This window comes from Rugamonas apoptosis (genome assembly GCF_014042355.1).
GTDB lineage: Bacteria > Pseudomonadota > Gammaproteobacteria > Burkholderiales > Burkholderiaceae_D > Rugamonas > Rugamonas apoptosis.
Window position 1 is genome coordinate 401,272 of record NZ_JACEZU010000002.1, and the last position, 56,041, is coordinate 457,312.

Consider the following 56,041-nt stretch of genomic DNA (forward strand, 5'->3'; position numbering starts at 1 on the left):
ATAGTAAAAGGCCGACAGGATGCGTTTGAGGCCGCTTTTGCTCTTGAATTCGCTGACTGGTTCCATGCAGGGGGTGTTGTTAATGATGAAAGGAACAATTATGCCCGTTCGCGACGGCATGGTGACAAATTTGGACCATCGCCCCCAGAGATTTCCCAATATTTTCACATTATGGTATAAAGCTGGTATAACTTACCGCATCGCACCAACCACATCATGAAAATTGAAACCGTTCCCGAGCAAAAGACCACCATCCAGGTGATCGAGCGCATGGTCGCGCTGCTGGACGCGCTGGCCAAGTATCCGGACCCCGTGAGCCTGAAGGAATTGTCCAAAGTATCGGGCCTGCACCCTTCCACGGCGCACCGTATCCTGAATGACATGGTGCTGACGCGCTTTGTCGACCGCATCGAACCGGGCACCTACCGGCTCGGCATGCGCTTGTTGGAACTGGGCAATATCGTCAAGAGCCGGCTGTCGGTGCGCGAGGCGGCGCTGGACTTCATGCGCGCACTGCACAAAAAGACCCAGCAGACCATCAACCTGTCGGTGCGCCAAGGCGACGAGATCGTCTATATCGACCGCGCCTTCTCCGAGCGCTCCGGCATGCAGGTGGTGCGCGCCATCGGCGGCCGCGGCCCGCTGCACCTGACCTCGACGGGCAAGCTGTTCCTGTCGGTGGACGAGCCCAAGGCCATCCGCGCCTACGCCACCCGCACCGGTCTGGCGGGCCACAACAAGAATTCCATCACCGACCTGGCCACGCTGGAACGCGAGCTGAGCCTGGTGCGGGCGCGCGGCTATGCGCGCGATAACGAGGAACTGGAATTGGGGGTGCGTTGCATGGCGGCCGGCATCCGTGACGATTCCGGCAAGCTGATCGCCGGCCTGTCGATCTCGGCCCCAGCCGACCGTCTGCAGGATGCGTGGCTGGACGACCTGGTGGCCACCGCCAACCAGATCTCGGCCACGCTCGGTTACATGCCGGTCGAGTAAGTCGGCGCGGCGGCCGTGCCGGTGCTCATGCCGGCCGGCTTGAGCGCCTCCAGCCATTTGCGCATGCGGCCGGCGTCGGCCGTACGCGACTGCTTGCCCTTGGAATCGAGGAACACCATGATCACGGCGCGGCCTTCGATCACGGCCTGCATCATCAGGCAGCGGCCCGCCTCGTTGATGAAACCGGTCTTCTGCAAGCCAATTTCCCAGGTGGGGTTGGCCACCAGGTGATTGGTGTTACCGAACTGCATGGGATGGCCGTTCGCCTCCACCACTGCTTTTGGATCGGTGGAATACTGGCGCAGCAAGGGCTGCTGGTAAGCGGCCATGGCCAAGCGGGCCAGGTCGCGGGCGCTGGCCACGTTCATCTTCGACAAGCCGTTGGAATCCACATAATGGGTATCGAGCATGCCCAGCTCGCGCGCCTTGGCGTTCATGGCCTCGACGAACGCGGGCCGGCCGCCCGGATAGTTGCGGCCCAGCGCGGAGGCGGCCCGGTTCTCCGAACTCATCAGTGCGATATGCAGCATATTGGCGCGCGTCAGCTGCGAGCCCACCTTCAGGCGCGAACTGCTGAACTTGACGCGATCCACATCGTCTTCCGTCACAGTCAGCACTTCATTCATGTCCTGTTGCGCCTCCACCACGACCAGGCCCGTCATCATCTTGGTGATGGACGCGATCGGCAACGCCACGTTGGAATTCTTCTCGAACAGCACCTGGTCATTGTTCTGGTCCAGCACCAGCGCCACGTTGGACTTCAAATCGAAGGGATCGCGGGTCTGGTTCAAGCCGGCCAGGTCGCCCATGGTGGGCATGGCGGGCGTGGCGGCCAGCAGGCGCTGGTAGACCACCTTGCGGCGGCCATGCACCATGACCACGCGGCGCACCAGTTGTTCACGGGGAGCGGCGGCGGCCTCGTGCAAGGCGGCGGCCTTGCCTTTGCGGACGTGGTGTTTCTTGTGATGGGTATCGGCCGCCGAGGCAGCGGTGGGTAGCGACACCAACAGCGCTGCGAACAGCGCACCAGAGGCGAGCTTAAACATAAAATTCCCCGGTAAACGAACAGACGAGTGACTGTTGCAGTGTAGCAAAACCGTGCGTAAGCGCAAGCCCGTTTAACAATGGCGGCATCATAGTTTTCCCCTGCGCAATGCACTCACCATAAGCTTGTTTAAACGACCCGCGAATGCGCGGCGCACAACCCGCCATCAGTCGACAAATTTAACAAATTCCGCGACCGGCATGCGTTCGGTGACCAGGCTGTTCTCGACCTTGTCCATATCAGCGTAGCCCAAGGACATCCCGCACACAACTGTTTCTTTGTCTGGAATTGACAACATTGACTGAATGATCTTGTGATACTGGGTGAATGCCGCCTGCGGGCAGGTATCGAGCCCCCGTCCGCGCGCCGCCACCATGATGTTTTGCAGGAACATGCCATAGTCCAGCCACGAGCCCTGCTCCATCACGCGGTCGATGGTGAAGATCAGGCCCACCGGTGCGCCAAAGAATTCATAGTTGCGGCCATGCTGGGCCGCCATGCCGGCCTTGTTCTCGCGTGTCAGGCCCAGCAGCGCGTACAGGTCCCAGCCCACCTTGCGGCGCCGCTCGATGAAGGGCGACACCCACTCGCGCGGGTAATAGGCATATTCCTCCGTATGCTGGCGCGACAGCGACGGGTCGTTGTGGGCGGCCAGGATGGCGGCCGACAGCGCGTGTTTGCGCTCGCCCGTCAATACATACACTTTCCATGGCTGGGTATTGGTGCCGGACGGCGCGCGCGCGGCCACTTGCAGCAATTGTTCGATATCGGTCCGCGACACGGCCTTGGGCAGATAGGCGCGGATCGAGCGGCGCGAGGTGATGGCGGTGTCAACGGCTAACTGGTCGGATAGGCTGGGCATGCGTCCTCACTGGTAGGGAAGGTCAAAGGCGGCCTGCGCGCGGGCGGCCGGGCCGATGCGCAGTCTAGCACGGGACGGCCGGACGGCCGCTGGCTTAGGTCAACCAGCAACATTCAATTCCTGCAAGAAATCGTGCCTCAAAGCCAAAGTGGCTTCTTTGGTGCAACGCACAAAATTTCGCTTGACTTAATCATGGAAGGCCGTAAAATCGGGTTTGTTGCGTTGCACAATTTGTTTTTTGGTCTGAAGGCTGGATACAACTGCTTCGTACCACTGGTAGAAACAGCAGCACTTATCGATGACTATTTTCTAACTTCTGGAGAGTTATATGTTTTCAATCCCTGAGCAATTTTCCAATGCGACCAAGGCCAATTTTGAAGCCCAGTTCGCCATCTTCTCCGCGCTGACCAACAAAGCCTTCGAAGGCGTGGAAAAATTCGTCGACCTGAACCTGACCGCTGCCAAGGCGTCGCTGGAAGAGTCGTCGGTGACCACCAAGCAACTGCTGGCTGCCAAGGATCCGCAAGAGTTCTTCTCGCTGACCGCCGCCCAGGCTCAGCCAACGGCTGAAAAAGTGGTGGCCTACGGCCGTCACCTGGCTTCGATCGCTTCCGGCACCCAAGCCGAATTCAACAAAGCGGCCGAAACCCAGATCGCTGAAACCAACCGCAAAGTGATTTCGCTGGTGGAAGAAGTGAGCAAGAACGCCCCAGCCGGCACCGAAAACGCCGTCGCCCTGCTGAAGACCGCCATCGGCAACGCCAACGCCGGTTACGAGCAGTTCACCAAGACCGCCAAGCAAGCTGTGGAATCGATCGAATCGAACATGGCCACGGCCGTGAACCAGTTCTCGCAAGCCGCCGCCAAGGCCGCTCCTGCCAAGAAATAATGTAGGCCATGCTGGCGCCTGCGGGCGCCAGCCCCGTTGTACAGACTCCTCGGCATCCGTGGTGTCCTTTCTAACGGGTGTCCTTCTCAGCCCCGGGCCCTGCCCGGGGCTCTTTTTTTTGGGCCTCAAAAAATGGGGACGTAACACAAAAAAAAATGTGTTACGTCCCCCATTTTTTTGAGGCTAACTTTCGCTTACTCGCCCAGGTAGGCCGCCTTCACGCGCGGATCGACCAGCATGTCCTGGGCGTTGCCCGTCATGGTGATCAGGCCGGAATCCATCACATAGCCGCGATGGGCCGCCTGCAAGGCCAGCTTGGCGTTCTGCTCCACCAGCAAAATGGTGATGCCATCGGCCGAGACGTTGCGGATCACTTCGAAAATCTTGTCCACCATGATGGGCGACAAGCCCATCGACGGCTCGTCGAGCAACAGCAGCTTGGGATGCGACATCAACGCGCGCGCCATGGCCAGCATTTGCTGCTCGCCGCCCGACAGCGTGCCCGCCATCTGCTGCGCCCGCTCCTTCAAGCGGGGAAACACGTCGAACCACTTGGCGATGTCGGCCTCGATGCCCGCCTTGTCGTCGCGCGTATAGGCGCCCATCATCAGGTTTTCCTGGATCGACATGCGGGTGAACACGCCCCGCCCTTCCGGCACCATGGCCAGCTTCTTCTCCACCAGGTGGAACGATTGGTCGCCCTTGAGCGAGGCGCCCATGTACGACACGGTACCGTCGACCTTGCACGGCGGCAGCGTGCCGGTGATGGCTTTCAGCGTGGTGGTCTTGCCGGCCCCGTTGGCGCCGATCAGGGCCACCAGCTCGCCCCGGTTCACTTCCAGGTCGATCCCCTTGACGGCCTTGATGCCGCCATAGGCCACCGTCAATCCCGCTACTTTCAGCACGTTTTCGCTCATCAGTGCGATCCTCCCAGATAGGCGTCGATGACGGCCTGGTTGCTCTGTATTTCGGCCGGCAAGCCTTCCGCGATCGGTTTGCCGTATTCCAGCACCATCAGGCGGTCGCACATGCCCATCATCATCTTGACGTCGTGCTCGATCAGCAGCACGGTCTTGCCTTCGTTCTTGATCTTGACCAGCAGTTCGCGCAGCGCCAGCTTCTCGGTCGCGTTCATGCCGGCCGCCGGCTCATCCAGCGCCAGCAGTTGGGGATCCGTGGCCAGCGCGCGCGCGATCTCCAGCCGGCGTTGGTCGCCGTAGGACAGGAAGCGCGACGTACGGCTGGCGAACTGGCCGATGCCGACGAAGTCCAGCAACTCCTGCGCGCGGCGGCGGGTGGCCGCCTCCTCCTCGCGTGCCGCCTTGTGGCGGAACACGGCGCCGAACACCCCCTGGTGGGTACGCACGTGGCGGCCCACCATCACATTTTCCAGCGCCGTCATGTCGCCGAACAGGCGGATGTTCTGGAAAGTGCGGGCGATGCCGGCCTTGGCCACCTCATGCGGGGTGGACGGCGAATACGGCTTGCCGGCCAGCTCGAAGGTGCCCGTGTCGGGCTGGTACAGGCCCGTAATCACGTTGAAGAAGGTGGTCTTGCCGGCGCCGTTGGGGCCGATCAGGCCATAGATCTGGCCCTTCAAAATCTTGATGCTGACGTCCGTCAGCGCCTGCAAACCGCCGAAGCGCTTGTTGACGCCGGCGATGTTGAGTATCACTTGTTCGCTCATGGCTTTCCTCAGGCACGCATCACAGCGGACGCCGGCTCGGGTTTATCAATATCGTTGTCGGGGCGGTCCTCATGCTTGGGCGCGGGCCACAGGCCGGCCGGACGGTTCAGCATGATGAACACCATGGCCAGGCCGTACAGCAACTGGCGCAGCACTTCCGCTTCCATCACGACGTGGCCGAACAGTTTCTGCTGCAATGGTTCGACCACGTGGCGCAGCACTTCCGGCAACGCGGCCAGCAGTGCGCCGCCCATGATCACGCCCGGCACGTGGCCGATGCCGCCCAGCACCACCATGGCCAGCACGGCGATCGATTCCGTCAGCGAGAACGATTCGGGCGACACGAAGCCCTGGAACGAGGCGAACATGGCGCCCGCGATGCCGCCGAACGAGGCGCCCATCGAGAACGCCAGCAACTTGACGTTGCGGGTGTTGATGCCCATGGCCTTGGCCGCGATCTCGTCTTCACGGATGGCGACCCAGGCCCGGCCCAGGCGCGAGTGCTGTAGCCGCGTGGTGACGAACACAATGGCGACGCACAGGAACAGGAACAGGAAGTAATACGCGTTCACGGACGGCATGGAGAAGCCGCCGATGACGACGGTGGCGCGCGAGCCGGCCTCGCCGGACAGGTTGACGCCGAACACCCGGATCGGATCGATCAGGTTGATGCCTTGCGGACCGTTGGTGAAGTTGATCGGCTCGTTCAGGTTGTTCATGAAGATGCGGATGATCTCGCCGAAACCGAGCGTCACGATGGCCAGGTAGTCACCCCGCAGCTTGAGCGTGGGCGCGCCCAGCAGGGCGCCGAACAGGCCGGCCAGCGCGGCCGCCATGGGCACGATCAGCCACACGGACAAGTGGATGCCGTGTTCGCGAATGTCCGAGCCCAGCACGGCCACCAGGGTGTCGCCCAGCGCCGGGTACTGGTTGATGATGGATTCCAGCAGCGTGGCGAACTGGGGCGAAGCCAGCAGGCCCGTCATGTAGGCGCCCACGGCGTAGAACGCGATATAGCCCAGGTCCAGCAGGCCAGCGAAACCGACCACGATGTTCAGGCCCAGCGCCAGCATGATGTAGAGCAGCGCCATGTCGATGATGCGTACCCAGGAGTTGCCGAACTGGGCGGCCACGAACGGGAACACCAGCAGGCCGATCAGCACCACCGCCATGCTGGTGTACGCCTTGGCCGGGTTGCGGACCGTGTCGAAATTGAGGAGAGCCATAATAGTCCTTTCTGCGGTCAGGCGCGGTCGGCCACGCGCTCGCCCATGATGCCGGACGGACGCACCGTCAGCACGAGGATGAGGACGACGAAGGCGAAGATATCCTGGTAGTTACTGCCCAGGAAGCCACCCGTGAAATCGCCGATGTAGCCGGCGCCCAGGCTTTCAATAATGCCCAGCAAAATACCGCCTATCATGGCGCCGTAGATATTGCCGATGCCGCCCAGCACAGCGGCCGAGAACGCCTTGAGGCCGGGCACGAAGCCCATCGCGAACTGGATCGAGGCGTAGTTGGCGCCCCACATCACACCCGCCACGGCCGCCAGCGCGGCGCCGATGGCGAAGGTGGCGACGATGACCTTGTTCGAATCGACGCCCATCAGGCCGGCCACACGGGGGTTTTCCGCCGTGGCCCGCATGGCGCGGCCCATACGGGTCTTTTCCACCAGCAGCACCAGGCCGAACATGGACGCCGCCGCCAGCACCAGCAGCAGCACCTGGGTTTGCGAGATCACGGCGCCGCCCACCATGATGGGGTCGGACGACAGCAGTTGCGGGAAGGCCAGCGGATTGCGGCCCCAGATCATCATGGCGAAGGTTTGCAGCAGGATCGACACGCCGATGGCCGTGATCAGCGGCGCCAGCCGGGGCGCGTTGCGCAGGCGACGGTAAGCGACGCGTTCGATGATGATGTTGACCAGCATGCAAACGGGGATGGCGCCGACGATGGCGATGCCCAGTTGCACGAAGCCGGGCAAGCCCGGCGCCACCGTCTGCAGCAATTTGAGGATGGTCAGGCCGGCCATGGCGCCTATCATCAGCACATCGCCGTGGGCGAAGTTAATCAGATTGAGCACGCCATAGACCATGGTGTAGCCGAGCGCGACGAGCGCGTACATGCTGCCCAGCACCAGGCCATTGATAAGTTGTTGGATAAAGGTATCCATGGATTCTTTCGCCTTTATTGAGAGTCACGGATGCGCGTGGCGGGGCCGCCTAACAAAAACGGCACCCGGAGAAATCCCCGCAGTGCCGTCATAGACCTGACGCCGCCATCCCGAAAAAAGCACTTTCGACAACTTTTCGGGCGAGCCAATGATAGCGACTATTGTGAAAATCGAATAGTGAAAAGTGTGAAGATGGGCCAAATATAATTCAGTCAAGCGTCCGAATTGAACGGGCGCGAGGCCGTCAAGCCGGCTCCGCCTTCGCGCCATCCAGGCCCTTGGGCAAGGGGAAGGTGACCGCTTCCTGCACCCCGTCCAGGGTGCGCACGCTACGGGCGCCGCACTGTTTCAGGCGGTCGATCACGGCCTGCACCAGCACTTCCGGCGCCGACGCACCGGCGGTGACCCCCACGCGCAGCTTGCCGTCCAGCCATTGCGGGTCGATCTGCGAAGCGTTATCGACCATGTAGGCCGGCGTGCCCTTCTTCTGCGCCACCTCGCGCAGGCGGTTGGAATTGGAGCTGTTCGGGCTGCCCACCACGATCACCACGTCCACCTGGGGCGCCATGAATTTCACGGCTTCCTGGCGGTTGGTGGTGGCGTAGCAGATGTCGCCCTTCTTGGGCTCGATAATGCTGGGGAATTTGACTTTCAAGGCCGCGATGATGTCGGCCGTATCGTCCACCGACAACGTGGTCTGCGACACATAGGCCAGCATGTCGGGCTTGCTGACCACCAGCTTGTCCACGTCGGCCACCGTTTCAACCAGGTACATGCCCTCCTCGGTCTGGCCCATGGTGCCTTCCACCTCGGGGTGTCCATGGTGGCCGATCATGATGATCTCGCAACCCTGGCGGCGCATCTTGGCCACTTCCACATGCACCTTGGTCACCAGCGGACAGGTGGCGTCGTAGATGGTCAGGCCGCGCGCTTCCGCTTCCGCCCGCACCGCCCGGGACACGCCGTGCGCCGAGAACACCAGCGTGTTACCGGCCGGCACGTCGTCCAACTCCTCGATGAAGATCGCGCCCTTGTTGCGCAAGTCATCCACCACGTAGGCGTTGTGCACGATTTCGTGGCGTACGTAAATGGGCGCGCCAAACTGCTGCAGGGCGCGTTCCACGATCTCGATCGCACGGTCCACGCCGGCGCAAAAACCGCGCGGCTGGGCCAACAGAATTTCTTTATCCATCAGTTCCTCGACAAGTGATAGCCGCAAGCGGGGGGGCGCAAGCGGGGGCTGCCAACGGTCCACTAGCGGGAACCGCTTACAGCACCGAAATCAGGTTCACTTCAAAGCGCAGCGGCTGGCCGGCCAGCGGGTGGTTGAAGTCAAACAGGACCGATTCGTCGCCGATCTCGCGCAGGATGCCGGCGAAGCGGCCGCCGCCCGGGGCCGCGAAGTCGATCAGGTCGCCCACTTTATATTCCGCTTCCGGGTCCGAATTCTCGTCCAGCGTGGCGCGCGAGACGGAGCGGATCAGTTCCGGGTTGCGTTCACCGAAACCTTGGGCTGGCGCCAGCTCGAACGTCTTGTGGGTGCCTTCAGGCAGGCCCAGCAGGCAATCTTCCAGGAACGGCGCCAACTGGCCCTGGCCCAGCATCAGCGTGGCCGGATTTCCGTTGAAGGTTGTGACTATATCAGTACCGTCCAGGGTGGCCAGACGATAATGCAGGGTGAGATAAGCCGACTTGGTGACGACGTTAGGTTGCGCGTTAGACATGACTTGGTACTCAGTAAGCTTGCAGGAAGCGATATTGTAAGCCACCTTGCCCGCCGCGCCCCCCGTTCCAGAACAATTCGGCCCACTTCAGGGAGGAAATATGGCTATCAGCGACTGGCCGGCCCACCGCCGTCCCCGCGAACGCTTGATACTGGAAGGGGCCACTGCCCTGTCGGACGAGGAGTTGCTGGCCGTGTTCCTGCGCGTGGGCGTGCCGGGCAAGGACGCCGTCACGCTGGGCCGGGAGCTGGTGCACCGTTTCGGCTCGCTGCACGCCCTGTTCGGCGCCAGCCTGGACGAGTTCTGCACCATCCACGGCCTGGGTGTGGCCAAATTCGCCCAGTTGCAGGCCGTGATGGAACTGGCCCGGCGCGCCATCGAGGAGCAACTGAAGGAGGGCCAAGCCTTGAGCTCGCCCAAGGCCGTCAAGGAATACCTGCGCGTGATCCTGGGCGGCAAGACCCACGAATCGTTCCACGTGCTGTTCCTGGACGTGAAAAACCGCCTGATCGACGCCAAGGAATTGTTTCGCGGCACCCTCACCCATACCAGCGTCTACCCGCGCGAAGTGGTCAAGGAAGCGCTGGCCCGCAACGCGGCCAGTGTGATGCTGGCCCACAACCATCCGTCCGGCACCCCGGAACCGAGCGAATCGGACTTGCTGCTCACGCGCGCACTGATGCAGGCCCTGGCCCTGGTGGACGTGCGCATTCTCGACCATTTCGTGGTGGCCGGCCATCAAGTGCACTCGTTCGCCGAGCACGGCCAGCTGTAAACCCGGCCGGACGCGATCGCCTGCGCCCACCCCGCGCCCGCCCCACACCTGCCCCGTTTACCCTTGTTTACCAAGGGGAAATTGCCATTTCTGGCACGATTTTACAATTGTTAAATTATTTTGAAAATCCATGACACAATTGTTTTTCACAAGTCATTGAAAAAGCTGGGTTTTTTGGATATACTCTCGTTTTTCCAATTGTGGAATGTCTTTAAGGAGTGCGCCATGGCACGTGTTTGCCAAGTCACTGGGAAGAAGCCGATGGTCGGCAACAATGTTTCCCATGCAAACAACAAAACCAAACGTCGTTTTCTGCCTAACCTGCAGAGCCGTCGTATTTTTGTTGAATCTGAAAACCGCTGGGTCTCCCTGCGTCTGTCCAACGCCGGTCTGCGCGTGATCGACAAAGTCGGCATCGACGCCGTTCTGGCCGACATGCGCGCGCGTGGCGAAAAAGTCTAAATAGGGAGCTATCATGGCAAAAACTGGCCGCGACAAAATCAAGCTGGAATCGACCGCTGGTACGGGTCACTTCTACACCACTACCAAGAACAAGCGCACCATGCCTGCTAAGATGGAAATCATCAAGTTCGATCCTAAGGCACGCAAGCACGTTACGTACAAAGAAACCAAGATCAAGTAATCCGATCTCAGCGTTTTGTGAAAAAGCCGTTCATCTGAACGGCTTTTTTTTGTCCCGGCCTAAAATAGGTCGTCATGTCCCGCCTTATTGGCAGCCCTCCTCCTGCAACACCTGCGCCAACGCGCCCGCATACATGGCGGCCACCCGCCCCTGGTCCGTCTCGAAGCGGATCGCATACTGCCCTTCCCCCGCCTTGACCGTCAGGTAATGCGCCCCAGGCCGGCCTGGATGCGCGGCCGTCCGCACCGCCTCGCCATAGTGGCGCCGCACCTGGCCTTCCGGATCGTCCAGCGCCACTCCCCGCTCCGACTCGATGCCGGGTTGCGTCACGTCCACCCGCTTCAGCACATCCTTCACGAACATCAAGAGGATGCCATCCTGGTCCGCGGGCGTGACCTGGAAACAGGTGGGTACCGTGCGCTGCCCGGACGGCACACGCTCCATGTGCTCGCCCAGTATCTTGTTGACCGTGTCGAAGCGCATGCCCACCTTGAGCGGGCCCGCGCCATCCACGCGCAAGGTCCAGTCGCGCGCCTGCGCCGCCGGCAGCAGCGCGCACAGGGCCAGCGCGGCCGTCCAAAGCTTAGCCTGCCGCCAATTGCCATGCCGATTCATCAATCTCGTCTCCCCAATGCAAAACGGCTCCGTTTCCGGAGCCGTTTTAAAGTATTAACCAAGCGCTATCATGCGTAGCTGCGCAGGCGCAGCGAGAATTCCTGCAGCGACTTGATACCGGAAGCTTCCGCACGGGTGCACCAGTCCTGCAGCTTGTGCAGCAACTGGTCGCGGGTGAAGTGCGAACGTTCCCAGATCGCGCCCAGTTCCACGCGCATGGTGTGCATGGTTTCCAGCGCCTTGCTGTGCTGGAACAGTTCGCTCAACTGTTGTTGCTGCTGTTCGGCCAGCTTACCCGGCTCGCGCTGCAACAGCTTGCGCGACGATTTCAGGAAACGCGCTTCCAGCTGGGCCTTGTCCTTCAGGTGGGCCAGCTCTTCCTTCCAGGCGTGCTTGACGGATTTGGCGTACTTGGCCATCACGTCGTAGCGGTTGGTGATCACCGATTGCAGCGTGTCGAAGTCCGCTTCCATCTTGCCGGCGGCGAATTTCGGTGCCGGCGCCAGCTTCTTGACCTTGGCCAGGCCCATTTTTTCCAGCGTGCGGATGTACAGCCAGCCGATATCGACCTCATACCACTTGGACGACAGCTTGGCCGAGGTGGCGAAGGTGTGGTGATTGTTGTGCAGTTCCTCGCCGCCGATCAGGATACCGAACGGGAAGATGTTGGTGGCCGCATCCGAACACTCGTAGTTGCGGTAGCCCCAGTAGTGGCCGATACCGTTGATGACGCCGGCCGCCATCACGGGAATCCACATCATCTGCACGGCCCACACGGACACACCGATCACGCCGAACAGCAGGAAGTTCAGCACCAGCAGCGCGGCCACGCCTTGCCAGCTGTATTTGGTGTACAGGTTGCGTTCGATCCAGTCGGTCGGGGTGCCATGGCCATATTTCTCCATGGTTTCCATATTCTTCGATTCAGCGCGATACAGCTCGGCGCCTTCCCAGAACACTTTCTTGATGCCACGGGTGACGGGGCTGTGCGGATCTTCCTCGGTGTCGCACTTGGCGTGGTGCTTGCGGTGGATGGCGGCCCACTCCTTGGTCACCTGGCCCGTCGTCAGCCACAGCCAGAACCGGAAGAAATGGCTGGGAATGGCGTGCAGTTCCAGCGCCCGGTGCGCCTGGTGGCGGTGCAGATAGATGGTGACGCTGGCGATGGTGATGTGGGTGACAGCCAGGGTATAGAAAAACACTTGCCAAGCGGTGAGTCGGGTAACGCCGTTAGCCAAAAAATCCAGTACTGCGGGTAAGCTCAAATTCATTCCTGCTCCAAAGTGGGTGTCGCGATCCGGTCCCCACCGCGCGCGGCAGGTCCGATATTCTTGATTTTAATCACCATTGTACGATGAAACGCTGGTGTTTTGCGGAACCATTGCCCTTGTCGCTGATTATTTTTTAGGCAGAACAACGGATTCCGGCAGGGGAAGATCACCGAGGATGCGCATTTCCCGTTGTGGGAAGGGAACGGAAATATTGTTCTCTTTCAAGGCTTTCCAGATTGCCCGATTCACATCGGAAATCACGCCGCCACGGCCGTTTTCCGGGTCGTGGATCCAGAAACCCAGTTGCAGGTCGAGGCCGTCGGCGCCGAAGCTGAGCAGTTGGGCCGACGGCGGTTTTTCCTTGGACACGCGGGCCACGCTGGAGGCGGCCTGCTCCAGCAACAGTAGCACAGGATCGAGTTCCGTGTCGTAGGCCACCGAGACCTTGGTCGACAGCCACAGCATGCTGTTGGTCAGCGAGGAATTTTGCACGGCGCCCGAGACCAGCATTTCATTCGGCACGATCGACTCCACCCCGTCCAGCCCTTGCAGCACCGTGTAGCGGGTGTTGATCTGGGTCACGCGGCCACTGTATTTATCGACCGTGATCATGTCGCCGATGGTGAGGCTACGGTCCAGCAGGATCACAAAGCCGGACACATAATTGCTGGCGATCTTCTGCAAGCCCAGTCCCAGGCCCACGCCCAGCGCGCCGCTGAACACGGACAGCACCGTCAGGTCGATGCCCACCAGCGACAAGCTCACCAGGACGGCCATCACGATCAACAGCGCGCGCCCGGTGCGCGACAACACCACGCGCAAGTTGGTGTGCAGGCCAGGCACCAGCATCAGCCGCTCCTCCAGCGCCGCGCCGGCCCACAGCGCCAGCATCTGCAGCAGCAACACCGACACCGCCCCTTGCAGGATGGCCAGGATGGAGACCTTGTGCTTACCCAGCGGCAGCACCGTATCGTCGAGGAAATCGAAGATCTCGACCCACAATCCCGTGATGTACAGCACGAAGGCCAGCCACACGAGCAGCTGGAACACTTTCTCGAACATCAGCATGGCCGCCCCCACCTGCCCGCGCCGTGCAAACACGCGCCGCAGCACGAAGAAGGTGAAGCGGATCACCACCAGCGCGCCGAAGATGGGGATGGCCACCTTGAGCAGGTTGACGTGATGCGCGCGCGCCAGCACGGCGCGCGACACGGCCAGCAGGCAGACGATCAGCAGCGGACCGACCACGCGGCCAAAGCTCTCCACCCCGAACTGCATCACCCCGGCCTGGCCGCTGCGGCCGAAACGGCGGCGCAACAAGGTCGCCAGGCCCCAGCCCGCCAGCACGGAGACGACGATGGCGCTCAGCTGCCACAGCAGGCTGGGATCGGTGAGGTCATCGGCCAGGCCGGCGATCAGGTTGGCGAGCGGTAATTGATTCATGGGCATGGCAAAAATAAGAATGGGAGACAGGTTAGCGTAAACGCCAAATTTTCCGCGTGAGTGGTCGACGAAAAAAAGGCCGGGAAGAACCCGGCCTGTCTGGATTACCCGGCGGCGTCGTCGGCCGCCTCGTCCGCCGGCGCGGCGTCCTTGGCCGGTTTGGCGGGCTTGGCCATCGGCTTGCGCTCGAACACGGCGGCGAAGAAGCCGTCCGTCTGGTGCTTGTGCGGCAGCAGCTTCAGGTAGTCGCCCATCTCCAGCGCGATCTTCTGCTCGGCCAGGACCTTGTTCATCGGCACCAGCTCGAAGTCGGGATGGTTGGCCAGGAATTGTTCCGCGATGAAGTCGTTTTCTTCATTGAGGAAACTGCAGGTCGCGTACACCAGACGGCCGCCGCCTTTGACGAGGCGCGCGGCGCCGTCCAGGATGGCGGCCTGCTTGACCTGCAGTTCCGCGATGGCGCCCGGCTGCTGGCGCCATTTGACGTCCGGATTGCGGCGCAAGGTGCCCAGGCCCGAGCAGGGTGCGTCCACCAGCACGCGGTCGATCTTGCCGGCCAGGCGCTTGATCTTGGCATCGCGCTCGTGCGCGATCTGCACCGGATGCACGTTCGACAGGCCGCTGCGGGCCATGCGTGGCTTGAGCTTGGCCAGGCGCTTTTCCGACACGTCGAACGCGTACAGGCGGCCCGTGTTGCGCATGATGGCGCCCAGCGCCAGCGTCTTGCCGCCGGCGCCGGCGCAGAAGTCCACCACCATCTCGCCGCGCTTGGCGCCCACGATCTGGGACAGGATCTGGCTACCCTCGTCCTGCACTTCGATGGCGCCGCTCTTGAACAGCGGCAGGTTTTGCAGCGCGGGCTTTTGCAGGATGCGCAGGCCCAGCGGCGCAAACGGCGTGGGCGTGCTGCGGATCGGCGCCAGCGCCAGTTCGGCCGCCACGTCGTCGCGGTTGGCCTTGAGCGAGTTGACGCGCAAGTCCAGCGGCGCCGGGGTGTTCATGGCGTCGGCCAGCAGCAGGGTTTCCTCTTCGCCGCACTGCTCCACCAGCTTGTCGAACAGCCATTTGGGCATGTTGGACCGCATGGATTTGTGCATCAGCTTGCGGTCGATCTGGGTCACGCGCTCCAGCCACTGCACTTCTTCCTCGGACAGGCCGCCCATCGACTCGATGCCGACCGCATCCGCCATGCCCAGCAGGGTCAAGCGGCGCATGGTGGGGCCGCCACCCGCTTCCGAGAAGTCGGTGAAGAACGATTTATTGCGCAGCACGTTGTACACGCACTCGGCGATGGCGCCGCGCTCGCGGCCGCCCAGGCGTGGGTGGTCCTTGAAGTAGCGCGACAGGGTGGTGTCGGCCGGCGCGCTAAAGCGCAAAATCTCGCGCAACACTTCTTCAGCATTGGCGAGTATCGCTGGTGGCAATCTCATGGTATTCCTTGTTTGTTATTTTGTACGGTTATTCCGTACGTGTTGTGTGGTCCACCCGGACCTGGCCTTGTTCGATGGACAGCCTGTCTTCGACAAACCAGCGTATCGCACGCGGATACAGCTCGTGCTCCTGTTGCAGCACGCGGGCCGACAAGGTGTCGACCGTGTCGTCCGGCAGCACCGGCACGGCGGCTTGCGCCACCATGGGGCCGTGATCCAGTTCGGCCGTCACGAAATGCACCGTCGCGCCATGCTCGGGCACGCCGGCCGCCAGCGCCTGCGCGTGCGTGGCCAGGCCGGGGAAGGCGGGCAACAGCGAGGGATGGATGTTGAGCATGCGTCCCTCGTAGTGCTCGACGAACGCCGGCGTGAGGATGCGCATGAAGCCGGCCAGCACCACCAGGTCGGGCGCGTAGCCATCGATCACGGTGCGCAGGGCCGCGTCGAACTCGGCGCGGGTGGCATAGTCTTTATTGGGCACCACGGCCGTGGCGATGCCGTGGCTGGCCGCGAACACCAGGCCGGCCGCGTCGGCACGGTTGCTGATGACGGCCGCGATCCGGGCCGGCCATTGCTGGTCCCGGGCCGCCCGCACCACGGCTTCCATGTTGCTGCCGCGGCCAGAAATAAGGATGACGATGTTTTTCATAGGCCGCATTGTACCTGCTCGCGCGGGTCGGACCAAGAAAACGGCGGACGACAGGGGGTAAGATGCTGCGGCGCAGCACGGCTCAAGGGGATACGCCCGGTCCGTGGAACCGGGGAATGACGGGCTTACTCGAACGAGTAGAAGACCCGGAATGGTACTTTTTTCTCGGCCCAGTAGTCGGCCGCATCGCGGAATACGTCCAGCAAGGTTTCGCGCGCTTCCTTGTCGAATTTCTGCGTGTTGGGCAATTGCTCCAGCACCACCAGGAAGCCCGTCTGGGGGCCGGCCTTGTGCATGGTGTCGGTCAGCGTTTCACGCAGGCCGTCGAAATTCTTGCCCACACCTTTAGGAAACTGAAACGATTCTGCGATAATGCCGCAAACTTGTTGCTTGGTGACGCCGGCCAGGCAGTGGGCGTACAAGAAATGCTGCCCCAGACGGACGGCCTCTTCCTGCAATTCCAGCACGCGAAAGGCGCGTATGGACTGCACAAGGTTGGGCGGCACGGTCATTAACAAACTCATTTTTCCCTCAATTCGACCTGGTATGTAGGGTGTGTACATGTTGTCGTGCATATTGATATATCCGGCCATAAATACCGTTACACGGCTCGCGGCAAACGGGTCAATGCGCTTGCCTTGAGAGATCCACGTTTCTATCCGTCAATCTAATCCCATACACATATTAGGGTAACGTGTTGTTCCCCGTGAATCAACTCGAATGTGATGCCTAACGCAAGATTTGTTAAAAGCAGAACATTTTTCAGCCATTTTATAGGTGTTTTCAGCAAGATTCCCGTACAGGCGGCCCCGTTTTTCGCCCGCGCCTGCAACAGTTGTTGCTGTTACAAATTGTTGCCTTAAGCGCGAGTGGGCCGGTTACACTGGGATTACCATACATCCATGCAATATCGGACCATTCCAACAGCGCCGATATCCATTTATCCAAAACCGACACGAGGTAGAACAATGAAACTGTCATCCAAACTGATCGCATCCGCCGTTTGCCTTGGCGCCCTGCCATTCGCCCAGGCCGCCGATTTTGAAGATTTCGGCCGTGTCGTGCGCGTCACGCCACAAGTGGAACAAATCAACCGTCCGCGCCAGGAATGCCGCACGGAATATGTGCAAGTCCAGCAGCCAGCGCCCCAGCGCGGCGTGGGCGGCGCCATCATCGGCGGCCTGATCGGCGGCCTGGCCGGTAACCAGGTGGGCGGCGGCACCGGCCGCTCGGTGGCCACGGCCGCCGGCGCCATCGCCGGCGCCGTCACGGGCGACCGCATCGACAACGCCAACCAGCCCCAGGGCGGCGTCACGGAACAGGCCGTCAAGCAGTGCCGCACGGTGGACCATTGGGAATCGCGCACCAGCGGCTATGAAGTGACCTACGACTACCGCGGCCACAGCTACACCAGCCAGATGTCCTACGATCCGGGCGAACGCGTGCGCCTGCACGTGAACCTGGAACCGGCCCAGCGCTGATCCACACCGCGTTCTCCCCCACTGCCGGCCCCACTCGTGGCCGGCAGTTTTATTTTGGGTGGCGCCCCGCCCCCACCCCGTTGCAGCATCTCCGCCGCGCGCCGCTTGCCTTGGGGTAAGTCCTCGCGGGATAATGGCTGCTCACTTCCCGCCCCACCCGTCCCATGCTGATCAAACGAAAATCCATCGAAAAAGAAGAATCCTCCCGTCCGGCCCGCAAGGTCAAGTACGCGCCCGTCACCTTGTCGGAGCAGGATGGCGTGCGCTATCTGCATTTCGGCACGGAATGGGTGCAAGGCGCCATGCGCATCCGCAAGCCGGACTGGCCGGAACTGGAATACGCCCAGCAGATGATGAGCTGGATGTTGTGGCAGGAGCAGCCGCGCGCCATCGCCCAACTGGGCCTGGGCACGGGCGCGCTCACTAAATATTGTTACAAGCAGTTTCCGGACGCCCAGGTGACGGCCGTGGAACTGAACCCGTCCGTGATCGCCATCTGCGCCTCCATGTTCAAGCTGCCGCCCAACGATGCCCGGCTGGCCGTGCTGGAAATGGACGCGCTCGACTTCGTGCACGATGAACAACGCCATGGCACACTCGACGCGCTGCAAGTGGACCTGTACGATGCCACCGCCAAGGGCCCGGTGCTCGACACGGCCGAGTTCTACCAGGCTTGCGGCGCCTGCCTCAACGAGGACGGCATCATGACCGTCAACCTGTTCGGCGACCACCCCAGCTACGCGCGCAACCTGAAGGCGATGAAATTCGCCTTTGCGCAAGTGGTTTGCCTGCCGCAGGTGCATGATGGTAACGTGGTCGCGATCGCCTTCAAGCGCGCGCGCCCCATCGACCCGACGGCGCTGGCCGAGCGCGCGGCCCAGATCGTGGCCGCCACCAAGCTGCCGGCCAAATCGTGGGTCAAGGGCCTGGCGGCCGCGAAGTAAAAACTGCATCCCGCGCGGCCCGCCGCGCTTTTTGAAAGTGGCCGTGACGATGTCCGCAACTTCAGCAAGCTCAGCAACTTCGGCAACCGCGCCCATGCCCGCCCACCGGGTGCTGGACCTGCAGCAGATCTTCACCTGGCTGCTGGCCGACGGCATGGTCGAGAAAGCCCACGTCAAGGCCAACTACGCGCAAGCCCAGGGCATCCTGAAAAACACGGCCGGCGCCATGCACCCGCTGTGCGCCGTGGCCCACTGCAAGCTGCTGTCGGCCATGGCGCCGCACAAGCAGCTGACGCTGGATTTGCTGACGGAATGGATGGCGCGCCGTGTCTCGCTGCCCTTCATCCGCATCGACCCGCTCAAGATCGACTTCACCAAGGTGGCCGACGTGATGTCGGCCAGCTACGCGGCCCGCTTCAACATCCTGCCGGTGGAACTGACGGCCGACACCCTGGTGGTGGCCACGGCCGACCCGTTCGCGCTGGAGTGGGAACCGGAGATCGCCAAGATTTCACGCCGCGTGGTGCGGCGCGTGATCGCCAATCCGCTCGACATCACCCAGTACATCTCGCAATTCTTCAGCCTGGCCAAGTCCATCAAGAAGGCGAATAAATCCACCGGCCAGGACCTGGCGCTGCGCAACAACTTCGAGCAGCTGGTCGAACTGGGCAAGATGAACAAGCAGGTCGACGCCAACGACCAGCACGTGATCAACATCGTCGACTGGCTGTGGCAATACGCGTTCGAACAGCGCGCCTCCGACATCCACCTGGAGCCCAAGCGCGACCTGGGCACGATCCGCTTCCGCATCGACGGCATGCTGCATCAGGTGTACCAGGTGCCGGCCGTGGTGATGATCGCCATGACGGCCCGCATCAAGCTGCTGGGCCGCATGGACGTGATCGAAAAGCGCCGCCCGCAGGATGGCCGCATCAAGACCCGCACGGCCGGCGGCCAGGAAATCGAACTGCGCCTGTCCACGCTGCCCACGGCGTTCGGTGAAAAGCTGGTGATGCGTATCTTCGACCCGGAAGTGGTGGTCAAGACCTTGCCCGAACTGGGCTTCCCGCCCGACGACGCGGCCCGCTGGGACGCGCTCACCAGCCGTCCGCACGGCATCATCCTGGTGACGGGCCCCACCGGCTCGGGCAAGACCACCACCCTGTACACCACGCTCAAGGCGCTGGCCACTTCCGAAGTGAATGTGTGTACGGTGGAAGACCCGATTGAGATGGTGGAGCCCTCGTTCAACCAGATGCAGGTGCAGCCCGGCATCGACCTGTCGTTCGCGGACGGCGTGCGGGCCCTGATGCGGCAAGACCCGGACATCATCATGGTCGGCGAGATCCGCGACCTGGCCACGGCCGAGATGGCGATCCAGGCCGCGCTGACGGGCCACCTGGTGCTGTCCACGCTGCACACCAACGACGCGCCGTCGGCCGTGATGCGCTTGCTGGAACTGGGCGTGCCCTACTACCTGCTGGAAGCGACGCTGATCGGCATCATGGCCCAGCGCCTGGTGCGCACCCTGTGCCCCGATTGCAAGTCGCCCGATGGCGAACTCAGTGACGAATTGTGGAACAGCATCGGCGGCGCGTGGGATTTGCCCAAGCCGGCCACCATCTACCGCCCGGTGGGCTGTCCCGAGTGCCGGCAGACGGGCTACCGGGGCCGCACCGGCATCTACGAGCTGCTGACGGTCACGGACGCGTTCGGCAAACTGGTGCGCGAGGAGACGGATATCCAGGCCCTGCGGCGCCAGAGCGTCGAGGATGGCTTGAAGCCGCTGCGCATCGCCGGCGCCATGAAGATCGAGGAAGGCGTGACCAGCGCCGAGGAAGTACTGAAGGTGACGTCCTCGTTGAGCTGAGCGCGCCGCCCGTCTTATTGATCGAAGAAAAGCCTTTGCAGTTTGCCGCCAGCTGTATATAATACGGCCTCTTTCGGGTCGTTAGCTCAGCTGGTAGAGCAGCGGACTTTTAATCCGTTGGTCGCAGGTTCGAATCCCGCACGGCCTACCACGAATGCATCAGGAAAGCCCACGAATTTCGGTTCGTGGGCTTTTTTGTTTTTTGGCCGCAGTCGTAACCAAGCGCATGCGTGTGCGCCTGGCCTCATCGGAGCAGCGCTCCCGGCGTCGACCCCATGCGCGCGCTTTGGGAGTACACTGGCCCGCAAACGGTACGCTCTGTCCGCCTGTACCGCCCTCCCTGCCACGGACCCGGCCGCCATGACGACATGCTTGCGCCTGCTGTGTTTGCTGCTGCCGCTGCTGTGCGGCGCCTGGCCATACGGCATGGCCGGTGCCGTGACGCTGCGCGTGGCGGCCCAGGAGGGAACGGAACCGAAATTCATCGCCAGGGGCGGCGCCGTGGTGGGGCTGTGCGTGGATATCCTGCGCGCCATCGAAAAGCTGGAACCGGGCCTGAGCTTCACGGGCGACCAGCACTGGATGCCACTGGTGCGCGTGTACACGGAACTGGCCAGGGGCGCGCAGGACGCAGCCTGCGGCGTGCAGCGCACGGCCGACCGGGAACGCACATTCGTCTTCCTGGAGCCAGCCCTGTTCCCGCTGCATTACATGCTGATGGCGCGCGCCGACGATCCCGTCGTGATCAACAACTGGGACGATGTGCGTCAACTGGGGCCCGATACGGTGGTGCTGGCCAACCGCGGCTTCGCCGCTGTGCAGATCCTGGAAGCGGTGGGGGGATTGAAGGTGGATGCGCGCTCGGCCAACCCGCTGATGAACCTGCAGAAGCTGATCGCGGGCCGGGGCCGGCTATTCCTGCACCGGACACCGGGGCTGCAAGCGTTCCTGCAGCGGGCCGGCGCAGCGGATAAAGTCAGGATCCTGCCTGTGGTGCTGGAGACCAGCGATATCTATCTGGTATTGGGCAAGCATGTGGACCGCGCCACGGCCGCCCGCGTGCAAGAAGCGCTGTCCCGGCTGGACAAGGCCGGTGAACTGGAACGCCTGCTGCACCGCTGGGATGGGCCCGTCACGCCGTGATCGCGGCCGTCGCGTCCCATCCGCACGAACGTGCTGAAACTTGATTGACAGCAACGCAAGATTTAGCCACTATCGGCGTTTGCCTGACTTTCAAGCGACACCCCATGATGCCTTCCCGTTGCCGCCAGCCCGTGCTGGCCCTGCTGCTGGCCGCCGCCTTCGCCGCGCCAGCCGGCGCCGCCACAGCGGCCACCCCAGCCACCGCCACGCCTATCCCGCACACCATCACCCACGAAGACGTGTGGCTGATGAAGCGCGTGAGCGCCCCCGTCCCCAGCCCGGACGGCAAATGGGCCGTGGTCTCCGTCACGGAGCCGGCCTACGACAGCAAGGAACAATGGTCGGACTTGTGGCTCAAGTCGCTCACGGACGACACGCCGGCCCGCCGCCTCACCTTCAGCAAGGGTGGCGAAGGCGGCGCCAGCTGGTCGCCCGACAGCCGCCAGCTGGTGTTCACGGCCAAGCGCGACGGCGACGACGCGACCCAGCTCTACCGGCTGGACGTGGCGGCCGGCGGCGAAGCGCAGCGCCTGACCACGCTCACGCTGGGCGCGCGCCTGCCCAAGTGGAGCCCGGACGGCAAGCAGTTGTTGTTCACCAGCGATATCTTCCCCGGCAACGCCAGCGAAGCGGACGTCAAGCAATCGGCCAAGGAACGCAAGGAGCGCAAGACCAGCGCGCGCGCCTACGAATCCTTCCCGCCCCGCTATTTCGACCGCTGGCTGGACGACAAGCAAGTGCGCCTGTTCGTGATGGACGCCCAGCCCGGCGCCGTGGCGCGCGACCTGCTGGCCGGCAGCAAACTGGCCGCCCTGCCCGGCTTCGGCGGCGCCCAGGGTGACGACGGCCAGTCGCTCGACGCGCTGTGGACGCCGGACGGCAAGGCCATCGTGTTCGCGGCCGCCACCAACCGCAACGAGGCGGCCAGCACGCCCACCATCACCCAGCTATACAGCGTGGCGCTGGCCGGCGGCGAGCCGCAAGCGCTCACGGCCGACGAGCACAGCTACCATGCCATGCAGTTCGCGCCGGACGGCAAGACCCTGTTCAGCCTGACGGAAGCGGAAACCAAGGGCAAGGTGTACGACCTGACCCGACTGGCCAGCTTGCCGTGGCCCGTGGGCAAGGCGCAACCGGCCATCCTGACGGCCGGCCTGGACCGCTCCATCGCGCGCTACGCGCTGCCCGACGGCGGCAAGCGCGTCTACTTCAGCTACGAGCACGCGGGCCTGGAACAGCTGCACTCGATGGCCTACGACGGCGGCGCCCTGCGCGACGAGCCGTCCGCCGCCACCGGTTCCATCAACGCGCTGCGGGCTGGCGGCAAGGCGCTGGTGGGCGTCTGGGAATCGTCCATCAACCCGCCGGAACTGGTGGCCTTCCACGGCGCCCAACCCAAGCGCCTGACGGACTTCAACACGGCGCGCGCTGCCGCCATCGACTGGCAGGCGCCCGAGCACTTCTGGTTCCAGGCCGCCGACGGGCGCCGCATCCACAACATGCTGATCAAGCCACCCGGCTTCGACCCGCACAAGAAATATCCGCTGTTCGCCGTCATCCACGGCGGCGCGGCCGCCATGTGGCGCGACCAGTTCGTGCTGCGCTGGAACTACCACTTGCTGGCCCAGCCTGGCTACGTGGTGTTGCTGACTGACTACAAGGGCTCCACCGGCTACGGCGAGGAATTCGCGCGCGCCATCCAGTTCGATCCGCTCAAAGGCCCGGCCGATGAACTGAACCAGGCGGTCGATGCAGCCATCAAGCAATACGCCTTCATCGACGGCGACAAGCTGGCCGCCGGCGGCGCCAGCTATGGCGGCCACCTTGCCAACTGGTTGCAAGCGACCACCACGCGCTACAAGGCCATCGTCTCGCACGCGGGCGAAATGGACCTGGTGATGCAGTGGGGCACCAGCGACAGCATCCACAACCGCGAAACCAACAGCGGCGGCCCCGTATGGAGCGACTTGCCGGTGTGGCGCGAACAAAGCCCCGTCATGCAGGCCGGCAATCACGACAAGGGCACGGGCTTCCTCACGCCCATCCTCATTTCCGTGGGCGAGCTCGACTACCGCGTGCCGGCCAACAACGCGCTGATGAACTTCGCCACCCAGCAGCGCCTGCACGTGCCGAGCAAGCTGCTGGTGTTCCCGGATGAGAACCACTGGATCCTGAAAGGCGAAAACAGCCGTTACTTCTACAACGAAGTGCACGGCTGGCTGGCCAAGTACCTGAAATAAGCGCGGCGAAAACGTTATAAACGATTTACCGCAATATATTTACAACTACACATTTACAACAATAGGCTAGGAGACAAGATGACGATTGCGAACTGGACGATTCTGGGCGCGTGCATGCTGCCGGTGCTGACCATGGGGTTGGCGAAGGCGGCATCGCTGACCCTGAAGGACCGCAAGGCCCGCTACGACAACAACCACCCGCGCGACTGGGAAAGCAGGCTGACGGGTTGGCAAGCGCGTGCCCACGCGGCGCACAACAACGGCTTCGAAGCGCTGCCGCTGTTTGTCGCCGCTGTCCTCCTGGCCCAGCAGGCGCACATTGATCAGGGCCGCATCGACATCCTGGCGCTGAGCTTTATCGGCATCCGCATCGCCTATGTGGCCGCGTATCTGGCCAACATCGGCACGTTGCGCAGCCTGATCTGGGGTGCTGGCGTGGCCACCAATGTCGCGCTGCTGATGGCCTGATCCCAAGCCAGCGATCCCCCAAGAAATCGGCACAGACCCGGGCGGCCAACGACAGCCCGCCCGCGCCCACCTTGCCACCGCCGGCTTATTTGCGGTCAGGGTTCTTATCAACCCGCAGCGCGCTTTGCACCTGGGTCACCCCCTTCACATTGCGCGCCACTTCCACCGCCTTGTCCACTTCCGTCTGCGACGGCACGAAACCGCTCAGGCTGACCACGCCCTGGTTGGTTTCCACGTGCACATCCAGCGACTTCAGGTTCGGTTCCCTCAGCAGCTCAGCCTTGACCTTGGTGGTGATGACGGAATCGGCCACCGTGTTGCCCGCCATTTCGGACTTGGTCCGTGCCAGGCAGGAAGTCTTGGCGGCGCCCGTCATGGTGTTGCAGTCCTCACCCGTCTGCGCCACGTCGGCCGCATGCTTCTCGGCCTTGGCATCAGCGATGGCGGCCGTTTGCGCCGATTTGGCCGTGTTCAGGCAGCTGCGCTTTTCCGTGCCGGTCATGTCGGCGCACTTGGCCTTGGCCAGGTCGTATTCCGCGTCGGCCACGGCGATTTCCGCCTTGCGCACCGAGCTCTTATCGTTCTTGTACTGCACCACGGCATCGGACTCCGTATGGGCCCGCGCCGCCTTGGCCTGCTGCACGCAAACATCCTTGGCATTGCCCGACTGTTCGTCGCACTGCGCCCTGGCCGTCTTGTAGTCGCGGGCCGCCTTGTCCATCATCTGCTTGTAGGCCACGGTATCCATGTGGGGCGTGGCGGCGGCGGGAGTGGCCGGCTGGGCGGCGAAACTAGCGCTGGCGAAGCCCGCCAGCATGATGAAGAGAAGCTTGTTCATGGTGTGTTCCTTATCAATGGTTGACAGGCTGATTAAATCCTCGCGCCAGCCACAACTCTGTGCGAGAACGAACACAATCCGGGAATTCAGGGCAAATTGGCTACGGAACAGCGCGCCGTTTGTGGTGGATCAATCGCTACTGAACAAACCTTTGCTCCACAGCATGGACACTTGCTCGAACAGGGGGGAGGAAGAGGAAAACACGGCGCGATCGGCCGCCAGTTGCAGCCAGGCCGTCGTGTCGTGCGAACCGCCGGCCGCCGGCTGGCGCACCTGGCGCATCCAGCGGTACACCTGCGTGTATTGGGCCGGATGGCGGCGCGCCGTCCAGGACAGGGCCAGCAGGTCGGCATAGCCTTCCTCGCGCTGGGTGGCGCGCTGGATACGGGCTTGTTCCAGCAGGTCGGCCGAGCTGGCGCGCTGCTGGCCCGCTTCGACGAAACCGGCCGGCAGCATATGCCACTGGTGGTGCACATAGCGCCAGCAGTGGCCGATCTCATGCGCCGTCATGGCTTCGATCAGGATCGCGCGCTGGGCTTCCGGTACACCGTCGAGCACGCTTTCGGCGGCGGGATTGCCGCGCATGGACAGCACCAGCTTGCAGCGGCCATCCTCGAAGCCGAGCGCCAGCGGCACATCGTTCGGCCCGGCCTGCGGCTGTACCGTGATATCGAGCGGCAAACCCAGCTCCTGCCTGGCGTAGTTGAGCGCGGGCAGGCCGGCCGTGAGCCAGCGCGTTTCCAGCTCGGTCAGCTGGGCCGCGCCCGCCAGGGCTGGCAACAATAGCAACAGGGATAAGGGGGTCTTGGACATGGCTGGATTCCTGTGTTGGACTCTAGCATGTCAGGCGCGCAAAAATTTGCCTTGCGGAAGGTTTTTTTCTACGTAGAAAAAGTGGAATGATTGAATGTCAGGCCAAGGCGTACCGGCCGCCAGGACCGGTACGCTTGCACACCTGACCAGATCAGCTTACTTGGCCAGCAAGGCGTGCGCCGTCGTGAACGACGGACGGATATCGTTCGGCACAGCCTTCATCTTGTCGAGCGCCTTTTGCACGTCGGGACGGATGACGACGTACTTGGTCATCATGGCCTGGGCGCGCGCATAGTCGCCCGTCGCTTCGATGGTGAGGAACTCGCGGTCAAGGTTGACCACCGCCTGTTTGATCTTCTTGAAGTCCACCGCGAACGTGCCGTCGCCATGCGACACGAAGCCGCCCTGGTCGAGCAGGTAGTTGATCTGGATCGCCATGCCGCGCGCGTGCGAATCCGTCAAACCGAAGTGCAGCGTGCGGAAGCCGGACGCGAGGAAGGTGGTGTACAGCTTGCGCTCAGCCGCCTCGCCCTGCCCCAGCGCACCGGCCAGTTGGCCCTTGTCCATCATGTAGGCCAGCGCGTACAGGCCGGTGATGTCGGCCTTCGCTTCCTCGATGGTGGAATAGGCTTCCTTCAAATCCTGGCGCGGCGTGGAGGCGGCGCCGTTGGCGTGCGTGATGTGCGGACCCAGGCCGTGCGTGATCTCATGGGCCAGGATGTGGGTGAAGAAAGAATCGAAATCCACGTCCTTCTGGTCGGCCCGTTTCAGCACCAGCTTCGAGATCGGCGTCAGCGTGGACTTGAATTTCGCCTGCTGCACATTCTTCAGCATCACGCGCTTGGAACCGCGCTGGCTGATGATGCGCTCATCGTTGGGCAAGTTGTAGGCGGCCGTCTGCACGCCCATGTTGCCGTCGCCGGCACCATACACCTGGTTCACCACCACCATCGGCGCCAGCGCGCCCACCTTGGGGTTGCGGTATTGCGCGTCCAGCGGCAGATTGTCTTCCAGCTCCTGCATGTGCTTGGCGAAGAAGTTCAGCTTCTGGGTTTCCTTCTGGTCGCGGATATTCACGTAGGCTTCAAACGCGGCCTTGTAGCCAAACAGCTCGTCGTTGTAGGTTTCGTATGGTCCGATGGTCACGTCCACCGGCGAATCGAGGTCCATCCACGCGAAGTCGGAGGCCAGGTAATCGTTGGACAGCAGCGCTTCCGCGCGCAGGCCGAGGAATTTTTTCAGCGATGCGTTGTCGGTGGCGTCGGCCGCCTCCTTCAGCAGCGTGGCCAGGCGGGTCAGCTCCGGCTTGTATTCCTCGGCGTAGGTGACGGTCTTGAACTGGCCGCCCTCGCCCTGGCGGATCACGGTATAGAACCATTGCGCCTGTTCCTTGTCGGCCGCCGGTAGTCCGTTAATCCACGTCTCCAGCGCCTGTTTGCTGGCGCCGGCCGGATAAAAATTGGCCGCCGCCGGCTTGGTGGCGGGGATGGCGATACCCGCCACCTGCTCGGGCAGGAAAGAGGCGTTGCCGTCGATGATGGACCACGGGCCCTTGTTGAGCCAGAAGTAGTTCAGGCGCGCCTTGCCCAGCGGCGTGGTGTCCTTTTGCAGCGCGGCCCACAGCGCCTCGTTGGACGCCCAGCGCTGGCGCAGTTGCAGCACGTCGACCAGCTTGGCCGCTTCGACCAGTTTGGCGATGGCCTTACGGTCGCCGGCCGACAGCTTGGAGGTATCGGCCTTCAGTTCGACCGGTGCGAAACGGGCCGTCATTTTATTGAGTTCAGTGACGTTGGCCGGCGCGGCGGATACAGCCGATGCGGCAATCGCCAGTACCACAGGAAGCAGGATGGTTTTCATGTGACCTTTGCGGAGGGATGGATAGCCGCGTATTGTAATCCGTCCCTCCGCGGTTTTGCCGCGGCTTTTTTACGCCGCCCCGCTTACCAGACGCGATACTCCTGTCCCGTCTCGGCGCCGTCCACGCTGCGCGCGTAAGCCAGCGCCACGCGGCTGGCCTTGACCGGCTCGAAGCCGATGAAGAACGGGCCATACACCGGCATCGACTCCTCCAGCACGCTCGGGCTGACGAGATTGATGCGCAACCCGCGCGGCAAGTCGACGGCGGCGCCGCGCACGAAGCCCGCCAGCGCGCAATTGACGGCGGCCGCGCTGCTGGCGTGGCGGATCAGGGGCCGGTCGCCGATGATGCCGCTGGTGAGCGTGATGGAACCGCCGTCATTCAGATAGTGCTGGGCCACCATGGCCACGTTGACCTGCCCCATCAACTTGCTGTCCAGGCCCACGCGGAATTCCTCGGGCGTGATATCGGCGAATGGCACCAGCCGCAGCGCCCCGGCCGCCACCACCACGGCGTCGACCTTGCCGACCTGCACGAACAGTGCGCGTACCCGGGCGATGTCGGCGATGTCAGCCTGGTATTGGCCGCTGCTGGCGCCCACGGTGATGATGTCGTGGCGCTGGCCCAGTTGTTCCACCACAGCCTTGCCGATGGTGCCGGCGGCACCGATAACGATGACTTTCATGGTCTTGCTCCTGTCTGAGTGAGTGAGAACCGAGAGTTTGACCACGAACCGTTAATAGAGAAATACACCAATACTTACCTCATCCGAAATAAAAAGTTAGGGATGAAAATTGGCGAATGGGGACCACATCGCCGCAGCGGTGTGCAAGAGTCAGATAACGCATCGGGCCAGCGGCACGTTTGCCGCTGGCCTCTTCCGCGTTGGGGGGGAGGAATGTGAACGGAGCGGGCACGCCGCTCCGCCGCCGCTTACTGCGCCTTGGCGGCGCCGCTGGTGGAGACGGCCGCCAACGCCGGCGATGGCTGCCAGCCGGCGCCCAGCGCGCGCGCCACGGACACGGTGGCCAGCAGGCGCTGGGTGTTGATCTGCACGGCGGCACGGTCCGCCGCCAGCGCGCTGCGCTGGGCATCGGTCACGTCCAGGTAGGTCGACACGCCACGCTCGTAACGCGCGCGCGCCACCAGGTAGGCGCGCGCCGCCGCCACTTGCGAGGCCGACTGCGCCTGGCCCTGCAACTGGCGCTGTTCCGCGTCCGACAGCGCGTCTTCCACTTCGCGCAGGGCCGTCAGCAGCTTGCCCTCGTGGTTGGCCACGGCTTCCTCGTAACGGGCCTTGGCGACGGCCAGGTTGGCCTTGTTGCGGCCGCCGTCGAACAGCGGCAGCGACAGCGCCAGCGGACCGACGCTGAACTGGCGCGCGCCGCCCTTGGCCAGCTCGCGCAGGTTTTCGGAAGCGAAGCCGAAATTGCTGGTCAGCGACAGCGAGGGATAGAACGCCCCTTCCGCCACGCCGATCTGGGCGTTGGCCGCGCGCAGGTTGGCCACGCTGCCGGCCAGGTCGGGACGCTGGGCCAGCAGGCTGGCCGGCAGGCCGACGGGAATGGCGGGCGGCTGCGGCAACGCGCCGCCGTTGTCGGCCGCCGGCAAGCGCATGGCCGACGGCGAGGCCCCCACCAGCGTGGCCAGGCTGTGTTCCAGCAGGTTACGCTGACGCTGCACTTCATGCAGGTCGGCCTGCGCGTTGGCACGCTCGATACGGGCGCGCGACACATCCAGTTCGTTCGACAGGCCAGCGTCGAAGCGGGCCGTCACCAGTTCCTCCGTTTCGCGGCGGGTGTCGAGCGCGCCTTTCAGGATCGCCATTTCCGCATCCATGCCGCGCAACTGCCAGTAACTCGTCGCCACTTGCGACGACAGCAGCAACAGCACGCCATCGCGGTCCGCCTCGGCCGCCAGCGCTTGCGCGTCGGACGCTTCCACCAGCCGGCGCACGCGGCCCAGCAAGTCCACTTCATACGACATCGAGGCGCCCACCGTGTACTGGTTGCCCTTGATGGCGCGGCCGCCCAGCGCCAGCGCCTGCGACGTTTCGGCCGAGGTGCGGGAATTGGCGGCCGAGGTGCTCAGGTTCACCGATGGCGACTGGCTGGAACGGGTCACGTCCGACTGCGCCTGCACTTGCAGCAGGCGCTGGGCGGCCGCCTTCACGCTGGGGTTGTCGCGCAGGGCCGTCCGTTCCAGGCGATCCAGCGTGGCGTCGCCGAACACGGTCCACCACTGGGCCGGCAGGTGCGCCTCGCTGGCGCTACCGGCGCCCTGATGGCGGAAGCCGGCGTCGGCCACATTTTTCGGCGCGGCGAAGTCGCTGCCCACGGTGGCGCAACCGGTCACGGCCAGCGCGACGGCCGCGGCCAGGGTCAGGCGTTTGAATGCTGTGTACATGGCGTTACCTCGAAATCAGTATAAATAGTATTGTTCTTAATGGGCGCTCAATGGGCACCACCACCGCCACCGCTGGACGGGGCTTTGACCTTGTCGGAGAACCACAGCACGAAGATGCAGCCGATCAGCACCGCGCCAACCAGGAAGAAGCCATCGTTATAGGCCATCACGTAGGCTTCGCGCCGCACGATGGAGTCCACCGCCTTGAGCGCCATGTCGGAGGCCGTGTTGGCGTCGATGCCCTTGGCCATGAAGGACTGGGTCAGCTGGTCCAGGCGCAACTGGGTGGCGCTGGAGAAGCTGTTCACGGCTTCGCCCAGGCGCTGCGAGTGGAAGTGCTCGCGGGCGCTCAAGGCCGTGGCCAGCAGCGCGATGCCGATCGAGCCGCCCAGGTTACGGGTCATGTTGATCAGGCTCGATGCGGATGGCGTGTCCTTGGGCGAGATGCCATTCATGGCGAAGTTCGACAGCGTCAGCATCACGAATGGCTGGCCGGCGGCGCGCACGATCTGCGAGATCAAGAGCTGGTCGTAGCCGGTGGTGGCGTCCATGTAGGCGTTCATCAGGCAGGAGCCGCCGAACAGCAGCAGGCCGAAGGTGCACAGGATGCGGTTGTCGACCTTGACCGACAGCTTGGCCACGAACGGCATGATGAACAACTGCGGCAAGCCGGCCCACATGATCACTTCACCGATCTGCATCGGCGAATAACCGGCGATCTGGCCCAGGTACAGCGGCAGCAGGAACGAGGAACCATACAGGCCCATGCCCATGCAGGCCGACAGCGCGGTGGCGGCCACGAAATTACGTTGGCCGTACAGGCCCAGGTTGACAAAGGGCTGGGCGCGCATGGTGCTGGTGACCACCCAGCCCAGCAGGCCGATGATGGCCAGCGCGGCGAAAGTGATGATGAAAGCCGAGTCGAACCAATCCTTGGAATTACCCTCTTCCAGGAACACGGTCAGGCTGCCCAGGCCCAGGGCCATGAAGGCGATACCCAGCCAGTCGGCGTTGAACAGCTGGTCCAGCTTGACCTGCTCGCGGTCCAGGCCATACGAGATGCCGGCGATCAGCAGCAGGCCAGGCACCCAGTTGATGTAGAAGATGGAAGGCCAGCCATACAGCTCGCTCAGGTAGCCACCCAGCGTGGGGCCCATGGAGGGCGCCAGCGTGGCCGTCAGGCCGAAGATGGCCATGCCGGTGGCGCGCTTGGAGGCGGGCAGCTTGGCCATCACCAGCGTCATCGCCATCGGGATCAGGGCGCCGCCCGTGAAGCCCTGCAGCATGCGGAAGCCGATCATGCTCGACAGGTTCCAGGCCGAGCCGCACAGGGTGGAGAACACCAGGAACAGGGCCGTGGTGCCCATCATGTAGGCACGCATGCCGAACACGCGGGCCAGCAGCGCCGTCATGGGGATGATGATGATTTCCGCCACCAGGTAGGCGGTGGAGATCCACGAGCCCTCTTCCTGGGTGGCCGACAGCGTGCCCAGGATATCCTTGAGCGAAGAATTGGTGATCTGGATGTCGAGCACGGCCATGAAGGCGCCCAGCATGCCGGCGGCCACGGCCATCCAGGTGCGCGCCGAAACGTGTTCGCCCACCATGGGCGGGCCCAGCGGCTTGGCGCCGGGCGGCAGGGTTTGCGTGCTGCTCGTCATGGCCGGCGCTCCTTAGCGTTGTGCCTGTTGCGCCACTTTGGCGGCGGCAGGCTCGCCCTGGTTCACTTCCACTTCTGCCAGGGCCGACATGCCCGGCACCAGGCGGCCGCTCAACGCTTTCACGTCTTCCGGTTTGAACACGATCTTGACCGGCACCCGCTGCACGATCTTGGTGAAGTTGCCGGTGGCGTTATCGGCCGGCAGCAGCGCGAACTGGGCGCCCGAGGCGGGCGAGAAGCTCTCCACCTGGCCCATCAGGGTCTTGCCGGGGATGGCGTCGATCGTCACTTTCACGTTCTGGCCGGTGCGCAGGTCGGCCAGCTGGGTTTCCTTGAAGTTGGCTGTCACCCACACGTTGTCCTGCACGATGGCCGTCAGTTGCTGGCCGGGCTGGACGCGCTGGCCCACTTCCACGGCGCGCTTGCCGATGCGGCCCGTAACGGGCGCCACGATCCGGTTGTACGCCAGTTGCTGCTGGGCGTCCTTGAGCTGCACGCGCAGCACCTTGATCTGCGCCTTGAGCACGTCGCGCGCGGCAGTGGCGGCACCGATGTTGGCCTTGGCGGCGGCGGCGCTGTCGCGGCGCGCGGCCAGGTCGGCCACGGCGCTGGCGCGGCCGGCGTTGGCGGCGTCCAGTTCGGCCTTGGAGACGGCTTTCATCTGGCTGTTATACAACTGGCCGAAACGTTCGGCGTCCTGCTTGGCGCGCACCAGCTGGGCTTCCGACTGGGCCACCTGGGCGGCGGCGGCGCTGGCCTGGGCCTGCACCTGGGCGATCTGGGCGTCCGACTGGCCCACCTGCTGTTCGGTGGTGTCGATCTGGGCCTGGATCTGCTCGGCCTTGACGCGCTGGTCGAACGGGTCCAGCTCGGCGATCACGTCGCCTTCATGCACCAGCTGGTTATCCTCGATCATGACGCGAGTGACGACGCCGGCGATGCGCGACGACACCGGATGCACATGGCCCGTCACGTAAGCGTTTTCCGTCTCGACGAAATAATGGCCGCGGTACCACATGCGGCCGCCGGCCGCCAGCGCGGCCAGCGCCACCAGGGCGGCCACCACCAGCACGCGACGGTTGGGCTGGGGAGCGGCCGGGGTGGCGCGCGGGCTGGCGCCCGCACTGGCGCCGGGCACGGCGTTGAGCACTTTTTGTTCTGCTTCGGTGTGCAGGTTGGACATGGGACGCTCCAGAAATGAAATTGGGTAGGAGCATTATTGGTCAAGTTTTGGGCAAAGTCAAGAAATGAAACGATTGCATTTCATTTTAATTTGGACTACATTATTGGCATCGACTACCATTGCGCCCCATGAAGATTTCCGCCCCCACCGCCCTGGAACCGGACAGCGTCCAGCTCGATCACGCCGCCAACGACGCCACCGACCATCAGTGCCCCGGCAAGACGGCCGGCCGGCCGCGCGCGGCCGATAAACAAGCCCGGCTGGAGAGCTTGCTGCAGACGGCCGCCTGCCTGTTCCTGGAAAAAGGCTACAGCAAGGTCAGCCTGGAAATGATCGCCCGCGAAGCCCATGTGGCCGTGCGCACCATCTATGTGAAGTTCGGCGGCAAGGCCGGCTTACTGAACGCCGTCATCGCCGAAGGCCGGGCCCGCTTCTTCGCCGGCATGAGCAGCATGGACACGGACACCCGCCCCATGGAGGAAGTGCTGGCCGATTTCGGGCAGCGCTTCCTGGGCCTGGTGTCGGCACCCGCCTTCGTCAAGCTGCACCGCATGGTGATCGCGGAGGCGCACAGCACGCCGGAACTGGCGATCACCTTCAACCAGGCCGGCCCGCAGCAGACGCGCGAACAACTGTCGCGCTTTTTCGCCCGGCCCGAAATCAAGGCCCAGTTGCGCACGGAAGTGCCGCACGAGGCGCTGGCTGTGCACCTGATCAACTGCCTGCTCGGCGACCAGCTGAGCCGGGTGCTGTTCGCCGCCGACACCCCGCCCACGGCCGAGGAAAACCAGCGCCGCGTGGCGCAGGGCCTGGACTTGTTCCTCAACGGCGTACGGCGCCCCGCGCGCGACTGACACTGCAAAACATTGTGATTTGCGCCATACTATCTCTTTATTAACAGGAGGCAGAATGAGCAAGTCGAATCGTCTTGAATGGAGCAGGCAGGTGGCGCGATTGAACGAGCGCATCAAGGGATTCCAGGCCAACCCCGACCAGGAACAATTGGATGCCGCCATCGCCGAATTGCGCGCCTATGCCGAGGCCGCCCGCAGCGGCGGCATCGAAATTCCCACCCAATTCGTCGCCAACTGAGCGACTTTCCCCCGTCGCCCCGTGCCGCCCCGGCACGGGGGCCTTAGCTTGTTGCGGGCAAAAAACAACAACGCAAGCCCCTTCCCCACCGCCCCCCGCACTTTGCGTCAACCATGGGCAACCGCCCTAAAGGCGTATTGAGAACCGTCAAACTTCAGCGTATAAAAGTAACGTTTGCCTTTCCCAATCGGCGGCCCTGAAGTGATAGGGCGGCCAGCTCGCCAGCGAGCGCGGCAGCAAGGAGGCGGAAGTGAACCCCGCGCTGGCGGCCGTCGTCAAAGCACTGAAGGGCAGCGAGCGCGATATCGACGCCTCCCTGAGCGCCGTCAGCCAGGGCTGGGACAGCCTGGCCAAGGAAGTGGCCACGCGCGCCATCACGCCGGCGGAAAGCCTGCAGCGCCGCGCGGCCCAGGCCGACCGCCTGCTGCTGCTGATCGAACAGGTGGCGGCCCAGGAGATCGACGCGGTCGCCAACGGCAGTGTGGCCCTGGCGGAACGGGCCGGCGGCCTGCTGAGCCAGATCGTGCCCAACATCAGCAAAACGTCGCAACTGGTGCAACAGATCACGTTAGCCTCGGCCGAACAAACTGCGGGGGTACGCCAGATCAACGTGGCCATCAACCAGCTGAGCATGACCACCCAGCAGAACTCGGCCAGCTCGGAACAACTCGCTTCCACGGCCGAGGAAATGAGCAGCCAGGCCGAGGAGCTGCATCACACCATGTCCTTCTTCAAGGTGGCGCCCGGCGCATAGCGCGCAAAAAAACGACAAGGCGGCGACACGGTATACCGCCGCCCTCCCCTCTCCTGCCTTGGCCCGCCAGCGCAAGGCAAAAAAGTTGTATTGAACGCCGTCATCTTTGAGCGTATAAAAGTAATAGTCACTTCTTCCTGACGACGCCCGGGAACCACCGGGCCGCCGCCTGATCGGTTCTTCGGGAGAACATCATGCGCAGCAGATTGTCCATCAAGCAGATTTTCACCGGCTTTTTCATCATCACCCTCACCCTGTCGGCCCTCAGCCTGTGGGCCTTGTTCCAGATCGCGTCGCGCCAGGCCGAATCGACCAAGGCCAGCGAGGCGCGCTACCACTCCTACCTGCTGGCCGACGAACTGCGCCAAAGCTCGGACGATTTGACCCGGCTGGCGCGCACCTACGTGGTGTCGGGCGATCCCCGCTACGAACAGCAATACATGGATATCCTGGCCATCCGCAACGGCGCCAAGCCGCGCCCCCAGCACTATGAGCGCATCTACTGGGACTTCATCGCGGCCGGCATGGACAAGCCCACGCCCGATGGCGAGACGGTGCCGCTGGCCGACCTGATGAAGAAGGCCGGCTTCACGGACGCCGAGTTCGCCAAGCTCAAACAGGCGCAAGCCAACTCCGATGGCCTCGTCAAGACGGAAGTGATCGCCATGAACGCCGTCAAAGGCTTGTTCGACGACGGCACCGGCAAGTTCACCAAGAAAAGCGAGCCGGACCTGGAGCTGGCGCGCCGCATCATGCACGACGCCGAGTACCACAAGAACAAGGCCAAGATCATGCAGCCGGTGAATGAATTCCTCACCATCCTGGACCAGCGCACGGGTGAAGCCGTGGATGCGGCGGCGGCCGGCGCGCGCAACGCCTACCTGCTGGCCATCAGCCTGCTGGTGCTGTCGGTAGGCGCCTCGCTGGTCGGCCTGTACTTCGTGTACCGCCATATCCGCGACAGCCTCCGCAGCGCCGTGGGCTGCGCGGAGATGATCGCCGCCGGCGACTTGACGGGCCAGATCGAAGCGCAAAATAACGACGAGGTGGGCCTGCTGATGCGGGCCATGGACACCATCAACAACAACCTGGCGCGCATGATCGGCAACATCCGCAGCAGCACCGACGAGATGACGACGGCCACCCATGAGATCGCGATGGGCAACGCCGACCTGTCGGCCCGCACCGAATCGCAAGCCAGTTCGCTGGAGGAGACGGCCAGTTCGATGGAGGCGCTGACGGGCACCGTGACCCAGAACGCCGGCCACGCGCGCCAGGCCAACGAGCTGGCGGCCAGCGCCTCCACGGTGGCGGCCCAGGGCGGCGAAGTGGTGGCGCAGGTGGTGCAGACCATGGGCGCCATCAAGGACAGTTCGGGCAAGATCGTCGACATCATCGGCGTGATCGACGGCATCGCCTTCCAGACCAATATCCTGGCCTTGAACGCGGCCGTGGAAGCGGCCCGCGCCGGCGAGCAGGGCCGCGGGTTCGCGGTGGTGGCGTCGGAGGTGCGCAGCCTGGCCCAGCGCAGCGCGGCGGCGGCCAAGGAGATCAAGGAACTGATCAACGACTCGGTGGAACGGGTCGATACGGGCAGCAAGCTGGTAAACGACGCCGGCCAGACCATGGACCAGATCGTGCAATCGGTGCGGCAGGTGGCCGACATCCTGGTCGAGATCACGGCCGCCAGCCAGGAGCAGAGCACCGGCATCACGGAAGTGAACGCGGCCATCACGCAAATGGATTCCATCACCCAGCAGAACGCGGCGCTGGTGGAACAGGCGGCGGCGGCCGCCGAAAGCTTGCAGGAACAGGCGCAGGCGCTGGCCCAGGCGGTGAGCATCTTCCACGTGCCGGGCGGCGCGCATGCGGCGCCGGCCCGGCCCGCGCTGGCGCCCACGCCCAAGGCGCCCGCACCGGCGGCCGCCGCCCGTCCGGCCCAGCGTCCCGTGCTGAAAACGGTGCCGCGTGCGCCGGCGCCGCAACTGGCGGCCAAGACGGCCAAGGCGGCAAGCAAGGCGCAAAGCGCGCCAGCCGACGAGTGGGAGGAATTCTAACCAGCGCCTGGCCGGCCGGGGCTGGCCAGGGCTTGCGGAGGCTTGTTGGGGCTTACTTGTAAATACCGGAGCCGACGATCAAGTCGCCGCTGCGCTCGACGTAGCCAGCTTTCAGGTCAACCTGTTTGGTGACCGGGTTGGGCCATTTGTATTCGACCCAGCCCTTGCCGGCCGGCCCGGTGGCCGTTTCAATGAAGCTCTTGACGATGGCCTTGCCGTCGCCGTCGCGCATCTCCAGCAGGTTGCGCCCGACCATCTTGGGATTGACGCCGTGCGCCAAAGAGATGCCCTTCATGTCATACACGTAGACATACAGGTCGCGGTCGTGGAAGGTGGTGTTGGCGGGATTGGCGAATTCGGCGAACGCCTTGTCCTTGCCATGTTCCTTGATGTAGGTGATCGCCTTCTGGGTCATGGCGACGGCTTCGGCCGCCGTGCCTTTCTCGGCGGCGCTGGCTGGGGCCAGCACGCACAGCGATGCGCCGAGGATGGCGCAGCTGAACAGGGTTTTCATACGATGTCTCCGTTATTGAACTAATGGCTGGTCTGGGGCACCCTCGGGCTGCCCGCGCCAAGTATGGGAGAATTCCGCCCGCTTGTCGTCAGTAGAAATACGGAGCCGCACGCCGCGCGCATAAAAAAAAGCCGGGAACCAGTCCCGGCTTTCTGTTCCACAGCTTACCGCATTAATGCATTCACGCCTTAGCGCTTGCGCGGTGGCGGCAGGTCGGTGCAGCTGCCTTCGTACACTTCGGCGGCCATGCCGATCGACTCGCCCAGCGTCGGGTGCGGGTGGATGGTCTTGCCGATGTCGGTGCCGTCGCAACCCATCTCGATGGCCAGCGCGATCTCGCCGATCATGTCGCCAGCGTGCGTGCCGACCATGGTGCCGCCGATGATGCGGTGCGTTTCAGCGTCGAACAGCAGCTTGGTGAAGCCTTCGGCGCGGCCATTGGCCACGGCGCGGCCGCTCGCGGCCCACGGGAAGTGGCCCTTCTCGACCTTGATGCCCTTGGCCTTGGCTTCGTCTTCCGTGATGCCGGCCCATGCCACTTCCGGATCGGTGTAAGCCACCGATGGAATGACCTTGACGTCGAAGTGCGACTTCTGGCCCACGGCCGCTTCGGCCGCAACGTGCGCCTCATGCACCGCCTTGTGCGCCAGCATGGGCTGGCCCACCAGGTCGCCGATGGCGAAGATGTGCGGCACATTGGTGCGCATCTGGCTGTCGACCGGAATGAAGCCGCGGTCGCTCACCACCACGCCGGCCTTGTCGGCGGCGATCTTCTTGCCGTTCGGGCTGCGGCCCACGGCCACCAGCACCAGATCGTAGAGCTGCGGCGCGGGCGCGGTTGCACCGGCTTCAGCCGCTTCGAAGGTGACCTTGATCCCTTCCGGCAGCGCTTCCACGCCAACCGTCTTGGTCTTGGTCATGATGTTGTCGAAGCGCGCTTCGTTGTACTTCTGCCAGACCTTGACCGCATCGCGGTCGGCGCCCTGCATCAGGCCATCCATCATTTCGACCACATCGATGCGGGCACCGAAAGTCGAGTAGACGGTCGCCATTTCCAGGCCGATGATGCCGCCGCCGATGACCAGCATGCGTTTCGGGATCTGGCGCAGTTCCAGCGCGCCGGTCGAATCGACGATGCGCGGGTCTTCCGGCACGAACGGCAGCTTCACCACCGACGAACCGGCGGCGATGATGGCCTGCTTGAACTGCACCACCTTCTTGCTGCCATCCTTGGCGGTCACTTCGATATGGTTGGCGCTCAGGAACTGGCCGACGCCGACCACAACCTGCGTCTTGCGGGCCTTGGCCATGCCGGCCAGACCGCCGGTCATGTTCTTGATCACGCCTTCCTTGTACTTGCGCACCTGGTCGATGTCGATGGCCGGCTTGGCGAAGGTGACGCCGGTGTTGGACATGTGCGCCGTCTCGTCGATCACGGACGCCACGTGCAGCAGCGCTTTCGACGGGATGCAGCCCACGTTCAGGCACACGCCGCCCAGCGTTTCGTAACGCTCGACGATGACGGTGTTCAGGCCCAGGTCGGCCGCGCGGAAGGCGGCCGAGTAGCCGCCAGGGCCGCCGCCCAGCACCATCATGTCGCAATCGACATCGACGGCGCCGGTATAGCTGCCGCCGATCGGCGCCACGGCCGGGGTGGCGCTCGGCGCCGGTGCCGGTGCAGGCGCTGCCGCCGCAGGGGCCGGCGCGGCGGCGGCAGGCGACGCGGCCGCGCCGCTCGATTCCACCACCAGCAGCAGGCTGCCTTCATTGACCTTGTCGCCCGCCTTGACCTTGATTTCCTTGACCACGCCGGCGTCGGTCGAAGGGATCTCCATGCTGGCCTTGTCCGATTCCACCGTCGCCAGCGACTGGTCGACCTTGATGGTATCACCCACCTTGACCATCACCTCGATCACTTCCACGTCCTTGAAGTCGCCGATGTTCGGTACTTTCACTTCCACTGTGCTCATAGATCGCTCCCCTTACAGCAGAATTTTGCGCATATCGGCCAGCACATCGCCCAGGTACACGGCGAAGCGCGCACCCATGGCGCCGTCGATCACGCGGTGATCGTAGGACAGCGAGGTACCCATCATCAGGCGCGGCTGGAAGGCCTTGCCATCCCACACCGGCTTGATCGAAGCCTTGGACAGGCCCAGGATCGCCACTTCCGGCGCGTTCACGATAGGCGTGAAGTGCGTGCCGCCTATGCCGCCCAGCGACGAAATGGTGAAGCTGGCGCCCTGCATGTCGGTCGGTTTGAGCTTGCCTTCGCGCGCCTGCGCGGACAGTTCGCCCATTTCCTTGGCGATCTGCGCCACGCCTTTCTTGTCGGCGTCCTTGATCACAGGGACCACCAGGCCGTTCGGCGTGTCGGCCGCGAAGCCGATGTTGTAGTACTGCTTGAGGATCAGGTTCTCGCCCTTCTCGTCCAGCGAGGCGTTAAAGGCCGGGAATTTCTTCAGCGCGGCGACCGAGGCCTTGATCACGAAGGCCAGCATGGTCAGCTTGACGGCGTCCTTGTTCTTGGCGTTGGCGGCGTTCGATTCGACGCGGAACGCTTCCAGGTCGGTCACGTCGGCTTCGTCGAACTGCGTCACGTGCGGGATCATCACCCAGTTGCGGTGCAGGTTCGGGCCGCTGATCTTCTTGATGCGCGACAGCGGCAGCAGTTCGGTGGCGCCGAACTTGCTGAAGTCCAGCGACGGCCATGGCAGCAGGTCCAGGCCCACGCCGGTGCCGGCGGGCTTGGCGGCGCCGGCTGGCGCGGCCACGGTGCCCGCCATCACGCCCTTGACGTAGCCTTGCACGTCAAGCTGGGTGATGCGGCCTTTGGGGCCGGTGCCGGGCACCAGGCCCAGGTCCACGCCCAGTTCGCGGGCGAACTTGCGGATCGACGGCGAAGCGTGCGACAGCTTGCCAGTCACCACCGAGCCGGCCGATGCGGCTGGCGCAGCGGCGGCAGGGGCAGCGGCCGCAGGCGCGCTGGCGGCGGCTGGCGCGGCAGCGGCTGGCGCGGCGGCGGCGGGTGCCGCCACCGCGGCGCCGCCGGTCGCTTCAACCACCAGCACCAGCGAACCTTCAGCGACCTTGTCGCCCACCTTGACCTTGATCTCCTTGACCACGCCGGCGTGGCTGGACGGGATCTCCATGCTGGCCTTGTCCGATTCCACGGTGATCAGCGACTGGTCGACCTTGACCGTATCGCCGACCTTGACCATCACCTCGATCACTTCCACTTCCTTGAAGTCGCCGATATCCGGCACCTTCACTTCGACCGGGCCGGCCGATGCCGCAGGAGCGGCGGCTGGCGCAGGGGCTGGCGCAGCAGCGGCAGCAGCGGCTGGCGCTGCTGCGGCGGCTGGGGCGGCCACTGGGGCAGCGGCGGCGCCATCGGCCTCCACCAGCAACAGCAGCGAACCTTCAGCCACCTTGTCGCCCACCTTGATTTTGATCTCTTTGACCACGCCGGCCTGGCTGGATGGAATCTCCATGCTGGCCTTGTCCGATTCCACCGTCACCAGCGACTGGTCGACCTTGATCGTATCGCCCACCTTGACCATCAGTTCAATGACTTCGACTTCCTTGAAATCACCGATATCCGGGACTTTAACTTCCACAATGCTCATAGCGTTTGCTCCGTATTCTATTTATTGGGTCACCGGATTTGGCTTGTTGGCGTCGATGCCGTACTTGGCGATCGCCTGCTCCACCACGGACACGTCGATCTTGCCTTCTTCGCTCAGCGATTTCAGCGCGGCGACCGTGATGTAGTAACGGTTCACCTCGAAGAACTCGCGCAGCTTGGCGCGGCTGTCGGAACGGCCGAAACCGTCCGTGCCCAGCACGCGGTAGGTGCGGTTCTTCGGCACGAAGGCGCGGATCTGTTCCGCGAAGGCGCGCATGTAGTCGGTGGTGGCGATGATCGGACCATCGGTGCCCTGCAGGCATTCGGTGGCGTACGGCACGCGCTGCTGCTTGCCTGGGTTGACCAGGTTCCAACGCTCGCAATCCTGGCCATCGCGGGCCACCAGCGTCAGCGACGGCGCGGACCACACGTCGGCGGCGACGTTCCAGTCGTTCTTCAGCAGTTCGGCGGCGAAGATCGATTCGCGCAGGATGGTGCCCGAGCCGATCAGCTGTACGCGCTGCTTGGCTTTCTTGTCGCCTTCCTGCAGCAAATACATACCTTTCAGGATGCCCGCTTCCTGGCCAGCCTTCAGGCCTGGATGCGCGTAGTTCTCGTTCATGATGGTGATGTAGTAGAACACGTCTTCCTGTTCCGCCACCATGCGGCGCAGGCCGTCCTGGATGATGACCGCCACTTCATGCGAGAAGGTCGGATCGTACGGCACGCAGTTCGGGATGGTGGCCGCGATGATGTGGCTGTGGCCATCCTCGTGCTGCAAGCCTTCGCCGTTCAGCGTGGTACGGCCGGCGGTACCGGCCATCAGGAAGCCGCGGGCGCGCATGTCGCCGGCCGCCCAGGCCAGGTCGCCGATACGCTGCATGCCGAACATCGAGTAGAAGGTGTAGAACGGCACCATCACCCGGTTGTTGGTGGAGTACGACGTGGCCGCCGCGATCCACGAGCTCATGCCGCCCGCCTCGTTGATACCCTCTTGCAGGATCTGGCCAGCCTTGTCCTCGCGGTAGTACATCACCTGGTCCTTGTCGACCGGCTCGTACAACTGGCCCTGCTGGTTGAAGATACCGATCTGGCGGAACAGGCCTTCCATACCGAAGGTACGGGACTCGTCGACCAGGATAGGCACCACGCGCTGGCCCAGGTTAGGGTCTTTCAGCAGCGAGGTGATGATGCGCACGTAAGCTTGCGTGGTCGAGATTTCGCGGCCTTCCGGGGTCGCGTCGAGCACGTTCTGGAACGACGACAGCGCGGGCACGGGCAAGGACTCCTCGGCCTTCTCGCGGCGCTGCGGCAGGTAGCCGCCCAGCGCGGCGCGGCGCTCGTGCAGGTATTTCATTTCCGGCGAATCGTCGGCCGGCTTGAAGAACGGGATCTCGGCCAGCTTGTCGTCCGGGATCGGCAGCGCGAAGCGGTCGCGCATTTCGCGGATCGCCGCGTCGTCCAGTTTCTTGGTCTGGTGCGCCGTGTTGCGCGCCTCGCCCGACTTGCCCATGCCGAAGCCCTTGACGGTCTTCACCAGCAGCACGGTCGGCTGACCCTTGTGTTCCTGCGCGACCTTGAAGGCGGCGTAGATCTTGTGCGGATCGTGGCCGCCGCGGGTCAGGCGCCAGATGTCGTCGTCGGTCATGTTGGCGACCATTTCCAGCAGCTTCGGATGCTTGCCGAAGAAGTGCTTGCGCACGTAGGCGCCATCCTTGGCCTTGTAGTTCTGGTATTCGCCGTCGACGGTTTCCATCATCACGCGCTGCAGGATACCGTCCTTGTCGCGCGCCAGCAGGTCGTCCCAGCCCGGGCCCCAGATGACCTTGACGACGTTCCAGCCGGCGCCGCGGAAGTCCGCTTCCAGTTCCTGGATGATCTTGCCGTTGCCGCGCACCGGACCGTCCAGGCGCTGCAGGTTGCAGTTGACGACAATGACCAGGTTGTCCAGGCGTTCGCGCGCGGCCATGCCGATGGCGCCCATCGATTCCGGTTCATCCATCTCGCCGTCGCCGCAGAAGGCCCACACTTTACGCTCGGCCGTATCGGCGATGGAGCGGGCGTGCAGGTACTTCAGGAAGCGCGCCTGGTAGATCGCCATCAGCGGGCCCAGGCCCATGGACACGGTGGGGAACTGCCAGAACTTCGGCATCAGTTTCGGGTGCGGATACGACGACAGGCCCTTGCCATCCACTTCGCGGCGGAAGTTCAGCAGCTGCTCTTCCGTCAAACGGCCTTCCAGGAACGCGCGCGCGTACACGCCGGGCGAGGAGTGGCCCTGGATGTACAGCAGGTCGCCGCCGTGGGTGTCGCTGGGGGCTTTCCAGAAGTGGTTGAAGCCGATGCCCAGCATATTGGCCAGCGAGGCGAAGCTCGACAGGTGGCCGCCCAGGTCGCCGTCGGCGCGGTTGGCCTTGACCACCATCGCCATCGCGTTCCAGCGCATGAACGAGCGCAGGCGCTCTTCCAGCTCCAGGTTGCCGGGGCAATGCGCTTCCTGGTGTTGCGGAATCGTGTTCACGTACGCCGTATTGCTGGAGAACGGAATGTGGGCGCCGCGGCGGCGTGCCAAGTCAACCAGACGTTCCATCAGGTAGTGCGCGCGATCCGGCCCCTCTTGTTCCAGCACCGCTTCCAGTGCATCAAGCCATTCTTTCGTTTCTTGCGAATCAGGGTCGATGGCGGCGAGCGCCGTTACCTGGTCAAGTTGAGCTGACATGTATTAAGTCTCCTGTGTGAATGCCTTGATCCAGGGATCGCCGGCGGACGGTACTACGCTGATTATTTACCAATACGACAATTTAGTGGAGTGATTCTAACAGCACTCCCACGCTTTTTCAAATAGCGATATGAGTTTTTATAATGTGAAATGACCTGTCGTTTTTTGCCACACCGGGTGCTGCAATGCAGCATGCGAGAACCGGAAAAATCGAACGAGCGGACAGGCGAAAAGCCTGCCGCCACGGGGGAAATGCAGCAGCAACGCCGGGCAAGTGAGCGGCGCTTGACAGACGCGGCGGCGAGGAGTTGGCCCACATGGCGCGCGGCGGCGCGCCATCCCATGGAAAGGTGCAATAACAGATCATTTGAACACTTCAACTATTGTTGTATTATCAGAGTATGGAAAAGAACACCGCCACCACCATTTTTGAATCACTGGCATCGGGCGTCCGGCTGGATGTGTACCGGCTGCTGGTGCGCAACGGGATGCAAGGCATGGTGGCCGGCGAGATCGCCGCGACGCTCGACGTCCCGCCAACCAACCTGTCGTTCCACCTCAAGGCACTGACCCAGGCCGGCATGCTTACGGTCGAACAGCAAGGACGGTTCCAGCGCTACCGGGCCAACATGCCGCTGATGCTGGACCTGATCGCCTACCTGACCGAGGAGTGCTGCGCCGGCCATCCCGAGCAATGCGCGGATATGCGCGCCGCGTCCGGCTGCGCCAGCACCGTCCTGCCACCACTGCCTCCCACCCGAAAGCGTTCCGAACCATGAAGGTGCTGTTTCTCTGCACCGGCAATTCGTGCCGCTCGATCCTGGGCGAAGCGACCTTCAACCGCCTTGCCCCGCCAACGTGGCGCGCCATGAGCGCGCGTATCGAAGCCTGGCTTGCGTTGCCGCTGTATGAATTGGCGCACGATAAGGCTAAGCTCAAGACGGAGCTTGACCGTATCGGCGCGTTGACCGCATGACGCGTTCCCCTGCACGTTTTTGAAAGGACTAACCATGGCAACCATTCAGATTTTTGACCCTGCCCTGTGCTGCAACACGGGCGTCTGCGGCGTCGACGTGGACCAGGCGCTGGTGAGCTTCGCCGCCGACGTGGACTGGGCCAAACAGAACGGCGCGCAGCTTGAACGCTACAACCTGGCGCAACAACCGCTCGCGTTCGCGGAAAACCCGACCGTCAAAGCCTTCCTGCAACGTTCCGGGCAGGAGGCGCTGCCCTTGACCCTGGTCGATGGCGAGGTGGCCCTGGCGGGCCGCTACCCCAACCGGGCCGAACTGGGCCGCTGGGCCGGCATCGCCACCGCGGAAACGGCGCCAGCCCAAGGGGCTTGCTGCTCCGGCGGCCGCTGCTGCTGAGCGGAGGGCCAGCCCATGTACTTTCTCGCGCAACCACCACGCCATCTGTTCTTCACCGGCAAGGGCGGCGTCGGCAAGACGTCGATCGCCTGCGCCACGGCAGTGCAACTGGCCGCCGAGGGCAAGCAGGTGCTGCTCGTCAGCTCCGACCCCGCCTCGAACGTGGGGCAAGTGTTCGGTATCGACATCGGCAATCACATCACGGCGATCCCCTCCGTGCCCGGGCTGTCGGCGCTGGAGATCGACCCGCTGGCGGCCGCCCAGGCTTATCGTGACCGCATCGTCGGCCCGGTGCGCGGCGTTTTGCCCGATGCCGTCGTCCGGGGGATAGAAGAACAGCTTTCCGGCGCCTGCACCACCGAAATCGCGGCCTTCGATGAATTCACGGCGCTGCTGACCGATACGGCCTTGACGGCGAACTACGCCCACATCATTTTCGACACCGCCCCCACCGGCCACACCATCCGCCTGCTGCAACTGGCCGGCGCCTGGAGCGGTTTTCTTGAACAAGGCAAGGGCGACGCGTCCTGCCTGGGACCGCTGGCGGGACTGGACAAGCAACGCACGCAATACAAGGCCGCCGTGGACGCCTTGGCCGATCCGCGGCGGACCCGCCTGGTGCTGGTGGCGCGCGCGCAGCGGGCCACCCTGCGGGAAGTGGCCCGCACCCACGAGGAGCTGGCCGCCATCGGGTTGTCGCAACAGTATCTCGTCATCAATGGCGTGCTGCCAGCCGGCGAGGCGCAGCAGGACGCCCTGGCGGCAGCGATCGCCCAACGCGAGCACGCCGCGCTCGGCGCCATGCCGGCGGTGCTCACGGCATTGCCGCAAGACCGGATCAGCCTGAAACCCTACAATCTGGTGGGACTGGACGCGCTGCGTCATTTGCTGGACGACACTGCTGCGGTGGCGCCATCCAACACCATCGACCTGCCCGCCCGGCTCGACGTCCCCAGCCTGGCCGCGCTGGTCGACGACATCGCCGCCGACGGCCATGGCCTGGTCATGCTCATGGGCAAAGGTGGGGTGGGCAAGACCACCCTGGCCGCTGCCGTCGCCGTGGAACTGGCGCAACGCGGCCTGCCCGTGCATCTGACCACCTCCGATCCGGCCGCGCATCTGACTGAAACGCTGGAGGGTACGCTGCCGCACCTGACGGTCAGCCGCATCGACCCGCACGCGGAAACGGAACGCTACCGCCAGCACGTGCTCGATACCAAGGGCGCCCGGCTCGACGCGGCAGGACGCGCACTGCTGGAGGAGGATCTGCGCTCGCCCTGCACCGAGGAAGTCGCCGTGTTTCAAGCCTTCTCGCGCGTCATCCGGGAAGCGGGCAAGCAGTTCGTGGTGATGGATACGGCCCCCACCGGACACACGCTGCTGTTGCTGGACGCCACCGGCGCCTATCACCGCGAAGTGACGCGCCAGATGGGCACCACGGGCCTGCACTACACGACCCCGATGATGCAACTGCAAGACCCGAAGCAAACCAAGGTGTTGCTGGTCACGCTGGCCGAAACGACGCCGGTGCTGGAAGCGGCCAACCTGCAAGCGGACTTGCGCCGGGCCGGCATCGAACCGTGGGCGTGGGTGATCAACAGCAGCGTGGCGGCCAGCCGCCCAAGCTCGGCGCTGCTGCGCCAGCGGGCCCACAACGAGCTGCGGGAAATCGACGCCGTGGCCACGCGGCACGCCCGGCGCTATGCGGTGGTGCCGCTGCTGCAACAGGAGCCCGTAGGCGTGGAGCGCCTGCGCGAGCTGGCCCACCTTGCGCACGGCGAACCCTGAGCCGGCCCGCAAGCGCCCCCATCCCTTTCCTGTCAACCCAGGCCGCGCGCGCCCATGCGGCGCGGCGCGCCGTGGCCGCCGCGATCAGCCTGTTCGGCGGCGCACGGATTATTTCGCGACAGCGTAATGGACAGCATGGCTACCGGCCTCGCGTGCGTGGATCACTACTGACACTTTCTGACAGTAGGCGGTAGGATAATGACAACATTGATCACTAGCCAAGGAGCTTGAACCATGCGTCTTTACTACCATCCCATCTCGACGTGCTCGCGCCGCGTCCTGATGACAGCCCACAGTCTCGGGATCCAACTCGATCTCGTGTTGGTCGATCTCACCAAGGGGCAGCAAAATGCTCTGGAATTTTTGCAACTCAATCCGAATCATCGGGTTCCGGTACTGGAGCATGACGGTTTTGTACTCTGGGAATCGTACGCAATCATGCAGTACCTGGCCGACACGGTGCCGGATCAGACGATTTACCCCCTCGATCCACGGTCTCGCGCTGACGTCAATCGTTGGCTGTTCTGGTGCGGGCAGCATTTCATGCCGGGTGTGGCTATCCTGAATTGGGAAAACTCAATCAAGAAAATGATCGGTATCGGCCCTGCGGACCCCGCTGAGGTTAGCCGTGGCGAGAACCTCTTCGTCGAGGCAGCGAAGATACTCGATGCACACCTTGAGCATCGTGAGTGGATGTGCGACACCGGTGTGTCGCTCGCTGATTTCGCGATCGCCGCGCCGCTAGCCGACCAGCATAGCGCCAAACTTCCGATGGATGACCGGCCTAACCTCCTGCGATGGCTCAGCCGTATACAGGCGCTCGATTCCTGGAAAAAGACTGAAGCAGGCAACCTATAAGCGCCAGAGCAATGGAAACAGCGTTGCGGATGCACGGGCTTCGCAACGCGCTGGCGTACGCCTCCAAGGGGCAGCGCCAGGCCGTCATGGCCATGCAGCGTGAGGGCTTACAGTCCTTGAGAGCGGCCAGCGCCGCACTTCTGCCTGAGCCGAATTCTTCTACCCAGGCTATCCTTCACGCATTACAATAAACGGCGCCTGCCAACCCGCTCTCGTGACTTTTTGCCTATGAAAACGCCAAGCCGCCCAAAAGCGATGCTGTGTAGTCTGGTGTTTGGCCTGCTCTGCCATAGCGTCAGAGCCGAGAGCATGAGTTGGTGGCTGACCGATTTCCCGCCCTATTCCATTCCAGAAAATGGCGAGCCTGGTAGCGGCGCGGTGGATCTGGTGTTGCACGGAGTAATGGCGGCTTGGCCGGAGAAAATTACCCATCAATTCCGCATCGCCAACACCAGCCGCATCTGGACTTCCATCGATGCCGGCACGGAGGCTTGCTACACCAGTGCCTTGCACACGCCGCAACGGGCCAGACAGGCGTACCTGAGCGATGTTTTTATCCTTCCGCCCATCCAGCTGATCGTGCGCAAGGACCGCCTCGAACAAGTGCCGATGAACGCCAACGGGGAAGTCCAGTTCGCCGCCTTGATTTCCAGGCGCGATATCAATGGCGTCCTGGTCTCCGGGCGCGCCTACGGCACGGAATTGGATGCCGCGCTCGCCGGCACCCCGCATGGCGAGAATCTCACTTTCAGCGGCAGCAAGGTGCTAGGCGCCAACCTCTTCAAGATGATCGCGGCGGGCCGGGCCGACTACACGCTGGATTACGATTTCATCCTGGCCTACCAGATGAAAGACGCGGCCGCGCTGGATGTGCTCACGACCTTACCTATCGATGTCGCCAATACGCCCTTAGTTGGCAGTTTTGCCTGCCCCCGTACCTTGTGGGGACAAAAGATGATAGAGCGAATCGACCATATCGTAAGCCAGCTCGCACAGAATGCGCGCTACCGCGATCAATTTGAGCGCTGGCTCTTGCCGGGCACCAAAGCGCGCTATGCCGCGAAATTTGACCAGTTCTATAAAAGTCGAAGCAAAAATCAAGGGTCGAATCACTGACTGTTATCAATCGATAATCATCCAGCCATCCACCCGCCATTGCCGAACCTCCTCCAACCTGCAAAAAACAGAGTCTGGCCGCGCACCAGAGTACAGGCTACGCGCCCGGCATTGCAGGTGCTGTTCTCGCATTTTATTACCTCCTTTCAGTTTCTCCATGTTCTACAGAAGGGCTCGATCCTCATCTCAAGATGCCGAATTCGCCTTTGCTGGGCCGGCGCTATCGCCGCTTTCGGTTGTCCTCCAAACCGCGAGGATTCGTCGCCCGCCCCCGCCCGGCTTTATAATCTTGTTTTTCCCTCCAACTGCCAAAATCATGCCTGCTCAACTGATCGATGGAATCGCCCTCTCCCAAAAACTGCGCGGTGAAATAGCCGCGCGCGCCGCCGCGCTCACCGCCAAGGGCAAGCAACCCGGCCTGGCCGTGATCCTGGTCGGTGAAGATCCGGCCAGCCAGGTCTACGTACGCAACAAGGTCAAGGCTTGCGGCGACGTGGGCTTCCACTCGGTGCTGGAAAAATACGAGGCCGAGCTGTCCGAGACGGCCCTGCTGGCCCGCATCGCCAAACTGAACGCCGACCCGGCCATCCACGGCATCCTGGTGCAAATGCCGCTGCCCAAGCACATCAACCCGCACAAGGTGATCGAAGCCATCTCCACCACCAAGGACGTGGACGGCTATTCCGTGCTCAGCGCCGGTGAACTGATGACGGGCCTGCCAGGCTTCCGCCCCTGCACCCCGTACGGCTGCATGAAGCTGATCGAATCGACCGGCGTCGACCTGCGCGGCAAGCACGCCGTCGTGATCGGCCGCAGCAACACGGTCGGCAAACCGATGGGCCTGCTGCTCTTGCAAGCCAACGCCACCGTCACCATCTGCCATAGCGCAACGCCGGACCTGGGCCTGCATACCCGCCAGGCCGACGTGGTGGTGGCCGCCGTGGGCCGCCGCAACACGCTGACGGCCGACATGGTCAAGCCGGGCGCCATCGTGATCGACGTGGGCATGAACCGCGACGACGCGGGCAAGCTGTGCGGCGACGTCGATTTCGCCGGTGTCAAGGAAGTGGCCTCGCACATCACGCCCGTGCCGGGCGGGGTGGGTCCGATGACCATCACCATGCTGCTGATGAACACGGTGGAAGCGGCCGAGCGCCTGTAAGCGCGGCTGAGTAATTCGTGGTTCCCGCCGCTGCTGTCGCCGGCGGGAATCCATGCCCAACCCGCCTTGCCATGAGGCGGGCTGGGCATGGAGCCCCGTCCACGGCGGGGACGACGCCGAACGACCAACTTGGAACCGATATGACGACCGACGCCCTCAATCCCCTGCTGGACTTTAGCGGCCTGCCGCGCTTCGATGCGATCAAACCCGAGCACGTCACACCCGCCATCGACTCGTTGCTGGAACGCAGCCGCGCCGTGGTGGCCCAACTGGAAGCGGACGCCGGCGCCGTGCGCTGGGACAGCTTCGTGGCGCCGCTGGAGAACGCCACCGAATTGCTGGGCCGCGCGTGGGGCATCGTCAGCCACCTGAACAACGTGGTCGACACGCCCGAACTGCGCGCCACCTACAACGAAAACCAGCCCAAGGTGACCGAGTTCTGGACCGCGCTGGCCCAGAACGAAGCGCTGTTCGGCAAATACAAGGCGCTGCGCGCCAGCGCCGAATTCGCCTCGCTGGCGCCGGCCCGCCAGCGCATCATCGATAACGCCGTGCGCGATTTCCGCATGGGCGGCGCCGAACTGCCGGCCGACCAGAAGGAACGTTTCGCCGCCATCCAGGAAGAACACGCGGCCGTATCCACCCGCTTCTCGGAAAACGTGCTCGACGCCACCAACGACTACAAGCTGCTGGTAACCGACGAGGCCGACCTGTCCGGCGTGCCGGACGACGTCAAGCAGGCCGCCCGCGCCGCCGCCGAAAAGGATGGCAAGGCCGGCTACGCGTTCTCGCTGCACTTCCCATCCTACTTCCCGATCCTGCAATTCGCCGACAAACGCGAATTGCGCGAAACCGTGTACCGCGCCAACGCCACCAAGGCGTCCGCCGAGGGCAGCATGTTCAGCGAGCGCGACAAGTGGGACAACACGGCCAACATCGTCACCCTGCTCAAGCTGCGCGACGAGGAAGCCAGGCTGCTGGGCTACCGCAGCTTCGCGGAAGTGTCGCTGGTGCCGAAAATGGCGCAAAGCCCGGAACAGGTGATCGCCTTCCTGCAAGACCTGGCCAAGCGTGCCCGTCCGTTCGCAGAACAGGACCTGGCCGAACTGCGCCAGTTCGCCAAGGATGAGCTGGGCCTGAACGAACTGGCCGCCTGGGACTTGCCGTACGCGTCGGAAAAACTGCAGGAGCGCCGCTACGCGTTCTCGGCCCAGGAAGTGAAGCAGTACTTCCCCGAACATAAAGTGATCGATGGCCTGTTCCGCCTGGTGCAGAACCTGTTCACCGTCAGCATCCTGCCGGACACGGCCACCACCTGGCACCCGGACGTGCGCTTCTTCTGCATTGAGCGCCATGGCAAGCTGGTGGGCCAGTTCTACCTGGACCTGTATGCGCGCGCCGGCAAGAGCGGCGGCGCCTGGATGGACGACGCGCGCGGCCGCCGCATCGAAAGCGGCGGCGCCGTGCAGACGCCGGTGGCCTACCTGACCTGCAACTTCACGGCACCGGCCGTGGTGGACGGCAAGCCGCAGCCTTCGCTGTTCACGCACGATGAAGTGATCACGCTGTTCCATGAATTCGGCCACGGCCTGCACCACATGCTGACCCAGGTGGACGAGATCGGCGTGTCCGGCATTTCAGGCGTGGAGTGGGACGCGGTGGAACTGCCGTCCCAGTTCATGGAAAACTTCTGCTGGGAATGGGAAGTGCTGGAACACATGACGGCCCATGCGCAGACGGGCGCGCCGCTGCCGCGCGCGCTGTACGACAAGATGCTGGCCGCCAAGAACTTCCAGTCCGGCCTGCAGACGCTGCGCCAGGTGGAATTCTCGCTGCTCGACATGCACCTGCACTATGACTACGATCCGAACGGCGCCCAGTCCGTGCAGCAGCTGATCGACGAGGTGCGGCGCCAGTTCGCCGTCATCATTCCGCCCGCCTTCAACCGCTTCCAGAATGCGTTCGGCCACATCTTCGCGGGCGGCTACGCGGCCGGCTACTACAGCTATAAGTGGGCCGAAGTATTGTCGGCCGACGCCTACGCCGCCTTCGAAGAAGCCAAGGCGCTGGGCGGCGCCGACCTGGCCTCGGAAACGGGCAAGCGCTTCCAGCAAGAGATCCTGGCCGTGGGCGGTTCGCGTCCGGCGCTGGAATCGTTCACGGCCTTCCGTGGCCGCGAGCCCAGCATCGACGCGCTGCTGCGCCACAGTGGCATGGCGGCCTGACCGTTCAACCCGCATAAGGAGCGCATCATGACACCCACACCGGCCACGCCGTTGGCCTCTCGACTGGCCTGGCCGCTGGCCGGCGTGGTGGCCATGTCTTTGCTGCTCTCCGCCGGCCCGGCCGCCGCGCAAATGTACAAATGGGTGGATGGCAGTGGCGTCACCCACTACAGCGACGCGCCACCGCCGCCCAGCGCCCCGCTCAACACCAGGGTGGAGATCAAATCGTTCACGTCCGGGCCGCAGGTGGAACTGCCGGCGCAACTGGCCACTGCGATGCGCTACCGTCCCGTCACCCTGTACAGCACCAGTCCGTGCGATATCTGCGACCAGGCCCGCGTCATGCTGCGGGCGCGCGGCATTCCCTACACGGAAAAAACCGTCAACACGGCGGAGGACCACGCGGCCCTGAAGCAAGCCGGCAGCAACGGCCAGTTGCCGCTGTTGCTGGTGGGCCGCACCAAACAGATAGGCTACGAACAGAACAGCTGGGATGTGCTGCTCAGCGATGCCGGCTATCCGATGGACAATCTGCTGCCGTCCGGCTACCGCCAGCCGGCCCCCGTGCCGGCCGCGCCGCCCCCCCAGTCCAGCGCCGGGGAACAGGCAGCCGTGGCGGCCAAGGCGGCGGCCGACGAGGCGGCAAGGCTGAAGAAATTGCCGCCGCTCAATGCAACACCTGATTTTCAGTTTTAGCGTGGGGCCTATACAATCCCGTTTGCCATCCCGTCTTCCATTCCGTCCCGGCCCCCAGAGCACTTGAATATGACCCGCATCGACTTCCACACCAACGTTCCCGACAAGCTCGCCTACGCCTGCCGGCTGGTCCGCAAGGCTTACACGGCCGGCAACCGCATCGTGCTGATGACGGACGATGCGGCGCAGCTGGCGGAACTTGACGCCATGATGTGGACATTTTCGGCCACCGACTTCCTGCCGCACGTGCCCGCCGGCGATGCGCTGGCGTCCGCCACCCCCATCATCCTGGCCGACAGCGACAGCGCCGAACTGCCCCACCACGACTTGCTGGTGAACCTGTCGCGCCGCGTTCCGGCCGGAGTGGACAGCTTCCGGCGCGTGATCGAAGTGGTGTCGTCCGATGAGGCCGACGCGGCCGCCGGCCGCCAGCGCTACGTGGCCTACAAGCAGCAACAACATCCCCTCACCCACTTTGTCGCCAACAAGTCATGACTCCAGCCCAACCATTTGACGCCAGCATCCCCGTCCTGACCGAAGTGTTGCGCGACGATCCGGCCCCAGCCGCCAACGGCGCGGCCTTGCCGCACGCCGACCTGGGCGCCCAACTGGAAGCGCAGGCGCTGGCCGGCTGGAGCGAGCAGGAGTGGGACTTGCTGGAACGGCGCCTGTCCACCCGCATCCTGCAGCAACTGCAAACCCGGGTCGATTTCGTGCTGGAGCAACGCATCAAGGACAGCATGGCCGAAGTGCTGAGCCATGCGCTGCGCGACTTGACGGGCGAGATCCGCCACGGCCTGCAGGACACGATCGAGAAAATCGTGGCCCGCGCCGTGAGCCAGGAATTAACCCACCTGCAAGCGCGCAAATAAGCGCACAAACAGACTGCCCCGCCCCCTCCGCGCCGCCCCGCTGGCGCGGTGCACCATGTGCTCCCGCACGACGTTATCTGGCCAGGTTGCCGCACCAAATGAACAACCTTGGCAAATCACTCTTTGCTAACCAGATAATTTGTTGTACCTTCTGGCCTTGTACAAATTTCCGCCCAGCTTCACTGTGGCGCCGCCATGTTCTATCCATTGGAGAATGTTTATGCTGCTCAAGACTAAGTTCATTCCACTCGCCATCGCCCTCGCATTCGCAGGCAGCGCCGGCGCGCAAGAAGTGGTCAAGATCGGCCACGTGGGCCCCGTGTCGGGCGCCTCCGCCCACTTGGGCAAGGACAACGAGAACGCGGCCAAGATGGCGATCGACGACCTGAATGCCAAGGGCATGAAGATCAACGGCAAAGCCGTCAAATGGGTGCTGGTGCCGGAAGATGACGGCGCCGATCCGAAACAGGGCACGGCCGTGGCGCAGAAACTGGTCGACGCCAAAGTCAATGGCGTGATCGGCCACCTGAACTCGGGCACCACCGTGCCTGCCTCCAAGATTTACTTCGACGCCGGCATCCCGCAGATCTCGCCGGCCGCCACCACGCCGCAGTACACCAGGCAGAACTTCAACACGGCCTTCCGCGTGGTCGCCAACGACAACAAGCTGGGCGGCACGCTGGGCGCCTACGCGGTGCAGAAACTGGGCGCCAAGAAGATCGCCATCATCGACGACCGCACGGCTTATGGCCAGGGTGTGGCCGAGGAATTCGTCAAAGGCGCCAAGAAAGCCCTGCCGGGTGTGCAAGTGGTCGGCAAGGAATTCACCAACGCCAACGCCACCGACTTCAACGCCATCCTGACCAGCATCAAGTCCAAGAATCCAGACCTGGTGTTCTTTGGCGGCATGGACTCGGTGGGCGGCCCCATGCTGCGCCAGATGAAGGCGCTGGGCATCAAGGCCAAGTTCATGGCCGGCGACGGCGTGTGCACGGAAGCCCTGCCGCGCCTGGCTGGCGACGGCATCGGCGAAGGCCAGGTCACCTGCGCCGAAGCGGGCGGCGTGACGGCCGACCAGCAGAAAGGCATGGACGACTTCCGCGCCCGCTACAAGCAGAAGTTCAACATGGACGTGCAACTGTACGCGCCGTATGTGTATGACGCCGTGATGACCATGGCCACCGCGATGGCGGACGCCAAGTCGGCCGAGCCGGCCAAGTACCTGCCGTACCTGGCCAAGGTCAAGTACCAGGGTGTGACGGGCCTGATCACGTTCGACCCGAAAGGCGACATCAAGGACGGCGCGCTGACCCTGTTCACCTACAAGGACGGCAAGAAGACCAAGATGGAAGTGGTCAAATAAGCGTCAAGTAAGCACCCACTCACGGCCGGGCTACCAGCCCGGCCTACCACCCCGCCACCGCCACCGTGCGGCGGGGCAAAAAAAAACGCGCCGTCAACGGCGCGTTCGTATTTGGATCCGGGCAGATTATTTCTGCGCCAGCACCCACTTCACCAGGGTGTGGGCTTCCGCCTCGGTCACCTGTGGATTGGCTGGCATGGGGATCGCGCCCCACGTGCCCGAACCGCCCTTCAAGACTTTCTGTACCAGTTTGGCTTCGGCATCCTTCTGGCCAGCGTATTTCGCCGCCACGTCCTTGTAGGCGGGGCCGACCAGCTTGCTGCTGACAGCGTGGCAAGCCAGGCAGTTTTTCGACTTGGCCAAATCCATACCGGCATCGGCCATCGCAGCTTGCGAAGCGAAAGCCGACACAACCATACCAACCATCATCAAAGTGCGTTTCATCGTTATCTCCATAGTAAAACCAGCGGCAATTCTACCGTGTTTTGCGCTAGCGCACGGCAGCGAACGAGAATACAACGCAGTCAAATCCACACCCGTTGACGCATGAATGAAAATTGCTCCCCGTTAAGCCCGTTTCTTTGTAAGATGGTGGAATACGAGGAGTCGCCATGCCACTGATATTGCTGATCGTCGCCCTGGTCGGGCTGCGTTATTTCGAAGTCTGGCGTTTCGCCCAACTGTCATGGTGGTGGATCGTGGGCGTGATGGTGTTCGCCTT

General features: G+C 63.5%; 54 protein-coding genes, 1 tRNA gene and 1 pseudogene (2 of these 56 running past the window's edge). 29 read left to right on the top strand and 27 right to left on the bottom strand.

Annotation, left to right across the window (positions count from 1 at the left end):
- Window positions 1-66: the start of a diacylglycerol kinase gene (locus tag H3H39_RS05495; protein ID WP_182152322.1), read on the bottom strand. The gene continues 318 nt to the left of window position 1, outside the view; 66 of the gene's 384 nt are visible here — the first part of the coding sequence; the start codon lies at window positions 64-66; its stop codon lies off the left edge, out of view.
- Between the two features lie 150 nt (window positions 67-216).
- Here H3H39_RS05495 and H3H39_RS05500 point away from each other — a divergent pair, with 150 nt between their 5' ends.
- On the top strand, window positions 217-996 hold the full coding sequence (locus H3H39_RS05500; RefSeq protein WP_182152323.1) for an IclR family transcriptional regulator: 780 nt from the start codon (window positions 217-219) through the stop codon (window positions 994-996).
- On the opposite strand, the gene pbpG is transcribed toward H3H39_RS05500, so the two are convergent.
- Together pbpG and H3H39_RS05510 are read right to left on the bottom strand one after the other, a co-directional pair.
- A complete protein-coding gene (pbpG, locus tag H3H39_RS05505; protein ID WP_182152324.1) occupies window positions 978-2,042 on the bottom strand; it encodes a D-alanyl-D-alanine endopeptidase in 1,065 nt (354 codons plus the stop codon). The two genes, H3H39_RS05500 and pbpG, sit on opposite strands and share 19 nt — an antisense overlap.
- 165 nt (window positions 2,043-2,207) lie before the next feature.
- A complete protein-coding gene (locus tag H3H39_RS05510) occupies window positions 2,208-2,903 on the bottom strand; it encodes a nitroreductase (RefSeq protein WP_182152325.1) in 696 nt (231 codons plus the stop codon).
- A gap of 328 nt (window positions 2,904-3,231) precedes the next feature.
- On the opposite strand from H3H39_RS05510, the gene phaP reads away from it, so the two are divergent.
- Window positions 3,232-3,792, top strand: coding sequence for a TIGR01841 family phasin (gene phaP / locus H3H39_RS05515; RefSeq protein ID WP_182152326.1), 561 nt, complete (start codon window positions 3,232-3,234; stop codon window positions 3,790-3,792).
- 194 nt (window positions 3,793-3,986) lie between these two features.
- Here the strand turns inward: phaP and H3H39_RS05520 are convergent, their stop codons facing one another.
- From H3H39_RS05520 to H3H39_RS05545, 6 genes are all read right to left on the bottom strand, one after another.
- A complete protein-coding gene (locus H3H39_RS05520) occupies window positions 3,987-4,709 on the bottom strand; it encodes an ABC transporter ATP-binding protein (protein ID WP_182152327.1) in 723 nt (240 codons plus the stop codon).
- Window positions 4,709-5,479, bottom strand: coding sequence for an ABC transporter ATP-binding protein (locus H3H39_RS05525; RefSeq protein WP_182152329.1), 771 nt, complete (start codon window positions 5,477-5,479; stop codon window positions 4,709-4,711). The genes H3H39_RS05520 and H3H39_RS05525 overlap by 1 nt, the downstream gene beginning before the upstream one ends.
- Window positions 5,480-5,487: 8 nt before the next feature.
- Window positions 5,488-6,705, bottom strand: coding sequence for an ABC transporter permease subunit (locus H3H39_RS05530; RefSeq protein WP_182152331.1), 1,218 nt, complete (start codon window positions 6,703-6,705; stop codon window positions 5,488-5,490).
- 17 nt (window positions 6,706-6,722) lie between these two features.
- The gene (locus tag H3H39_RS05535) at window positions 6,723-7,652 is read right to left on the bottom strand and encodes a branched-chain amino acid ABC transporter permease (protein WP_182152332.1); all 930 of its coding nucleotides are present in this window, start codon (window positions 7,650-7,652) and stop codon (window positions 6,723-6,725) included.
- Window positions 7,653-7,896: 244 nt separating this feature from the next.
- On the bottom strand, window positions 7,897-8,844 hold the full coding sequence (ispH, locus tag H3H39_RS05540) for a 4-hydroxy-3-methylbut-2-enyl diphosphate reductase (RefSeq protein WP_182152334.1): 948 nt from the start codon (window positions 8,842-8,844) through the stop codon (window positions 7,897-7,899).
- Between the two features lie 76 nt (window positions 8,845-8,920).
- Window positions 8,921-9,376, bottom strand: coding sequence for an FKBP-type peptidyl-prolyl cis-trans isomerase (locus H3H39_RS05545; protein WP_182152336.1), 456 nt, complete (start codon window positions 9,374-9,376; stop codon window positions 8,921-8,923).
- Window positions 9,377-9,476: 100 nt separating this feature from the next.
- On the opposite strand from H3H39_RS05545, the gene radC reads away from it, so the two are divergent.
- From radC to rpmG, 3 genes are all read left to right on the top strand, one after another.
- On the top strand, window positions 9,477-10,151 hold the full coding sequence (gene radC, locus H3H39_RS05550) for a RadC family protein (protein ID WP_182152337.1): 675 nt from the start codon (window positions 9,477-9,479) through the stop codon (window positions 10,149-10,151).
- Between the two features lie 225 nt (window positions 10,152-10,376).
- On the top strand, window positions 10,377-10,613 hold the full coding sequence (gene rpmB, locus H3H39_RS05555) for a 50S ribosomal protein L28 (RefSeq protein ID WP_182152338.1): 237 nt from the start codon (window positions 10,377-10,379) through the stop codon (window positions 10,611-10,613).
- 10 nt (window positions 10,614-10,623) lie between these two features.
- Window positions 10,624-10,794: a 50S ribosomal protein L33 gene (gene rpmG / locus H3H39_RS05560; protein WP_182152555.1), complete on the top strand. Its 171-nt coding sequence runs from the start codon at window positions 10,624-10,626 to the stop codon at window positions 10,792-10,794.
- Window positions 10,795-10,878: 84 nt separating this feature from the next.
- Here rpmG and H3H39_RS05565 read toward each other — a convergent pair whose 3' ends face one another.
- The 6 genes from H3H39_RS05565 to H3H39_RS05590 all read right to left on the bottom strand — a co-directional run bounded on the left by H3H39_RS05565 (window position 10,879) and on the right by H3H39_RS05590 (window position 16,726).
- Window positions 10,879-11,409, bottom strand: coding sequence for a hypothetical protein (locus tag H3H39_RS05565; RefSeq protein WP_229217904.1), 531 nt, complete (start codon window positions 11,407-11,409; stop codon window positions 10,879-10,881).
- A 68-nt stretch (window positions 11,410-11,477) separates the two neighbouring features.
- Complete coding sequence (locus H3H39_RS05570; protein ID WP_182152339.1) at window positions 11,478-12,680, bottom strand: DesA family fatty acid desaturase; 1,203 nt, start codon at window positions 12,678-12,680, stop codon at window positions 11,478-11,480.
- A 126-nt stretch (window positions 12,681-12,806) separates the two neighbouring features.
- Entirely contained in the window at window positions 12,807-14,123 is a 1,317-nt protein-coding gene (locus H3H39_RS05575) for a mechanosensitive ion channel family protein (RefSeq protein ID WP_182152340.1), read from the bottom strand.
- Window positions 14,124-14,227: 104 nt separating this feature from the next.
- The gene (locus tag H3H39_RS05580) at window positions 14,228-15,553 is read right to left on the bottom strand and encodes an RsmB/NOP family class I SAM-dependent RNA methyltransferase (RefSeq protein WP_182152341.1); all 1,326 of its coding nucleotides are present in this window, start codon (window positions 15,551-15,553) and stop codon (window positions 14,228-14,230) included.
- A 28-nt stretch (window positions 15,554-15,581) separates the two neighbouring features.
- Entirely contained in the window at window positions 15,582-16,202 is a 621-nt protein-coding gene (gene purN / locus H3H39_RS05585) for a phosphoribosylglycinamide formyltransferase (RefSeq protein ID WP_182152342.1), read from the bottom strand.
- A gap of 125 nt (window positions 16,203-16,327) precedes the next feature.
- Window positions 16,328-16,726, bottom strand: a complete 399-nt coding sequence (locus tag H3H39_RS05590) for a barstar family protein (RefSeq protein ID WP_182152343.1) — start codon at window positions 16,724-16,726, stop codon at window positions 16,328-16,330.
- A gap of 444 nt (window positions 16,727-17,170) precedes the next feature.
- Between H3H39_RS05590 and H3H39_RS05595 the strand changes: the two genes are divergently transcribed.
- The 7 genes from H3H39_RS05595 (at window position 17,171) to H3H39_RS05625 (ending at window position 24,348) form a co-directional block, all read left to right on the top strand.
- Window positions 17,171-17,683 (top strand): glycine zipper 2TM domain-containing protein, encoded by a 513-nt coding sequence (locus H3H39_RS05595; protein WP_182152344.1) that lies wholly within the window; start codon window positions 17,171-17,173, stop codon window positions 17,681-17,683.
- Between the two features lie 164 nt (window positions 17,684-17,847).
- Window positions 17,848-18,627, top strand: coding sequence for a spermine/spermidine synthase domain-containing protein (locus H3H39_RS05600; protein ID WP_182152345.1), 780 nt, complete (start codon window positions 17,848-17,850; stop codon window positions 18,625-18,627).
- A 94-nt stretch (window positions 18,628-18,721) separates the two neighbouring features.
- Window positions 18,722-20,497 carry a type IV pilus assembly ATPase TfpB gene (gene tfpB, locus H3H39_RS05605; RefSeq protein ID WP_229217878.1) on the top strand — a complete coding sequence of 592 codons (1,776 nt, stop codon included), beginning with the start codon at window positions 18,722-18,724 and terminating at the stop codon, window positions 20,495-20,497.
- Between the two features lie 75 nt (window positions 20,498-20,572).
- A tRNA-Lys gene (locus H3H39_RS05610) sits at window positions 20,573-20,648 on the top strand.
- 209 nt (window positions 20,649-20,857) lie between these two features.
- On the top strand, window positions 20,858-21,640 hold the full coding sequence (locus H3H39_RS05615; protein ID WP_182152346.1) for a substrate-binding periplasmic protein: 783 nt from the start codon (window positions 20,858-20,860) through the stop codon (window positions 21,638-21,640).
- A gap of 104 nt (window positions 21,641-21,744) precedes the next feature.
- Window positions 21,745-23,880, top strand: coding sequence for a dipeptidyl-peptidase 5 (locus tag H3H39_RS05620; protein ID WP_229217879.1), 2,136 nt, complete (start codon window positions 21,745-21,747; stop codon window positions 23,878-23,880).
- A gap of 78 nt (window positions 23,881-23,958) precedes the next feature.
- Entirely contained in the window at window positions 23,959-24,348 is a 390-nt protein-coding gene (locus H3H39_RS05625; protein WP_182152347.1) for an MAPEG family protein, read from the top strand.
- Window positions 24,349-24,433: 85 nt separating this feature from the next.
- On the opposite strand, the gene H3H39_RS05630 is transcribed toward H3H39_RS05625, so the two are convergent.
- The 7 genes from H3H39_RS05630 to H3H39_RS05660 all read right to left on the bottom strand — a co-directional run bounded on the left by H3H39_RS05630 (window position 24,434) and on the right by H3H39_RS05660 (window position 33,106).
- Window positions 24,434-25,186 carry a BON domain-containing protein gene (locus tag H3H39_RS05630; protein WP_182152348.1) on the bottom strand — a complete coding sequence of 251 codons (753 nt, stop codon included), beginning with the start codon at window positions 25,184-25,186 and terminating at the stop codon, window positions 24,434-24,436.
- Window positions 25,187-25,315: 129 nt separating this feature from the next.
- Window positions 25,316-25,999 carry a hypothetical protein gene (locus tag H3H39_RS05635; protein ID WP_182152350.1) on the bottom strand — a complete coding sequence of 228 codons (684 nt, stop codon included), beginning with the start codon at window positions 25,997-25,999 and terminating at the stop codon, window positions 25,316-25,318.
- 156 nt (window positions 26,000-26,155) lie between these two features.
- Window positions 26,156-27,856: a DUF8614 domain-containing protein gene (locus H3H39_RS05640; RefSeq protein ID WP_182152351.1), complete on the bottom strand. Its 1,701-nt coding sequence runs from the start codon at window positions 27,854-27,856 to the stop codon at window positions 26,156-26,158.
- A gap of 83 nt (window positions 27,857-27,939) precedes the next feature.
- Window positions 27,940-28,542: a short chain dehydrogenase gene (locus tag H3H39_RS05645; RefSeq protein WP_182152353.1), complete on the bottom strand. Its 603-nt coding sequence runs from the start codon at window positions 28,540-28,542 to the stop codon at window positions 27,940-27,942.
- A gap of 248 nt (window positions 28,543-28,790) precedes the next feature.
- On the bottom strand, window positions 28,791-30,263 hold the full coding sequence (locus tag H3H39_RS05650) for an efflux transporter outer membrane subunit (protein ID WP_182152355.1): 1,473 nt from the start codon (window positions 30,261-30,263) through the stop codon (window positions 28,791-28,793).
- 47 nt (window positions 30,264-30,310) lie between these two features.
- On the bottom strand, window positions 30,311-31,924 hold the full coding sequence (locus H3H39_RS05655) for a DHA2 family efflux MFS transporter permease subunit (RefSeq protein WP_182152357.1): 1,614 nt from the start codon (window positions 31,922-31,924) through the stop codon (window positions 30,311-30,313).
- 12 nt (window positions 31,925-31,936) lie between these two features.
- Window positions 31,937-33,106: an HlyD family secretion protein gene (locus H3H39_RS05660; RefSeq protein WP_182152359.1), complete on the bottom strand. Its 1,170-nt coding sequence runs from the start codon at window positions 33,104-33,106 to the stop codon at window positions 31,937-31,939.
- 128 nt (window positions 33,107-33,234) lie between these two features.
- Here H3H39_RS05660 and H3H39_RS05665 point away from each other — a divergent pair, with 128 nt between their 5' ends.
- The 4 genes and pseudogenes from H3H39_RS05665 (at window position 33,235) to H3H39_RS05680 (ending at window position 37,009) form a co-directional block, all read left to right on the top strand.
- Window positions 33,235-33,960: a TetR/AcrR family transcriptional regulator gene (locus tag H3H39_RS05665; protein ID WP_182152361.1), complete on the top strand. Its 726-nt coding sequence runs from the start codon at window positions 33,235-33,237 to the stop codon at window positions 33,958-33,960.
- Window positions 33,961-34,015: 55 nt separating this feature from the next.
- Window positions 34,016-34,198, top strand: coding sequence for a hypothetical protein (locus tag H3H39_RS05670; protein ID WP_182152569.1), 183 nt, complete (start codon window positions 34,016-34,018; stop codon window positions 34,196-34,198).
- A 436-nt stretch (window positions 34,199-34,634) separates the two neighbouring features.
- Window positions 34,635-34,952 (top strand): annotated as a pseudogene (locus H3H39_RS27760) (methyl-accepting chemotaxis protein); the annotation flags it as partial.
- Between the two features lie 194 nt (window positions 34,953-35,146).
- Window positions 35,147-37,009 (top strand): methyl-accepting chemotaxis protein, encoded by a 1,863-nt coding sequence (locus H3H39_RS05680; RefSeq protein WP_182152364.1) that lies wholly within the window; start codon window positions 35,147-35,149, stop codon window positions 37,007-37,009.
- A 52-nt stretch (window positions 37,010-37,061) separates the two neighbouring features.
- Here the strand turns inward: H3H39_RS05680 and H3H39_RS05685 are convergent, their stop codons facing one another.
- From H3H39_RS05685 to aceE, 4 genes are all read right to left on the bottom strand, one after another.
- Window positions 37,062-37,523, bottom strand: a complete 462-nt coding sequence (locus H3H39_RS05685; protein WP_182152366.1) for a cache domain-containing protein — start codon at window positions 37,521-37,523, stop codon at window positions 37,062-37,064.
- Window positions 37,524-37,711: 188 nt separating this feature from the next.
- Entirely contained in the window at window positions 37,712-39,493 is a 1,782-nt protein-coding gene (gene lpdA / locus H3H39_RS05690) for a dihydrolipoyl dehydrogenase (protein ID WP_182152367.1), read from the bottom strand.
- Between the two features lie 12 nt (window positions 39,494-39,505).
- Window positions 39,506-41,152, bottom strand: a complete 1,647-nt coding sequence (gene aceF / locus H3H39_RS05695; protein ID WP_182152368.1) for a dihydrolipoyllysine-residue acetyltransferase — start codon at window positions 41,150-41,152, stop codon at window positions 39,506-39,508.
- Between the two features lie 21 nt (window positions 41,153-41,173).
- A complete protein-coding gene (gene aceE / locus H3H39_RS05700; RefSeq protein ID WP_182152369.1) occupies window positions 41,174-43,870 on the bottom strand; it encodes a pyruvate dehydrogenase (acetyl-transferring), homodimeric type in 2,697 nt (898 codons plus the stop codon).
- A gap of 401 nt (window positions 43,871-44,271) precedes the next feature.
- Here aceE and H3H39_RS05705 point away from each other — a divergent pair, with 401 nt between their 5' ends.
- The 12 genes from H3H39_RS05705 (at window position 44,272) to H3H39_RS05760 (ending at window position 55,320) form a co-directional block, all read left to right on the top strand.
- Window positions 44,272-44,649 carry an ArsR/SmtB family transcription factor gene (locus H3H39_RS05705; protein WP_182152370.1) on the top strand — a complete coding sequence of 126 codons (378 nt, stop codon included), beginning with the start codon at window positions 44,272-44,274 and terminating at the stop codon, window positions 44,647-44,649.
- Window positions 44,646-44,846, top strand: coding sequence for an arsenate reductase/protein-tyrosine-phosphatase family protein (locus H3H39_RS05710; protein WP_182152372.1), 201 nt, complete (start codon window positions 44,646-44,648; stop codon window positions 44,844-44,846). The genes H3H39_RS05705 and H3H39_RS05710 overlap by 4 nt, the downstream gene beginning before the upstream one ends.
- Window positions 44,847-44,880: 34 nt before the next feature.
- Entirely contained in the window at window positions 44,881-45,240 is a 360-nt protein-coding gene (gene arsD, locus H3H39_RS05715) for an arsenite efflux transporter metallochaperone ArsD (RefSeq protein WP_182152373.1), read from the top strand.
- Window positions 45,241-45,255: 15 nt separating this feature from the next.
- A complete protein-coding gene (gene arsA / locus H3H39_RS05720) occupies window positions 45,256-47,028 on the top strand; it encodes an arsenical pump-driving ATPase (RefSeq protein ID WP_182152375.1) in 1,773 nt (590 codons plus the stop codon).
- A 234-nt stretch (window positions 47,029-47,262) separates the two neighbouring features.
- Entirely contained in the window at window positions 47,263-47,886 is a 624-nt protein-coding gene (locus H3H39_RS05725) for a glutathione S-transferase family protein (RefSeq protein WP_182152376.1), read from the top strand.
- Window positions 47,887-48,141: 255 nt separating this feature from the next.
- A complete protein-coding gene (locus H3H39_RS05730; protein ID WP_255462412.1) occupies window positions 48,142-49,002 on the top strand; it encodes a TIGR02285 family protein in 861 nt (286 codons plus the stop codon).
- Between the two features lie 316 nt (window positions 49,003-49,318).
- On the top strand, window positions 49,319-50,164 hold the full coding sequence (gene folD / locus H3H39_RS05735) for a bifunctional methylenetetrahydrofolate dehydrogenase/methenyltetrahydrofolate cyclohydrolase FolD (protein WP_182152380.1): 846 nt from the start codon (window positions 49,319-49,321) through the stop codon (window positions 50,162-50,164).
- 140 nt (window positions 50,165-50,304) lie between these two features.
- Window positions 50,305-52,389, top strand: a complete 2,085-nt coding sequence (locus H3H39_RS05740; protein WP_182152381.1) for a M3 family metallopeptidase — start codon at window positions 50,305-50,307, stop codon at window positions 52,387-52,389.
- 27 nt (window positions 52,390-52,416) lie between these two features.
- Window positions 52,417-53,085 carry a glutaredoxin family protein gene (locus H3H39_RS05745; protein ID WP_229217881.1) on the top strand — a complete coding sequence of 223 codons (669 nt, stop codon included), beginning with the start codon at window positions 52,417-52,419 and terminating at the stop codon, window positions 53,083-53,085.
- A 69-nt stretch (window positions 53,086-53,154) separates the two neighbouring features.
- Window positions 53,155-53,580, top strand: a complete 426-nt coding sequence (locus tag H3H39_RS05750; protein WP_182152382.1) for a DNA polymerase III subunit chi — start codon at window positions 53,155-53,157, stop codon at window positions 53,578-53,580.
- Entirely contained in the window at window positions 53,577-53,957 is a 381-nt protein-coding gene (locus H3H39_RS05755) for a DUF2486 family protein (RefSeq protein WP_182152383.1), read from the top strand. The genes H3H39_RS05750 and H3H39_RS05755 overlap by 4 nt, the downstream gene beginning before the upstream one ends.
- 220 nt (window positions 53,958-54,177) lie before the next feature.
- The gene (locus H3H39_RS05760) at window positions 54,178-55,320 is read left to right on the top strand and encodes a branched-chain amino acid ABC transporter substrate-binding protein (RefSeq protein WP_182152384.1); all 1,143 of its coding nucleotides are present in this window, start codon (window positions 54,178-54,180) and stop codon (window positions 55,318-55,320) included.
- Between the two features lie 126 nt (window positions 55,321-55,446).
- Here the strand turns inward: H3H39_RS05760 and H3H39_RS05765 are convergent, their stop codons facing one another.
- The gene (locus H3H39_RS05765; protein ID WP_182152385.1) at window positions 55,447-55,764 is read right to left on the bottom strand and encodes a c-type cytochrome; all 318 of its coding nucleotides are present in this window, start codon (window positions 55,762-55,764) and stop codon (window positions 55,447-55,449) included.
- A gap of 167 nt (window positions 55,765-55,931) precedes the next feature.
- Here H3H39_RS05765 and H3H39_RS05770 point away from each other — a divergent pair, with 167 nt between their 5' ends.
- Window positions 55,932-56,041: the 5' portion of a TIGR04438 family Trp-rich protein gene (locus H3H39_RS05770; protein WP_182152386.1), read on the top strand. Its footprint extends 118 nt past the window's final position; the window shows 110 of its 228 coding nt (coding positions 1-110); the start codon lies at window positions 55,932-55,934; its stop codon lies off the right edge, out of view.

Coding starts and splice junctions, on each gene's coding strand:
- H3H39_RS05525 (WP_182152329.1), bottom strand. CDS start 5,479: ATGAGCGAACAAGTGATACTCAACATCGCCGGCGTCAACAAGCGCTTC.
- pbpG (WP_182152324.1), bottom strand. CDS start 2,042: ATGTTTAAGCTCGCCTCTGGTGCGCTGTTCGCAGCGCTGTTGGTGTCG.
- H3H39_RS05660 (WP_182152359.1), bottom strand. CDS start 33,106: ATGTCCAACCTGCACACCGAAGCAGAACAAAAAGTGCTCAACGCCGTG.
- H3H39_RS05765 (WP_182152385.1), bottom strand. CDS start 55,764: ATGAAACGCACTTTGATGATGGTTGGTATGGTTGTGTCGGCTTTCGCT.
- phaP (WP_182152326.1), top strand. CDS start 3,232: ATGTTTTCAATCCCTGAGCAATTTTCCAATGCGACCAAGGCCAATTTT.
- H3H39_RS05760 (WP_182152384.1), top strand. CDS start 54,178: ATGCTGCTCAAGACTAAGTTCATTCCACTCGCCATCGCCCTCGCATTC.
- H3H39_RS05670 (WP_182152569.1), top strand. CDS start 34,016: ATGAGCAAGTCGAATCGTCTTGAATGGAGCAGGCAGGTGGCGCGATTG.
- H3H39_RS05565 (WP_229217904.1), bottom strand. CDS start 11,409: ATGAATCGGCATGGCAATTGGCGGCAGGCTAAGCTTTGGACGGCCGCG.
- aceE (WP_182152369.1), bottom strand. CDS start 43,870: ATGTCAGCTCAACTTGACCAGGTAACGGCGCTCGCCGCCATCGACCCT.
- H3H39_RS05665 (WP_182152361.1), top strand. CDS start 33,235: ATGAAGATTTCCGCCCCCACCGCCCTGGAACCGGACAGCGTCCAGCTC.
- H3H39_RS05535 (WP_182152332.1), bottom strand. CDS start 7,652: ATGGATACCTTTATCCAACAACTTATCAATGGCCTGGTGCTGGGCAGC.
- lpdA (WP_182152367.1), bottom strand. CDS start 39,493: ATGAGCACAGTGGAAGTGAAAGTACCGAACATCGGCGACTTCAAGGAC.
- arsD (WP_182152373.1), top strand. CDS start 44,881: ATGGCAACCATTCAGATTTTTGACCCTGCCCTGTGCTGCAACACGGGC.
- ispH (WP_182152334.1), bottom strand. CDS start 8,844: ATGGATAAAGAAATTCTGTTGGCCCAGCCGCGCGGTTTTTGCGCCGGC.
- H3H39_RS05640 (WP_182152351.1), bottom strand. CDS start 27,856: ATGAAAACCATCCTGCTTCCTGTGGTACTGGCGATTGCCGCATCGGCT.
- H3H39_RS05595 (WP_182152344.1), top strand. CDS start 17,171: ATGAAACTGTCATCCAAACTGATCGCATCCGCCGTTTGCCTTGGCGCC.
- H3H39_RS05510 (WP_182152325.1), bottom strand. CDS start 2,903: ATGCCCAGCCTATCCGACCAGTTAGCCGTTGACACCGCCATCACCTCG.
- H3H39_RS05580 (WP_182152341.1), bottom strand. CDS start 15,553: ATGAGATTGCCACCAGCGATACTCGCCAATGCTGAAGAAGTGTTGCGC.
- H3H39_RS05575 (WP_182152340.1), bottom strand. CDS start 14,123: ATGAATCAATTACCGCTCGCCAACCTGATCGCCGGCCTGGCCGATGAC.
- H3H39_RS05750 (WP_182152382.1), top strand. CDS start 53,155: ATGACCCGCATCGACTTCCACACCAACGTTCCCGACAAGCTCGCCTAC.
- folD (WP_182152380.1), top strand. CDS start 49,319: ATGCCTGCTCAACTGATCGATGGAATCGCCCTCTCCCAAAAACTGCGC.
- radC (WP_182152337.1), top strand. CDS start 9,477: ATGGCTATCAGCGACTGGCCGGCCCACCGCCGTCCCCGCGAACGCTTG.
- H3H39_RS05725 (WP_182152376.1), top strand. CDS start 47,263: ATGCGTCTTTACTACCATCCCATCTCGACGTGCTCGCGCCGCGTCCTG.
- H3H39_RS05680 (WP_182152364.1), top strand. CDS start 35,147: ATGCGCAGCAGATTGTCCATCAAGCAGATTTTCACCGGCTTTTTCATC.
- H3H39_RS05570 (WP_182152339.1), bottom strand. CDS start 12,680: ATGAATTTGAGCTTACCCGCAGTACTGGATTTTTTGGCTAACGGCGTT.
- H3H39_RS05615 (WP_182152346.1), top strand. CDS start 20,858: ATGACGACATGCTTGCGCCTGCTGTGTTTGCTGCTGCCGCTGCTGTGC.
- H3H39_RS05740 (WP_182152381.1), top strand. CDS start 50,305: ATGACGACCGACGCCCTCAATCCCCTGCTGGACTTTAGCGGCCTGCCG.
- H3H39_RS05620 (WP_229217879.1), top strand. CDS start 21,745: ATGATGCCTTCCCGTTGCCGCCAGCCCGTGCTGGCCCTGCTGCTGGCC.
- H3H39_RS05590 (WP_182152343.1), bottom strand. CDS start 16,726: ATGAGTTTGTTAATGACCGTGCCGCCCAACCTTGTGCAGTCCATACGC.
- H3H39_RS05755 (WP_182152383.1), top strand. CDS start 53,577: ATGACTCCAGCCCAACCATTTGACGCCAGCATCCCCGTCCTGACCGAA.
- arsA (WP_182152375.1), top strand. CDS start 45,256: ATGTACTTTCTCGCGCAACCACCACGCCATCTGTTCTTCACCGGCAAG.
- H3H39_RS05600 (WP_182152345.1), top strand. CDS start 17,848: ATGCTGATCAAACGAAAATCCATCGAAAAAGAAGAATCCTCCCGTCCG.
- aceF (WP_182152368.1), bottom strand. CDS start 41,152: ATGAGCATTGTGGAAGTTAAAGTCCCGGATATCGGTGATTTCAAGGAA.
- rpmB (WP_182152338.1), top strand. CDS start 10,377: ATGGCACGTGTTTGCCAAGTCACTGGGAAGAAGCCGATGGTCGGCAAC.
- H3H39_RS05645 (WP_182152353.1), bottom strand. CDS start 28,542: ATGAAAGTCATCGTTATCGGTGCCGCCGGCACCATCGGCAAGGCTGTG.
- H3H39_RS05530 (WP_182152331.1), bottom strand. CDS start 6,705: ATGGCTCTCCTCAATTTCGACACGGTCCGCAACCCGGCCAAGGCGTAC.
- H3H39_RS05500 (WP_182152323.1), top strand. CDS start 217: ATGAAAATTGAAACCGTTCCCGAGCAAAAGACCACCATCCAGGTGATC.
- H3H39_RS05655 (WP_182152357.1), bottom strand. CDS start 31,924: ATGACGAGCAGCACGCAAACCCTGCCGCCCGGCGCCAAGCCGCTGGGC.
- H3H39_RS05710 (WP_182152372.1), top strand. CDS start 44,646: ATGAAGGTGCTGTTTCTCTGCACCGGCAATTCGTGCCGCTCGATCCTG.
- H3H39_RS05650 (WP_182152355.1), bottom strand. CDS start 30,263: ATGTACACAGCATTCAAACGCCTGACCCTGGCCGCGGCCGTCGCGCTG.
- H3H39_RS05635 (WP_182152350.1), bottom strand. CDS start 25,999: ATGTCCAAGACCCCCTTATCCCTGTTGCTATTGTTGCCAGCCCTGGCG.
- H3H39_RS05685 (WP_182152366.1), bottom strand. CDS start 37,523: ATGAAAACCCTGTTCAGCTGCGCCATCCTCGGCGCATCGCTGTGCGTG.
- H3H39_RS05745 (WP_229217881.1), top strand. CDS start 52,417: ATGACACCCACACCGGCCACGCCGTTGGCCTCTCGACTGGCCTGGCCG.
- H3H39_RS05730 (WP_255462412.1), top strand. CDS start 48,142: ATGCTGTGTAGTCTGGTGTTTGGCCTGCTCTGCCATAGCGTCAGAGCC.
- H3H39_RS05705 (WP_182152370.1), top strand. CDS start 44,272: ATGGAAAAGAACACCGCCACCACCATTTTTGAATCACTGGCATCGGGC.
- H3H39_RS05630 (WP_182152348.1), bottom strand. CDS start 25,186: ATGAACAAGCTTCTCTTCATCATGCTGGCGGGCTTCGCCAGCGCTAGT.
- H3H39_RS05520 (WP_182152327.1), bottom strand. CDS start 4,709: ATGAGCGAAAACGTGCTGAAAGTAGCGGGATTGACGGTGGCCTATGGC.
- H3H39_RS05545 (WP_182152336.1), bottom strand. CDS start 9,376: ATGTCTAACGCGCAACCTAACGTCGTCACCAAGTCGGCTTATCTCACC.
- H3H39_RS05625 (WP_182152347.1), top strand. CDS start 23,959: ATGACGATTGCGAACTGGACGATTCTGGGCGCGTGCATGCTGCCGGTG.
- tfpB (WP_229217878.1), top strand. CDS start 18,722: ATGCCCGCCCACCGGGTGCTGGACCTGCAGCAGATCTTCACCTGGCTG.
- purN (WP_182152342.1), bottom strand. CDS start 16,202: ATGAAAAACATCGTCATCCTTATTTCTGGCCGCGGCAGCAACATGGAA.